This window comes from Mycobacterium decipiens, from assembly GCF_963853665.1.
Taxonomy (GTDB): Bacteria; Actinomycetota; Actinomycetes; order Mycobacteriales; family Mycobacteriaceae; genus Mycobacterium; species Mycobacterium decipiens.
On sequence record NZ_OY970459.1, the window covers coordinates 3047728 to 3105398 of the forward strand.

Annotated in this window: 51 protein-coding genes, 1 tRNA gene and 7 pseudogenes; 16 read left to right on the forward strand and 43 right to left on the reverse strand. The window is 66.4% G+C overall.

The genetic code is table 11. The annotated features are described in order from the left end of the window. Positions 1–536 precede the first annotated feature (536 nt). The 9 genes and pseudogenes from AADZ55_RS13310 to dop all read right to left on the reverse strand — a co-directional run bounded on the left by AADZ55_RS13310 (position 537) and on the right by dop (position 9801). Positions 537–1750: pseudogene (locus tag AADZ55_RS13310) on the reverse strand (ISL3 family transposase). Between the two features lie 285 nt (positions 1751–2035). Continuing rightward, positions 2036–2335: a PE family protein gene (locus tag AADZ55_RS13315; protein ID WP_085326377.1), complete on the reverse strand. Its 300-nt coding sequence runs from the start codon at positions 2333–2335 to the stop codon at positions 2036–2038. A 339-nt stretch (positions 2336–2674) separates the two neighbouring features. After that, positions 2675–3304, reverse strand: coding sequence for a PPE family protein (locus tag AADZ55_RS13320; RefSeq protein ID WP_133056441.1), 630 nt, complete (start codon positions 3302–3304; stop codon positions 2675–2677). 492 nt (positions 3305–3796) lie between these two features. Continuing rightward, positions 3797–5154 (reverse strand): annotated as a pseudogene (gene pafA, locus AADZ55_RS13325) (Pup--protein ligase). Positions 5155–5241: 87 nt separating this feature from the next. After that, positions 5242–6227 (reverse strand): annotated as a pseudogene (locus AADZ55_RS13330) (PE family protein); the annotation flags it as partial. Between the two features lie 139 nt (positions 6228–6366). Next, entirely contained in the window at positions 6367–7110 is a 744-nt protein-coding gene (gene prcA, locus AADZ55_RS13335) for a proteasome subunit alpha (protein ID WP_085326373.1), read from the reverse strand. Continuing rightward, positions 7107–7979, reverse strand: a complete 873-nt coding sequence (gene prcB, locus AADZ55_RS13340) for a proteasome subunit beta (RefSeq protein ID WP_085326371.1) — start codon at positions 7977–7979, stop codon at positions 7107–7109. The genes prcA and prcB overlap by 4 nt, the downstream gene beginning before the upstream one ends. Then, positions 7976–8170 (reverse strand): ubiquitin-like protein Pup, encoded by a 195-nt coding sequence (locus tag AADZ55_RS13345; RefSeq protein WP_085326429.1) that lies wholly within the window; start codon positions 8168–8170, stop codon positions 7976–7978. The genes prcB and AADZ55_RS13345 overlap by 4 nt, the downstream gene beginning before the upstream one ends. A gap of 122 nt (positions 8171–8292) precedes the next feature. Further along, positions 8293–9801: a pup deamidase/depupylase gene (dop, locus tag AADZ55_RS13350; protein ID WP_085326369.1), complete on the reverse strand. Its 1509-nt coding sequence runs from the start codon at positions 9799–9801 to the stop codon at positions 8293–8295. A 293-nt stretch (positions 9802–10094) separates the two neighbouring features. On the opposite strand from dop, the gene AADZ55_RS13355 reads away from it, so the two are divergent. Genes AADZ55_RS13355 through AADZ55_RS13365 form a run of 3 tightly spaced genes read left to right on the forward strand, consistent with a single transcriptional unit; the run spans position 10095 to position 13219 of the window. Continuing rightward, positions 10095–11360 carry a DUF2314 domain-containing protein gene (locus AADZ55_RS13355; RefSeq protein ID WP_085326367.1) on the forward strand — a complete coding sequence of 422 codons (1266 nt, stop codon included), beginning with the start codon at positions 10095–10097 and terminating at the stop codon, positions 11358–11360. Positions 11361–11400: 40 nt separating this feature from the next. Then, positions 11401–12585 (forward strand): hypothetical protein, encoded by a 1185-nt coding sequence (locus AADZ55_RS13360; protein WP_207569127.1) that lies wholly within the window; start codon positions 11401–11403, stop codon positions 12583–12585. A gap of 10 nt (positions 12586–12595) precedes the next feature. Beyond that, complete coding sequence (locus AADZ55_RS13365; RefSeq protein WP_085326427.1) at positions 12596–13219, forward strand: hypothetical protein; 624 nt, start codon at positions 12596–12598, stop codon at positions 13217–13219. Positions 13220–13244: 25 nt separating this feature from the next. Here AADZ55_RS13365 and arc read toward each other — a convergent pair whose 3' ends face one another. Continuing rightward, positions 13245–15074 carry a proteasome ATPase gene (gene arc, locus AADZ55_RS13370; protein ID WP_085326426.1) on the reverse strand — a complete coding sequence of 610 codons (1830 nt, stop codon included), beginning with the start codon at positions 15072–15074 and terminating at the stop codon, positions 13245–13247. Between the two features lie 305 nt (positions 15075–15379). On the opposite strand from arc, the gene AADZ55_RS13375 reads away from it, so the two are divergent. Then, positions 15380–16000 (forward strand): hypothetical protein, encoded by a 621-nt coding sequence (locus tag AADZ55_RS13375; RefSeq protein WP_085326365.1) that lies wholly within the window; start codon positions 15380–15382, stop codon positions 15998–16000. Between the two features lie 8 nt (positions 16001–16008). Further along, the gene (locus tag AADZ55_RS13380; protein WP_085326363.1) at positions 16009–16302 is read left to right on the forward strand and encodes a DUF503 domain-containing protein; all 294 of its coding nucleotides are present in this window, start codon (positions 16009–16011) and stop codon (positions 16300–16302) included. 122 nt (positions 16303–16424) lie between these two features. Here the strand turns inward: AADZ55_RS13380 and AADZ55_RS13385 are convergent, their stop codons facing one another. Both AADZ55_RS13385 and trmI read right to left on the reverse strand, forming a co-directional pair. Next, positions 16425–16706: a hypothetical protein gene (locus tag AADZ55_RS13385; protein ID WP_165759427.1), complete on the reverse strand. Its 282-nt coding sequence runs from the start codon at positions 16704–16706 to the stop codon at positions 16425–16427. Then, positions 16706–17548, reverse strand: a complete 843-nt coding sequence (gene trmI / locus AADZ55_RS13390; RefSeq protein ID WP_085326361.1) for a tRNA (adenine(58)-N(1))-methyltransferase TrmI — start codon at positions 17546–17548, stop codon at positions 16706–16708. The genes AADZ55_RS13385 and trmI overlap by 1 nt, the downstream gene beginning before the upstream one ends. 73 nt (positions 17549–17621) lie before the next feature. Here trmI and AADZ55_RS13395 point away from each other — a divergent pair, with 73 nt between their 5' ends. Together AADZ55_RS13395 and AADZ55_RS13400 are read left to right on the forward strand one after the other, a co-directional pair. Then, positions 17622–18491: a RecB family exonuclease gene (locus AADZ55_RS13395; protein WP_085326359.1), complete on the forward strand. Its 870-nt coding sequence runs from the start codon at positions 17622–17624 to the stop codon at positions 18489–18491. Next, on the forward strand, positions 18488–19264 hold the full coding sequence (locus AADZ55_RS13400; RefSeq protein ID WP_085326425.1) for a thioesterase family protein: 777 nt from the start codon (positions 18488–18490) through the stop codon (positions 19262–19264). Before AADZ55_RS13395 ends, AADZ55_RS13400 begins: the two co-directional genes overlap by 4 nt. 221 nt (positions 19265–19485) lie before the next feature. Here AADZ55_RS13400 and AADZ55_RS13405 read toward each other — a convergent pair whose 3' ends face one another. From AADZ55_RS13405 to AADZ55_RS13420, 4 genes are all read right to left on the reverse strand, one after another. Continuing rightward, positions 19486–20874, reverse strand: coding sequence for an FAD-containing oxidoreductase (locus AADZ55_RS13405; RefSeq protein WP_085326357.1), 1389 nt, complete (start codon positions 20872–20874; stop codon positions 19486–19488). After that, entirely contained in the window at positions 20871–21353 is a 483-nt protein-coding gene (locus AADZ55_RS13410) for a glycine zipper 2TM domain-containing protein (protein ID WP_085326355.1), read from the reverse strand. The genes AADZ55_RS13405 and AADZ55_RS13410 overlap by 4 nt, the downstream gene beginning before the upstream one ends. A gap of 124 nt (positions 21354–21477) precedes the next feature. Next, positions 21478–22353: an ATP phosphoribosyltransferase gene (hisG, locus tag AADZ55_RS13415; protein WP_085326353.1), complete on the reverse strand. Its 876-nt coding sequence runs from the start codon at positions 22351–22353 to the stop codon at positions 21478–21480. 2 nt (positions 22354–22355) lie between these two features. Continuing rightward, on the reverse strand, positions 22356–22637 hold the full coding sequence (locus tag AADZ55_RS13420) for a phosphoribosyl-ATP diphosphatase (RefSeq protein WP_085326351.1): 282 nt from the start codon (positions 22635–22637) through the stop codon (positions 22356–22358). A gap of 118 nt (positions 22638–22755) precedes the next feature. On the opposite strand from AADZ55_RS13420, the gene AADZ55_RS13425 reads away from it, so the two are divergent. After that, positions 22756–24198, forward strand: a complete 1443-nt coding sequence (locus tag AADZ55_RS13425) for a PPE family protein (protein WP_085326349.1) — start codon at positions 22756–22758, stop codon at positions 24196–24198. Here AADZ55_RS13425 and AADZ55_RS13430 read toward each other — a convergent pair. Further along, a pseudogene (locus AADZ55_RS13430) lies at positions 24195–24441 on the reverse strand (vitamin B12 dependent-methionine synthase activation domain-containing protein); the annotation flags it as partial. The gene AADZ55_RS13425 and the pseudogene AADZ55_RS13430 overlap by 4 nt on opposite strands. 435 nt (positions 24442–24876) lie before the next feature. Here AADZ55_RS13430 and AADZ55_RS13435 point away from each other — a divergent pair. Then, the gene (locus tag AADZ55_RS13435) at positions 24877–25755 is read left to right on the forward strand and encodes a PAC2 family protein (RefSeq protein ID WP_085326347.1); all 879 of its coding nucleotides are present in this window, start codon (positions 24877–24879) and stop codon (positions 25753–25755) included. Positions 25756–25782: 27 nt separating this feature from the next. Here the strand turns inward: AADZ55_RS13435 and AADZ55_RS13440 are convergent. The 4 genes and pseudogenes from AADZ55_RS13440 to AADZ55_RS13455 all read right to left on the reverse strand — a co-directional run bounded on the left by AADZ55_RS13440 (position 25783) and on the right by AADZ55_RS13455 (position 30628). Next, positions 25783–27413: pseudogene (locus tag AADZ55_RS13440) on the reverse strand (PE family protein). Positions 27414–27541: 128 nt separating this feature from the next. Then, positions 27542–28423 carry an SDR family oxidoreductase gene (locus tag AADZ55_RS13445; RefSeq protein WP_085324206.1) on the reverse strand — a complete coding sequence of 294 codons (882 nt, stop codon included), beginning with the start codon at positions 28421–28423 and terminating at the stop codon, positions 27542–27544. Positions 28424–28459: 36 nt separating this feature from the next. After that, the gene (gene mshC / locus AADZ55_RS13450; protein WP_085324207.1) at positions 28460–29704 is read right to left on the reverse strand and encodes a cysteine--1-D-myo-inosityl 2-amino-2-deoxy-alpha-D-glucopyranoside ligase; all 1245 of its coding nucleotides are present in this window, start codon (positions 29702–29704) and stop codon (positions 28460–28462) included. 72 nt (positions 29705–29776) lie between these two features. Further along, the gene (locus AADZ55_RS13455) at positions 29777–30628 is read right to left on the reverse strand and encodes a 3'(2'),5'-bisphosphate nucleotidase CysQ (RefSeq protein WP_085324208.1); all 852 of its coding nucleotides are present in this window, start codon (positions 30626–30628) and stop codon (positions 29777–29779) included. A 26-nt stretch (positions 30629–30654) separates the two neighbouring features. Here AADZ55_RS13455 and AADZ55_RS13460 point away from each other — a divergent pair, with 26 nt between their 5' ends. Together AADZ55_RS13460 and AADZ55_RS13465 are read left to right on the forward strand one after the other, a co-directional pair. Beyond that, positions 30655–30885 carry a CopG family transcriptional regulator gene (locus AADZ55_RS13460; RefSeq protein ID WP_085324209.1) on the forward strand — a complete coding sequence of 77 codons (231 nt, stop codon included), beginning with the start codon at positions 30655–30657 and terminating at the stop codon, positions 30883–30885. After that, a complete protein-coding gene (locus AADZ55_RS13465; protein ID WP_085324210.1) occupies positions 30885–31307 on the forward strand; it encodes a TA system VapC family ribonuclease toxin in 423 nt (140 codons plus the stop codon). The genes AADZ55_RS13460 and AADZ55_RS13465 overlap by 1 nt, the downstream gene beginning before the upstream one ends. A gap of 133 nt (positions 31308–31440) precedes the next feature. Here the strand turns inward: AADZ55_RS13465 and AADZ55_RS13470 are convergent, their stop codons facing one another. The 5 genes from AADZ55_RS13470 to AADZ55_RS13490 all read right to left on the reverse strand — a co-directional run bounded on the left by AADZ55_RS13470 (position 31441) and on the right by AADZ55_RS13490 (position 34916). Beyond that, entirely contained in the window at positions 31441–32256 is an 816-nt protein-coding gene (locus tag AADZ55_RS13470; protein WP_341286198.1) for an SCO1664 family protein, read from the reverse strand. Beyond that, complete coding sequence (locus AADZ55_RS13475) at positions 32240–32827, reverse strand: DUF3090 domain-containing protein (RefSeq protein WP_085324211.1); 588 nt, start codon at positions 32825–32827, stop codon at positions 32240–32242. Before AADZ55_RS13475 ends, AADZ55_RS13470 begins: the two co-directional genes overlap by 17 nt. A 151-nt stretch (positions 32828–32978) precedes the next feature. Further along, complete coding sequence (locus tag AADZ55_RS13480) at positions 32979–33719, reverse strand: histidine phosphatase family protein (protein ID WP_085324212.1); 741 nt, start codon at positions 33717–33719, stop codon at positions 32979–32981. After that, on the reverse strand, positions 33716–34546 hold the full coding sequence (locus tag AADZ55_RS13485; protein WP_085324354.1) for an undecaprenyl-diphosphate phosphatase: 831 nt from the start codon (positions 34544–34546) through the stop codon (positions 33716–33718). The genes AADZ55_RS13480 and AADZ55_RS13485 overlap by 4 nt, the downstream gene beginning before the upstream one ends. 61 nt (positions 34547–34607) lie before the next feature. Next, positions 34608–34916, reverse strand: a complete 309-nt coding sequence (locus tag AADZ55_RS13490) for a hypothetical protein (RefSeq protein WP_207569040.1) — start codon at positions 34914–34916, stop codon at positions 34608–34610. 119 nt (positions 34917–35035) lie between these two features. Here AADZ55_RS13490 and AADZ55_RS13495 point away from each other — a divergent pair, with 119 nt between their 5' ends. The 3 genes from AADZ55_RS13495 to AADZ55_RS13505 are packed head-to-tail and all read left to right on the forward strand — an operon-like array spanning position 35036 to position 37496. Then, positions 35036–36109 (forward strand): YncE family protein, encoded by a 1074-nt coding sequence (locus tag AADZ55_RS13495; RefSeq protein WP_085324355.1) that lies wholly within the window; start codon positions 35036–35038, stop codon positions 36107–36109. Further along, on the forward strand, positions 36106–36378 hold the full coding sequence (locus AADZ55_RS13500) for a DUF5703 family protein (RefSeq protein WP_085324214.1): 273 nt from the start codon (positions 36106–36108) through the stop codon (positions 36376–36378). The genes AADZ55_RS13495 and AADZ55_RS13500 overlap by 4 nt, the downstream gene beginning before the upstream one ends. Before the next feature lie 44 nt (positions 36379–36422). After that, positions 36423–37496: a quinone-dependent dihydroorotate dehydrogenase gene (locus AADZ55_RS13505; RefSeq protein WP_085324356.1), complete on the forward strand. Its 1074-nt coding sequence runs from the start codon at positions 36423–36425 to the stop codon at positions 37494–37496. A 47-nt stretch (positions 37497–37543) separates the two neighbouring features. Here the strand turns inward: AADZ55_RS13505 and AADZ55_RS13510 are convergent, their stop codons facing one another. Beyond that, positions 37544–38074 carry a YbhB/YbcL family Raf kinase inhibitor-like protein gene (locus AADZ55_RS13510; protein ID WP_085324215.1) on the reverse strand — a complete coding sequence of 177 codons (531 nt, stop codon included), beginning with the start codon at positions 38072–38074 and terminating at the stop codon, positions 37544–37546. A 52-nt stretch (positions 38075–38126) separates the two neighbouring features. Continuing rightward, a complete protein-coding gene (locus tag AADZ55_RS13515; RefSeq protein WP_085324357.1) occupies positions 38127–39473 on the reverse strand; it encodes a M20/M25/M40 family metallo-hydrolase in 1347 nt (448 codons plus the stop codon). A 130-nt stretch (positions 39474–39603) separates the two neighbouring features. On the opposite strand from AADZ55_RS13515, the gene AADZ55_RS13520 reads away from it, so the two are divergent. Continuing rightward, positions 39604–39689: transfer RNA gene (locus tag AADZ55_RS13520), tRNA-Leu, on the forward strand. Between the two features lie 123 nt (positions 39690–39812). After that, positions 39813–40649 (forward strand): annotated as a pseudogene (locus AADZ55_RS13525) (phosphoribosyltransferase); the annotation flags it as partial. Here AADZ55_RS13525 and AADZ55_RS13530 read toward each other — a convergent pair. The 15 genes and pseudogenes from AADZ55_RS13530 to AADZ55_RS13600 all read right to left on the reverse strand — a co-directional run bounded on the left by AADZ55_RS13530 (position 40642) and on the right by AADZ55_RS13600 (position 57451). Further along, positions 40642–41004, reverse strand: coding sequence for a hypothetical protein (locus AADZ55_RS13530; RefSeq protein WP_085324217.1), 363 nt, complete (start codon positions 41002–41004; stop codon positions 40642–40644). The pseudogene AADZ55_RS13525 and the gene AADZ55_RS13530 overlap by 8 nt on opposite strands. Positions 41005–41107: 103 nt before the next feature. Beyond that, positions 41108–41896 carry a DivIVA domain-containing protein gene (locus AADZ55_RS13535; RefSeq protein WP_085324218.1) on the reverse strand — a complete coding sequence of 263 codons (789 nt, stop codon included), beginning with the start codon at positions 41894–41896 and terminating at the stop codon, positions 41108–41110. A 266-nt stretch (positions 41897–42162) separates the two neighbouring features. Continuing rightward, positions 42163–42453: a YggT family protein gene (locus tag AADZ55_RS13540; protein ID WP_085324219.1), complete on the reverse strand. Its 291-nt coding sequence runs from the start codon at positions 42451–42453 to the stop codon at positions 42163–42165. 163 nt (positions 42454–42616) lie between these two features. Continuing rightward, positions 42617–43273: a cell division protein SepF gene (sepF, locus tag AADZ55_RS13545; protein WP_119184913.1), complete on the reverse strand. Its 657-nt coding sequence runs from the start codon at positions 43271–43273 to the stop codon at positions 42617–42619. A gap of 65 nt (positions 43274–43338) precedes the next feature. Beyond that, the gene (locus AADZ55_RS13550) at positions 43339–44115 is read right to left on the reverse strand and encodes a YggS family pyridoxal phosphate-dependent enzyme (protein ID WP_085324359.1); all 777 of its coding nucleotides are present in this window, start codon (positions 44113–44115) and stop codon (positions 43339–43341) included. 5 nt (positions 44116–44120) lie between these two features. Next, positions 44121–44828 (reverse strand): peptidoglycan editing factor PgeF, encoded by a 708-nt coding sequence (pgeF, locus tag AADZ55_RS13555; RefSeq protein ID WP_207569041.1) that lies wholly within the window; start codon positions 44826–44828, stop codon positions 44121–44123. Positions 44829–44882: 54 nt separating this feature from the next. Next, positions 44883–46022, reverse strand: a complete 1140-nt coding sequence (gene ftsZ, locus AADZ55_RS13560; RefSeq protein ID WP_085324358.1) for a cell division protein FtsZ — start codon at positions 46020–46022, stop codon at positions 44883–44885. Between the two features lie 292 nt (positions 46023–46314). Next, positions 46315–47187 carry a cell division protein FtsQ gene (gene ftsQ, locus AADZ55_RS13565; RefSeq protein WP_242670023.1) on the reverse strand — a complete coding sequence of 291 codons (873 nt, stop codon included), beginning with the start codon at positions 47185–47187 and terminating at the stop codon, positions 46315–46317. Positions 47188–47360: 173 nt separating this feature from the next. Further along, positions 47361–48875: a UDP-N-acetylmuramate--L-alanine ligase gene (gene murC, locus AADZ55_RS13570; RefSeq protein WP_085324222.1), complete on the reverse strand. Its 1515-nt coding sequence runs from the start codon at positions 48873–48875 to the stop codon at positions 47361–47363. Further along, positions 48872–50082: pseudogene (murG, locus tag AADZ55_RS13575) on the reverse strand (undecaprenyldiphospho-muramoylpentapeptide beta-N-acetylglucosaminyltransferase). The gene murC and the pseudogene murG overlap by 4 nt, the downstream one beginning before the upstream one ends. After that, positions 50079–51635, reverse strand: coding sequence for a putative lipid II flippase FtsW (ftsW, locus tag AADZ55_RS13580; RefSeq protein ID WP_423202399.1), 1557 nt, complete (start codon positions 51633–51635; stop codon positions 50079–50081). The pseudogene murG and the gene ftsW overlap by 4 nt, the downstream one beginning before the upstream one ends. 129 nt (positions 51636–51764) lie before the next feature. Then, on the reverse strand, positions 51765–53228 hold the full coding sequence (gene murD, locus AADZ55_RS13585) for a UDP-N-acetylmuramoyl-L-alanine--D-glutamate ligase (protein ID WP_085324225.1): 1464 nt from the start codon (positions 53226–53228) through the stop codon (positions 51765–51767). A gap of 1 nt (position 53229) precedes the next feature. After that, positions 53230–54309, reverse strand: a complete 1080-nt coding sequence (mraY, locus tag AADZ55_RS13590; protein WP_085324226.1) for a phospho-N-acetylmuramoyl-pentapeptide-transferase — start codon at positions 54307–54309, stop codon at positions 53230–53232. Beyond that, on the reverse strand, positions 54306–55865 hold the full coding sequence (locus AADZ55_RS13595; protein WP_085324227.1) for a UDP-N-acetylmuramoyl-tripeptide--D-alanyl-D-alanine ligase: 1560 nt from the start codon (positions 55863–55865) through the stop codon (positions 54306–54308). Before AADZ55_RS13595 ends, mraY begins: the two co-directional genes overlap by 4 nt. Beyond that, the gene (locus AADZ55_RS13600) at positions 55862–57451 is read right to left on the reverse strand and encodes a UDP-N-acetylmuramoyl-L-alanyl-D-glutamate--2,6-diaminopimelate ligase (RefSeq protein WP_085324228.1); all 1590 of its coding nucleotides are present in this window, start codon (positions 57449–57451) and stop codon (positions 55862–55864) included. Before AADZ55_RS13600 ends, AADZ55_RS13595 begins: the two co-directional genes overlap by 4 nt. Positions 57452–57671 lie beyond the last annotated feature (220 nt).

Consider the following 57671-nt stretch of genomic DNA (forward strand, 5'->3'; position numbering starts at 1 on the left):
GTGATTAACCCCACAGGTGCCGTGTCGGGACGGTGGTTCGTAGGCGTGTGGATGAACGAAAGTGTTAGGCCTGCCGAACCGCGCGGCGCGGTACCGCAGCCCGGCGATGGATCACATCGGCCACCTGCCCTCGCCGCCGAGCGGGGTCCCCACGTTTGATTGGGTTCCGTTGTCGGCCATCGTTGTTCGGACAGGAAGAACCAGCAACAACATTTCATCGAACAATCCGGCGGCATGATCTGGAACAAGTCAGCCGCAAGCTTGTCAAGGGCAACAGCCTCTTCGCGTCCGGCCAGGAGCTCCACGCGGTGTGCCGGCACCTCGAGACTGCTGACTCGACGCGGCATCGCTCCACGAGGAACTCATCCCAACCAAGTTCGCTCTACCGGGACCACCACCCCACCACCCCAGGCCGCAGAACGAGTGGACCACCAACGGGGCTCTTCGACCAGCCGATCTTGTTCCACCACAACCACAATGCGTTCCCATAGGGAATATCCCTCGGCAAGGTAGTCACGCGCTCCTTAACCGGCTCGTCATGATCGAGGGTGTAGCTGAGATCTGAATCCGCCGGTTCCAGCAGGGATCTGGCGATGTAGTTGGTGAGGCTGCGAAAGTCCACGCGAATCCGCGTAGGTATTCGAGGCGGCGGTTTATCGCTTCGGTGGGCGCGTTGGACGTGCCGGGGCGGTCGAAGCAGGCCAAGACGTCGGCGCCCCGCTTCTTTAGCTGCGTCCGAGGGTGATCAGTTCCTGCAGGGGCTTTGGGCACGCCGGTGCTGAGCGTGGTGATCAGCGCCGCCATCATGATGCGGCCTTTCTTGCGGTCGGGCTCTCCAGGTTGGCCTGGACCTCGACATGGGCATCGACGGCGAATAGGGTGGCCAGCCGGGCTTTTGCGTGTCGGTGAGCAGGCCAGCGCCGGTGTGCAGGGTGCGCCGTTGCTCGGTAGAGCGGATGGTCTTGCGGCCGCGGTGCCCGCAGGTAGCCAGTTGGACGCGGCGCCACCGGCGTCGGGTAGTTCTTCGGTGGCCGCGGTCTTGAACCCGGAAAATCCATCCATGGCAACCATTGCCACACCATCACGCCACTGCGTCGGCCTGTCGGCCAGCCATTGTTGGAGGGCATGTTTGGAGCGTCCTTCGATCATGTCGAGCAGCCGGACCGGGCCGGTCTGGTCGCGCACTGGGGTCAGGTCGACGACGACGGTGACGTACTTGTCGCCGCGGCCGATGTGACGCCAGACATGTTCGTCGACTCCGATCACCGCCACATCGTCGAAACGGTCCGGAGCGGCGATGAGTAGCGGCGTGCCTTCGGCCAGCACCGCATTGTTAGCGGAGTTCCACGACGCTCCAGCGACCCGGGCCACGCTCAGGTGTTGGCATACAAGGGCTTCCAGCGCCCAAGGCAGACCGCACCGCGACAGCTTGGGCGCGGTTCGACCGCCTTGCTGGTGTCTTGGCGCGATACACGACCACAGCCGGCGCATGGGTAGCGGCGGATGGTGATCAGCAAGGTCGTGGGCGGCCCCCCGAACGGTTCGTGTGCAAGTCGGCGGGTGACGCTGTCACGCACGCTGCCCGGCTCACCGTGCGGCACCATCGGTCCTCGTCGGTGATCCGGCAGCCTAGCACGGCCCGGTCGGGTTGCGGGCGTTGTCCGGTCACCTCCAACCCAAGCTCGTCGAGGCGGCAGAAAGTGGTCACATCAGCGCAGGCGAAGCCCGCACCGCGGGTAGCGTCGTGCACGTCGAGGTCCTTCTAGATGGGCAGTGGGAGAACTCCCATCATCGGAAGACCTCGACCCTTACTCAGGCATCGACGCGCCGATTGCCCTCCACACCCCCATCTGCAAGAGACCCCAATGCAGGTAGTGCGCCGATCTCCACCAAGTCGCGGCCTTCGCCAAAAATGCAACCGGTCTGGGTGATCACCCAAAATCCGGCAGCTGCACCAGAATTCACCACTAAGCACCCCTAGCGACAAACAATTCAAACACCGACTGCTACGTCGGTATCGCCGGACGAGACCAGGTCAGCCGGCGCGTGTGGCGTTGTCGGCCTCGGTGGTCAAGTACGCGGCCGCGGAGTCCAACAGCGAGGCCAGAAAGTCGTCAAAAATCACCGCTCCCCGACCACTGACCTCCCGATAGCTCACCGCCTGCGCGCGCAGGCGCGCCGCCACCCGCGCCGACACATCGTCGGCACCGGGGGCAACCACAGTGGTCGTCACCGCGTCCGCCGAAACACCACTGGCAACGATGCGCGCACCAATGCCCCATGACTCATCCGCCGCTATGGTCAACGCCTCGGGTACAACGCTCACAAAAGACATGTCAACTCCGCTTCTTCTCAATCGACTCGAGCAATTACCAAGAATTGCCAATTACCGTTCCACCGAAAGGCCTGACGACGCGCCCTGGCCCTGATCGCCCTAATGCGCGGCCGCACCCGTCGGCAAGATGAGCGTGATGCTCGCCGAAATACACCGATCGGATCCCACCCAGCTAAAGAGGGCGGCGCCGACGGGCGCCGTGGCGTGTTGGCCGAAGCTATTCGCCGCAACCAGCTGCCGCCGCTGCCCTGCGGCATACAACCATTGTGTAGCCCCTACAGGCGACGGCCCATGCCGCGACCGGCATACTCAACTAACCGCCTGGGCCGTTCCGCTATATCACCCCTGAGCCCATTGGCGAGAAACCTCGTCGACCGTGATCTTCGGTGCCTCCACAAACGGCTGCACCCACCGCATGTCAAACTCCACGACACCTCGATACGACTCCATCGTCCTAGCATTCGTATCCCAGTAATTCTGGTATTCGGCTTCACAGCACGCAATCTCGTGAAAGTTTTGCCCCAAGTGATTGGTCTGGTACAGCTGCTTTCTCCAGGCGACGTTGGCGGCGACCGTCTCCGTGGGCACCATCGAACGAGCCGCCCACTGCCAGGCATCCACGGTACAGCTGGCCAGTGCGGCGGTCGAGCTGGCACGTTTTGCTGTGTCGTTCAGCCAAGCCAGATAGGGTGCAGCCGCCTGGGTCATCTCTGTCGCCGCCTTACTCTGCCACGCCCCCGTCAGCGTCGTCAGCGCGCGGTTGATGTCGCACGCTGCTGTATAGAGGTCGTCCGCCAAGCGCCTCCACGCCATCCCGGCACGCCCCACCGAGTAAGGACCCGGGCCGGCAAAAAACCTGCGGGCGTTCTCCTCCGGCGGTATCGCCGCGTAGCTAGGCAACTCTTTGTTCCTTTCGGGATGCATGTCGGCATTGACGGTGAACACAATAACAGCAATATGGGCGCTCAAATACCAGCCCGCCCAATGCTATTGGGCGCTCGTCCAATAGCACCGGTGGGCATTTTCGCGGGTGTCCCGACAGGTGAACTCATCCCGGTGGAGAAATGCTGCGCAGATACCGGGTTGTGGGTAGTGGTAAACAACGCCGATGTCTGCATCAGCACGTCACCAGAATGCGTTCCTATCGATGTGATTCGCCCAACTGGAAACGAACCTCATTGGGGCGCTTGCCGTTACACAACGTTTCTGTAACTGCTGCGAAGTTCGGACGGCAGAATCGTCAGCGGCAGCTCGGGCACGTGCAATGTCACCCTGCCGCTCTTGAGGGTATGTGCGTCAACCCAATTCGGCGAGGAAGGGCACCGACGCGCTGCGGCGCCGCCAGACGTGGCCGATGTCTACCGCGGCTCATTCACACTTTTCTGGACACCAACCAGACAAAGGCGCCGGCAAGCGAGACGACGCTGAGTGACTACTGCGACGCGGTCGCCGCTAGTCGGGCTACATGCTCGCGATCAGCCGTTTAACCCGCTCGTCGACCGCCCGGAACGGGTCTTTGCACAGCACGGTGCGCTGCGCCTGGTCGTTGAGTTTGAGATGCACCCAGTCGACGGTGAAATCACGCCCCGCTTCCTGCGCGGCGCTGATGAACTCACCACGCAGCCTGGCGCGCGTGGTCTGCGGCGGCTGGTCCACGGCCTCCGCGATTTCTTCGTCGGTGGTCACCCTCGCCGCCAACCCTTTGCGCTGCAGCAGATCAAAGACACCGCGTCCGCGTTTGATGTCGTGGTATGCCAGATCCAGCTGAGCGATCTTCGGATGGGACAGCTCCATGTTGTAGCGGTCCTGATAGCGCTGGAACAGCTTGCGTTTGATCACCCAGTCGATCTCGGTGTCGACCTTGGCGAAATCCTGGCTTTCGACGGCATCAAGCTGTCGGCCCCACAGGTCAACGACCTGCTCGATCTGCGCGTTGGGCTCGCGGGTCTGCAGATGCTCGACGGCGCGGGTGTAGTACTCCCGCTGGATGTCCAGCGCGCTGGCCTGACGTCCGCCGGCCAACCGAACCGGCCGGCGGCCGGTGACGTCGTGACTGACCTCGCGGATGGCACGGATCGGGTTATCCAGCGAGAAGTCCCGGAACGCCACCCCCGCCTCGATCATTTCCAGCACCAGCGCCGCGGTGCCCACCTTGAGCATGGTGGTGGTCTCGCACATGTTGGAGTCACCGACGATGACGTGCAACCGCCGGTACTTCTCGGCATCGGCATGCGGCTCGTCGCGAGTGTTGATGATCGGCCGGCTACGGGTGGTGGCCGAGGAGATCCCTCCCAGATGTGCTCGGCGCGTTGGGATAGGCAGAACGTCGCGGCCTTAGGGGTCTGCAGCACCTTGCCAGCGCCGCAGATCAGTTGGCGAGTGACCAGGAAGGGCAACAGCACATCGGAAATCCGGGAGAACTCGCCGGCCCGCACGATCAGGTAGTTCTCGTGGCAACCGTAGGAGTTACCCGCCGAATCGGTGTTGTTCTTGAACAGGTAAATGTCGCCACCGATGCCTTCGTCGGCGAGCCGCTGCTCGGCGTCGACGAGCAGGTCTTCGAGCACCCATTCACCGGCCCGGTCATGGGTGACCAGCTGCACCAGGCTGTCGCATTCGGCGGTGGCGTACTCGGGATGGCTACCCACGTCGAGGTAAAGCCGCGCGCCGTTGCGCAAGAACACGTTGGAGCTGCGGCCCCAGGACACCACCCGACGGAACAGGTAGCGGGCCACCTCGTCCGGGGACAGGCGACGATGGCCGTGGAACGTGCAGGTGACACCGAACTCGGTCTCGATGCCCATGATTCGCCGCTGCACGAGTTCGAGCGTACTTGTTGTCCGACCGCGACGGTGCGCAAGCCTCGCATGCGGAGCGTCGTTGTTGGGTTAGGCGTCCGGTCAGCGCGCTCCCGGGCTGCCGAACAGCAGCCCGCGCTTGCCGCCGTTGCCACCGAGCCCATCGGCTCCCGGGGGCGGTACCGGGGTCCGCCGCCAGCACCGGCCCCGCCGTGCCCATCGTCGCCGATCAGGTATGCGTTGCCGCCGTGCCCGCCTGTTCCGCCGGCCCCACCAGGCCCGGTAGTGCCGGCACCACCTGGGCCGGCATCCCCGCCAGCCCCGCCACTGCCAACCAGGAAGCCGCCGTCTCCGCCATTTCCGCCGGGATTGCCGTCGCCGCCGAGGCCACCGCTGCTGGCCGAGCCCGGCGCGCCGGTCCCGCCGGTGCCGCCGAGAAAGACGGGAGCTCCGCTGCTCGCGCCGGCCCCGGCATCACCACCGTTTCCGTACAACAGCCCGGCGTAGCCGCCGTTGCCACCGGCACCGCCGTCGCCACCGCCGGACGCGCCGGGCGCCCCGTTGCCGCCCCTACCGCCGTGGCCGATCAGCCCCGCCGACCCGCCGGCGCCGCCGGCGGCTCCGGGGCTGGTGCTGTTTCCGCCGTTGCCGCCGGTGCCGTACAGGAATCCACCGGGCCCACCGGGTTGGCCCACCCCATCAACGGTTCCCCCATCGGCGCCGTCGCCGATCAACGGGCGCCCCAGCAGCGTCTGGGGCGGTGCGTTGACGGCGTTGAGCAGCTCCTGCTGCACGGTCTGCAGGGGTACGCGTTGGCCGCCTCGGCCCCGGCATACCAGCTCCCACCGGCGGTCAGGGCCTGCACGAATTGATCATGAAATGCCGCTGCCTGGGCGCTGAGCGCCTGATAGCTCGAAGCGTGCGCGCCGAACGGCGCCACAAGCTGCTCCGACATCTCATCGGCCGCGGCCGCAACCACCCCGGTCGTGGGAGCCGCCAGCGCGGCATTCGCCGCGTCGGATCGCCGAACCAATCCCGGCCAGGTCACCGGCCGTCGCCAGCAACGCCTCCGGAGCCGTGATCACAAACGACATGTGACACCTCACATCGCACGGCAACCCGCCAATCGGCTAGTCGCAATGGATGAAATCGGCGGCAACGAACCTTATCGTGATCCGGCGGCTCATCTTCCCGAATCCACCGAACACGTTTAGCAGCGCCTCGCGCCACTGCCTAGTCCGAAGATTCGCTGTCGGCTTCGGGGCTCGTCGAGCCGTCCGGTAGCAGTGCTTCCAACGCGGATCCGGTGACACGCCGAAACGCCCGCCGCGGCCGCTGGGCGTCAAGGATGGCCACCTCCAAGTTGGACACACCAAGAGTGGGCTGGTCGCTGCCGTTGCCGCCGCTCGCCCGCAGCGCCTGCACCGCGATCCGAACGGCGTCGGTCAGGTCGGCGTTCTCGGCGTAAGACTCCTTGAGCGCATTGGTGATCGGCTCCGTGGTGCCACCCATGACCACGAAATGCGGCTCGTCAGCGATCGACCCGTCATAGGTGATCCGGTACAGCTCGGGTGGTTTCGTCTCGCCGTAGTGCGCCACCTCGGCCACGCACAACTCGACCTCGTAGGGCTTGGCCTGCTCGGTGAAGATGGTGCCCAGCGTCTGCGCGTAGACGTTGGCCAGCTGTCGGCCGGTGACGTCGCGGCGGTCGTAGGCGTAGCCGCGGGTGTCGGCGAACTGGATCCCGCCACGGCGCAGATTGTCGAACTCGTTGAACTTGCCGGCGGCCGCGAAGCCCACCCGATCGTAGAGTTCGCTGATCTTCTGCAGGGATCGCGACGGGTTCTCGGCGACGAACAGCACACCGCCGGAGTAGGCCAGCGCCACCACGCTGCGGCCGCGCGCTATGCCCTTGCGCGCGAGCTCGCTGCGCTCCCGCATCGCCTGTTCAGGAGAAATGAAATACGGGAAGCTCACTTCTCACCGCCATCAGGACCGAAAGTGTCCGCGCGTGAACGGCTTTCGATGATTTCGCGGGCCAATTCTGCGATCCGGCTCTCTGGCACATCGGCCGCCCCGTCGGCGCCGATGGTGACGGCCGTCGGGTAGATGCCGCGGACCAGATCCGGTCCACCGGTGGCAGAGTCGTCGTCGGCGGCGTCGTAGAGTGCCTCCACGGCTACCCGCAACGCCGAATCGGCGTCGGTGACCTGCGAATACAACTTCTTCATCGACGACTTGGCAAAGATCGACCCCGACCCCACAGCCTGATAACCCTCTTCTTCGATGTTCCAGCCGCCGGCAGCATCGAATGACACGATGCGGCCCGCGCCCTGCGGGTCGGACGCGTGGATGTCGTAGCCCACCAGCAGCGGTAGCGCCACCAGCCCTTGCAGCGCGGCCCCCAGGTTGCCGCGCACCATGATCGCGAGCCGGTTGACCTTGCCGGCAAACGTAAGCGGCACCCCTTCAAGCTTCTCGTAGTGCTCGAGTTCGACCGCGTAGAGGCGGGCAAACTCGACGGCGATGGCAGCGGTGCCGGCAATGCCGGTCGCGGTGTAGTCGTCGGTGATGTAGACCTTACGCACGTCGCGCCCGGCGATCATGTTGCCCTGGGTCGAGCGCCGGTCACCGGCGATAACGACACCGCTCGGGAATTTCAGGGCCACGATCGTGGTGCCGTGGGGCAGCTGGTCACCGCCGGGTCGCGCGCCGCCGCTGAGGCTTGCCGGCAACAGTTCGGGCGCCTGGCGGCGGAGCAGATCAGCGAAGGATGACAGGTCTACAGCGGGTGATCGGAATGGTGCTGAGTTGATGGACAGGCGATCGGGCAACGGCCAGGTCACTGGCCGCCCTTTTGGACGTACGCGCGGACGAAGTCCTCGGCATTCTCTTCCAGGACGTCGTCGATTTCGTCGAGCAGATCGTCGGTTTCCTCCGTGAGCTTCTCGCGACGCTCCTGGCCCGCGGCGGTGCTGCTGGCGAGGTCGTCATCGTCGCCGCCGCCACCACCACGTTTAGTCTGCTCCTGAGCCATCGCCGCCTCCTGCTTCGTCATGGCCTTTTGGAAAGGTCACGGGCGCGCGTCACGCGCCGCTGGTCCTCTCTACCCTACCGGTCAACCCCGACGTTTCCTGGCTTAACCAGGCTTAGCGAGGCTCAGCTGGTCAGTTGTTCCACCAGCTCCACAGCGCTGTCCACCGAATCCAGCAGTGCCCCGACGTGCGCCTTGCTGCCCCGCAGCGGCTCCAGCGTCGGGATGCGAACCAGCGAGTCGCCGCCCAGGTCAAAGATCACCGAATCCCAGCTCGCCGCGGCGATATCCGCCCCGAAGCGGCGCAGGCATTCGCCGCGGAAGTACGCGCGGGTGTCGGTCGGCGGGTTCTCCACCGCGCTGAGCACCTGGTGTTCGCTGACCAGGCGCTTCATCGAGCCGCGCGCGACCAGCCGGTTGTATAGGCCCTTGTCCAGCCGGACATCGGAATATTGCAGGTCAACAAGATGCAGCCGGGGCGCCGACCAGCTTAGGTTCTCCCGTTGCCGGAATCCTTCCAGCAGTCGCAGCTTGGCCGGCCAGTCCAGCAGCTCCGCGCAGTCCATCGGGTCACGCTCGAGCTGGTCGAGCACGTGCGCCCAGGTTTCCACGATGTCGGCCGCCCGGGGATCGGGGTCGCGGCTGTCCACCAACTTGGCCACCCGGTCGAGATAGATCCGTTGCAGCGCGAGGCCCGTCAATTCACGACCGTCGACCAGGGCAACGGTCGCCCGCAGCGAGGGATCGCGGGAGATCGCGTGGACCGCGTGCACCGGGCGGGCCAGTGCCAGGTCGGTCAGGTCTATCCCATGAGCCGGGCCTTCTTCGATCAGATCGAGCACCAGCGCGGTTGCACCCAGCTTCAGGTAGGTCGACGTTTCGGCAAGGTTGGCATCGCCGATGATGACGTGCAGCCGCCGGTACCTGTCGGCATCGGCGTGCGGTTCGTCGCGGGTATTGATGATGCCGCGCTTGAGTGTGGTCTCCAGTCCGACCTCGACCTCGATGTAGTCGGAGCGCTGGGACAGCTGGAAGCCGGGCTCATCACCGGAAGGCCCGATCCCGACCCGGCCCGACCCGGTCACCACCTGCCGCGAAACCAGAAATGGGGTCAATCCGGCGATGATGGCCGAGAACGGTGTCTGCCGCGACATCAGGTAATTCTCGTGCGACCCGTAGGAAGCGCCCTTGCCGTCGACGTTGTTCTTGTATAGCTGCAGTTTCGCGGCTCCGGGCACGCTGGCGACATGCCGAGCGGCCGCCTCCATCACCCGCTCGCCGGCCTTGTCCCAGATCACGGCGTCGAGCGGGTCGGTGCATTCGGGCGCGGAGTATTCCGGGTGCGCGTGGTCGACGTACAGCCGCGCCCCGTTGGTCAAGATCATGTTGGCGGCCCCGACCTCGTCGGCGTCGACCACCGGCGGCGGGCCGGCCGAGCGGCTCAGGTCGAAACCCCGGGCGTCCCGCAGCGGCGATTCCACCTCGTAGTCCCAGCGGGTGCGTTTGGCGCGCTGAATGCCGGCGGCGGCGGCGTAGGCCAACACCGCCTGCGTAGAGGTGAGGATCGGGTTAGCGGTCGGGTCCGACGGCGACGAAATGCCGTACTCGACCTCCGTCCCGATAATCCGTTGCATGGCCTAGAGCCTAGGCCGCCCGACGATGCGGCCCGCGCGGCGGGCCGCTGAGGAGGCGGGCGATCAAGCAGGGGCCGCCCGACCCCCAACATCGCAGCGGCCCGTGCGGCGGGCCGCTGAGGAGGCGGGCGATCAAGCTGCTGGCACTGACCGCCACAGGTTGGTAGCGTCGCTGGCGACCGGCGCACCGAGACCCTCGGAGAATCTACGTTGACGTTAAAAGCATTGCAGCCGTTGCTGTTTCCGATAATGTTGTCTAGTTCCTGCTCCGCGGCCACCCGGGGTGATCAGCGATGAGCCCAGACCCGTTTCAGGCTCCCACCGACCTAATTCCGGCCGGGCCTTTGCAAGACGATGGGATTGCTTGCACATTCGCGATCTACTACCTGCCCCTGCCGCTTGCCGACCCGTTCGCCGCGTTGGATGGACTTCTGGCGAACACATTCAACGGATTTCGCCAGGCGGATTCCCTCTGCGGCAACGAGACAGAGCCCACTGTGAGCGCGGGGATCACGGTCGATCCGCGTAACGAGTACCCTCCGCCAGATCCGGAATTTGTTGAACTCTTCAATCACGGAGTGAGCCCTCAACAAACGACCGCTCTGCAGGCCACCGAGGCCGCGTTGGTCCTCAACTTCAGCTGCCCGATTGAGCAGGCTTGGGATCGCCTTCGTGCCATGCAGCAGCTAACGGGTGATCTCGCGGCCGCCACCGGTGGCCTGATTTGGGATGCCGAAACTCGGGAGATGTTCACACCGGCCGCTTGGAAGGAACTTCGAGTCGATCGATGGACCGGACTCACCCCAGATATCAACGACCATACCATCATTCATGCCTACGAGATCGACGGCCAGATGCGGGTCATCACGCTGGGAATGGGGAAATTTGGGCTCCCCGACGTCGTCGTCAATCAGGTGCCGCGGTCGGTCTGCAGCAATGTCGGACACCTGGTGAATGTGTTCTGCCAGGCCATCGCTGATCGGCCCGTCGTTGAACGTCCGGGAGAATTCGACCTCGACTACCGGCTCTTTAGGCCCGATGCGACGGGGACCGCGCCGCTCACGGTGAAAGTGGGCACGCACCAGGACGGAGATCCGCTAAACCGGCTACTCGAAATTTCCTTTGACCGAGGACCGGGCCAGGATGTTCACGCCCGTCGGCACGCGATTCTCGCCGCCGCATTCGACTGCGACACTTCGATCGTTCCTACGACGCACAGCGACGCGTTGGAAGCCGCCAGCCGACACGCACGAGCAAAGCTGCCCGCGCTGCGCGCCTTGTTCAACGAAGGGCTACCACCCGGCGAGTTTGTGCAAGTCAAGGCTCCTTTCGATGGCCCGGACGGCACCCGGGAGTGGATGTGGGTAGACATAATCACGTGGAATGGCGACGAGATCACGGGGTCACTTGCTAACAGACCGTTCAACGTCCCCGGTCTGCACCCCGGGCAGCTGGTCGTCGTCTCGCAATCCAGGGTCTTTGACTACAAGCACAAGCGCGCTGACGGCACGATCGAAGGCAATGAGAGCGAAAAGCTAATCAGCAGCACGTTGAACTAGCACAACACCAACGGTTGGCCGCCGTTAGGGTTGAGCCGGCATGAACGTTTCCTTCCACCGCACGCTGGCACGCCGAGAATCGTCGAGCGCCGCGGCTGATAGCTGGTTCCTGGAACGCGGTCTGCCTTCAGTGCTGACCACGCGGGCCCGCTGGCGGCGGCTCTGGCCGCGATCGGCGCCCGTGCTCGCGGGGTACGCAACGCTGCACTGCTGGACCCTGCCGATCCTGCTGATCACCCATGGCGACGAAGTCGTCATCGATGGACAGCCCACACCGCGAGAGTGGCTGCTACTGGCGTTGATCGCCCTCGCTCCGGTATTCATCACGATGGTCGGCTGGTTGGTATCCCGGCTCTCGGATAGCCGGAAGCGTTCGGTTGCAGCGACCGTCGCGATCACCGTGGTGGCGATCGTCGTAATCGCGGAAACCTCGGTGTCCCACCTGCCAGACGCGGCCATCCTGGCGGTGGTGGTGCTGCTGGCGACCGGAAGCGGTGTCGGGTCGGTGGTCGGATGGTCGGTGCACATGACCCTGTCGCACCTCGCGACAATCGGCGCCCTGGCGGTTCGGGCTCTGCCGGTCGTCCTGCTGACCACATTGGTGTTCTTCAACGGCAACATCTGGCTTATGGCCTCGACGATCAGCGCCGGGCGGCTGGGCCTGGCGATCGTATTTCTGGTCAGTATCGCCAGCGTATTCGTGGTCTCGGCCACCCTAGAGCGGGTGCGACCGATCCTGCAGTCACCCACAGCACTACCCAACGATCGCGAAGAGCTCGCCGACACCCCGTTTGCCGCAATGGCGGATTCGCCGAGCAACCCCCAACTGACCAGGACCGAGCGCGTGAATGTGGTCTTCGTGCTCGCCGCCCACCAACTGGCCCAGATCATGGTAGTAGCGGTGCTGACCGCAACGATCTATGTGATCCTCGGCCTGATCGTGCTCAGCCCCGCACTCCTCCAGGAATGGACCCACAGCGGGTCCAGTAGCGCGACCATATTGGGGCTGACGGTTCCGGTGCCGGATTCGCTGATACATCTGTGCCTTTTCCTGGGCGCGTTGACGTTCATGTACATCAGCGCCCGAGCCGTTGGTGACGCCGAATACCGGGTGACGTTCGTCGACCCGCTGATCGACGAGCTGCACGTCACGCTTATCGCTCGCAACCGCTACCGCAGCAACGTCGCCATCCCCAATATTGACGCCAGTCATGTCAATGACTAGGTTCACCCTGGTGTCCGCCCCCGAACGGGTAACCGGCTTGTCCGGGCAGCGTTATGGCGAAGTGCTCCTGGTAACTCCCGGCGAAGCGGGCCCCCAAGCAACCGTCTACAACAGCTTCCCGCTCAACGACTGCCCCGCCGAGCTGTGGTCAGCGCTTGACCCGCAGGCCATCGCTGCCGAAAACGGTGCGGCCGCGGCCCTTCTCAACGGCCCGCGCTTCTGGCTGATGAACGGCATCGAAAAGGACCCGCAGGGCCCAGCGGTGACCAAGACTTTCGGCGGCATCGAAATGCTCCAACAAGCCACGGTCTTGCTGTCGTCGATGAACCCCGAGCCATACACCGTCAACCAGGTGAACCGCAACACCGTCTTCGTCTTTGACGCCGGGGAAGAGATCTACGAACTCCAAGACCCCAGCGGAAAGCGCTGGGTGATGCAGACCTGGAGCCAGATCGTGGATCCCGACCTCTCACGAGCCGACCTGCCCAAGCTGGCCGATCGGCTCAAACTGCCAGCGGGGTGGTCCTACCAGCCGCGCGTGCTCACCAGCGAGCTGCGCGTGGACACCACGACCCGCGCCGCCCACGTGCTGCACGACGACCTGACCAACAGCTACTCGCGCGGGGCCGACTAGCCGCCGTGTTGGGTGAGGCGACCCGCTACAGATACTGGCCGAGGTTGGACTCGGTATCGATGGCGCGCGAGGCGCTCGACGACTTGCCGGTGACCAGGGTGCGGATGTAGACGATCCGCTCGCCCTTCTTGCCCGAGATCCGCGCCCAGTCATCGGGGTTGGTGGTGTTGGGCAGGTCCTCGTTCTCGGCAAATTCGTCCACGATCGAGTCGAGCAGATGCTGAATGCGCAGCCCCGGTTGCCCGGTCTCCAGCACGGATTTGATGGCGTTCTTCTTGGCCCGGTCGACGACATTCTGGATCATCGCCCCGGAGTTGAAGTCCTTGAAGTACATGACTTCCTTGTCGCCGTTGGCGTAGGTGACCTCCAGGAACCGGTTGTCGTCGATCTCGGCGTACATCCGGTCGACAACCTTCTCGATCATCGCCTTGATGCAGGCCGAACGGTCGCCGTCGAACTCGGCTAGGTCGTCGGCATGCACCGGCAGGAACTCGGTCAGGTACTTCGAGTAGATATCCTGCGCTGCTTCGGCATCAGGCCGCTCGATCTTGATCTTCACGTCGAGACGCCCCGGCCGCAGGATGGCGGGATCGATCATGTCCTCACGGTTGGAGGCGCCGATCACGATGACGTTCTCGAGTCCCTCCACCCCGTCGATCTCACTGAGCAGCTGCGGCACCACCGTTGTCTCGACGTCCGAGGAAACGCCGGTACCGCGGGTGCGGAAGATCGAGTCCATCTCGTCGAAGAACACGATCACCGGAGTGCCTTCCGACGCCTTCTCCCGGGCCCGCTGGAAGATCAGCCGGATGTGTCGCTCGGTTTCCCCGACGAACTTGTTCAGCAGCTCGGGGCCCTTGATGTTGAGGAAGTACGACTTCGCCTCGTGAGCATCGTCGCCGCGGACCTCGGCCATCTTTTTGGCCAGCGAGTTGGCCACCGCCTTGGCGATCAACGTTTTACCGCAGCCGGGCGGGCCGTAGAGCAACACACCCTTGGGCGGGCGCAGCGAGTACTCCCGATACAACTCCTTGTGTAGGAACGGCAGCTCCACGGCGTCGCGGATCTGCTCGATCTGGCGGCTCAGACCGCCGATGTCGGCATAGCTGACATCCGGCACCTCTTCCAGCACCAGATCTTCGACCTCCGCCTTGGGGATGCGTTCGAAGGCATAACCGGCCTTGGTGTCGACCAGCAGCGAATCACCGGGGCGCAGCTTGCGCGGCCGGGTGTCGTCATTGAGAGCCTCGGGGACGCCATCCGGCAAGTCCTCGGCAACCAGTGGATCGGCCAGCCAAACGACGCGTTCCTCGTCGGCGTGGCCGACGACCAGAGCCCGATGACCGTCGCACAGGATCTCCCGCAAGGTGGATATCTCACCGACGGATTCGAAGGTGCCGGCCTCCACGACAGTCAGGGCTTCGTTGAGCCGGACCGTCTGCCCCTTCTTGAGGGATGCCGCGTCTATGTTCGGTGAGCACGTCAGGCGCATCTTGCGACCCGACGTGAACACATCGACCGTGTCATCGTCGTGTGTGGCCACCAGGACGCCGTAGCCACTGGGCGGCTGGCCCAGCCGGTCAACCTCCTCGCGCAGCGCCAGCAGTTGTTGACGGGCTTCTTTAAGAGTTTCCATTAATTTGGAATTGCGGGCAGCAAGTGAGTCGATTCGGGCTTCGAGTTGATGTACATCGCGGACAGTGCGCGTGGGCCCAGGTGATCCGACGGCGTTCTCAAGTTGCTCGCGCAGCACCGCAGCCTCACGCCGCAGCTGTTCTAGTTCGGCAGCATCGCCGCTGGACAGGGGGCTATCGCGGGGGATGCCGAATGCCTCAGAACGCTCTGACTCACCCATGTTGCGCTCCTTTCCCACGCCAGGAATGGCGCCGCGGATACTCCAACGCTACCGGCGATCGACGCTTCATGTGGGCAGTCGAATGCCGATGAAAAGTAACAACTTGTGTCGCTGGTAATCTCGGCCCCGAGTCGGACCGATTCGACAGGACCTCGAAAGGACCCTGAAAGGACCTCCGTGACCGCGAAATCCCTAGCCACAGGCGTAGTGGGCGACGCGGCGATCAGCGTAGCCGCCGCCGGTGTGACTTTCATTGCATCTTGGGTTCGCTGCCCCGCACTGCCAGTAGCCGAGCGTGTCGCCGGATGCGCCGAAACATCTGCGTAACCTTAGGCGCCGCAACCGTCGTGGCGACGCTGGGGCTGTCGGGGTGCTCGCATCAGGAGTCGAAGAAGAATTCGTCGCCGGCAACCCCGTCACTGCCGCCCGCCACGTCGAGTCCGCTAGCGGCGGCGCCGACCACTCCCCTGCCAACACCCGAGGCCCTAATCGATGTGCTGTCCCGACTCGCCGATCCGGGCGTGCCGGGCACCAACAAGGTGCACCTCATCGAAGGCGCAACCCCCGAAACTGCCGCTGCCCTGGATAGGTTCACCACCGCGTTGCGGGACGGCGGCTACCTGCCCATGACGTTCGCGGCGAACGACATCGCCTGGTCGAACAAGAAACCGTCCGGCGCGATGGCCATCGTCGTCGTCACCACAGCCCAACCGGACAACCGCGAGTTCACGTTTCCGATGGAATTCACGTCGTCCCGTGGGGGCTGGCAGCTGTCTCGGCAAACCACGGAAATGCTGCTGGCCATAAGCAACTCACGGAGTGCGACCCCGTCGGCTACCGGCCCGGCACCCGCACCAGAACCAAACCCCGCACCCATGCCGGAACCAAGTCCGGGTGACGGTCCGGCACCGTCTCCGACTCCCTGAGCCGGCGCATGTGGATCGGCTGGCTCGAAATCGATGTATTGCTGGGCGACGTGCGATCACTCAAGCAGAAGCGGTCGGTGATCCGGCCCCTGGTCGCCGAGCTGCAGCGCAAATTCAGCGTGTCGGCCGCCGAGACCGGTTCGCGTGATCTGTACCGACGGGCGGGCATCGGCGTGGCCGTGGTATCCGGCGACCGGAGCCACGCCGTCGATGTCCTCGACAACGCCGAACGGCTGGTGGCCGCGCATCCGGAGTTCGAGTTGCTGTCGGTGCGGCGCGGCCTGCACCGCAGTGACGACTAAGTGCCGGCCGCACGCAGCTAGAACCGGGACTTCGAGCCGGGATCTAGTTTCGCTGATAGCAGCGACTCGACAGGTCCCGGAGTACCGGGATGTCTTGGGCTGATGCGAGGTGCGCGATGGCATCAGTGGTGGTTGTCCCGAAGCGCTAGCGGCGGCGACGACGCAGTCGCAGGGCAATTGGCGATGGCACCAACGGCGCGCCCGGCACCGGGCAGCTCGGCACGATCTTGTACGGCAATGGCGGGGTGGGTGGGTCGGGTGGGGTTGGCCAGCCCGGCGGGACCAGCATTTCCGTTGGCGATGGCGGGTTCGGCGGGGCCGGTGGGATCGGCGGGAACGGTGGGCGCCTCGCCGGCAACCCGGGCGCGCCGGGTACACCCGGCCCGGACGGGTAACACGGGCACTACCCGTCGCGTCCCTCGCGCTTACGACCCAACGGCGCCGGAGCGATGGCTCCCTGCGCCAACCGGCGCGTTGCCACCAGGAACGCGGTATGCCCGCGCATCGAATGCTGGGGCCGAACGGCCAGCCCGACGACGTTCCAGCCACGCTGCAGCGTCTCCCACGAACGCGGCTCGGTCCAACACTGCTGAGCTCGGACCGCTTCCACAACCCGCGACAGCTGAGTAACCGTCGCCACATAGATCACCAACACACCGCCGGCGACAACCAGCCGCGATACACAGTCCAGCACCTCCCACGGCGCCAGCATGTCCAGCACAGCCCGGTCAACGCAGCCGTCGGGCAGCTCGGAGGCCGCGAGATCGCTGACGATCAGCCGCCAGTTGTCCGGCGGCTGGCCGTAGAAGTTGCTCACGTTCCGTCGGGCGTGCTCGGCATGGTCGGCGCGCTGTTCATAAGAGATCACCTGTCCGGCCGGCCCTACCGCCCGCAACAGCGACAAGGTCAGCGCACCGGATCCGGCTCCCGCCTCCAGCACCCGGGCGCCGGGATAAATGTCGCCCTCGTGCACGATCTGGGCGGCGTCCTTGGGGTAGATGACTTGTGGCCCGCGGGGCATCGACATGACGTAGTCGACCAGTAGCGGACGCAGCACGAGGAAAAGAGCGCCGTTGCTGGACTTGACCACACTGCCTTGCTGCAGCCCGATTACCGCGTCATGGGCAATCGCGCCGCGATGGGTGTGAAACTCGCTGCCGGGCGTGAGCGACATCGTGTAGTGGCGGCCCTTGGCATCGGTGAGCTGAACACGTTCGCCGACGGTGAACGGGCCGGTTGCTGACACGCCGTCTAGCGTGCCAGCCGACTCGCCGCAGCCGGTGCTCGGGGTTGTCGGCGACCCGCCCTAGGCTGCGGGCATGACCGACCAGCCGGAGCCACTCCCGCCACGGCCGGCGTTGTCACCGTCGCGGGCGGCCGACTTCAAGCAGTGCCCGCTGCTATACCGGTTCCGCGCGATCGACCGGCTGCCCGAGGCGCCGTCGGCGGCACAGCTACGCGGGTCCGTGGTGCACGCCGCGCTTGAGCGACTCTACGGCCTACCGGCGGCGTTGCGCGGCCCAGACACGGCGAAGTCGCTGGTGGAGCCCGCGTGGGACCAGATGGTCGCCGCGGAGCCCGAGCTGGCGGGCCAGCTGGACCCCGGACAGCGAACGCAACTGCTCGAGAATGCCCGCGCGTTGCTGTCCGGCTACTACCGGCTGGAAGATCCGACTCGGTTCGACCCGCACAGCTGCGAACAGCGCGTGGAGGTCGAACTGGCCGACGGCACGCTGCTGCGCGGAATTATCGACCGGATCGACGTCGCCGCCACCGGCGAGACGCGGGTGGTCGACTATAAGACCGGCAAGGCGCCCCCGGCCGCGCGAGCGCTGGCCGAGTTCAAGGCGATGTTCCAAATGAAGTTCTACGCGGTGGCGCTATTTCGGTCACGCGGCGTGCTGCCCACCAGGCTGCGGCTCATCTATCTGGCCGACGGCCAGCTGCTCGACTACTCCCCGGACCGCGACGAGCTGCTGCGTTTCGAGAAGACGTTGATGGCGATTTGGCGCGCGATCCAATCCGCAGCAGAAACAGGCGATTTCCGTCCCAGCCCGTCACGGTTGTGCGACTGGTGCCCGCACCAAGAGCATTGCCCGGCATTCGGCGGGACGCCGCCGCCGTATCCGGGGTGGCCGGATCACGGGCAACCCGAGACTGCGCGGCGCCCGACCGAGCCGGCGGCATGATCGGCTGCTACTACCGCCGCCGCTCCGGCGATGGTGACTATCAGTCGTTCGCCCCCACCGACTACACCCGAAGCAACTGGGACCCCGAAATTCAGCATGGCTCACCGCCGTTGGCGCTGCTGACAAAGCTGATCGAGGACCTGTCGGTGGGATCTGACCTGCGGATCGGCAGACTTAGCCTGGACATCCTCGGAGCGATTCCGGTGACCCCGGTGCGGGCCCGGGCCTGGGTACAGCGTCCGGGTTCGCGCGTCTGCATGATTGTCGCGGAGTTGCTTGCCGATCGTGTGGTCGCGCGGGTGACAGCGTGGCTCCTGGCAGTCAGCGACACCGCCGACATCGCAGCTGACCGGTACCCCCCATTAGTGGAGGGACCCACCGAACCACGTCCAGCCGTCTTCGCTGCTGCCCGCGGCTATTTCGACGCGCTCGACTGGCGCCCGCAACGCGTGGATGCGCAATCACCCAGCGTGTCCTGGTTTAGCCCGCTGGCGCATATCGTCGACACCGAACCGACGTCTGCGCTGCAGCGCCTTGCCGCCGTGGCGGATTGCGCCAACGGTGTGGGCGCGATCCTGGATCCCAACGAGTTCTTTTTCCTGAACACCGACACGGTGATCCATCTGCACCGACTGCCAACCGGCAGTGATTTCGCGCTGCGCGCACGCGCGTCGATCGGGCCCGACGGCGTGGGGGTAACTACCGCGGAGGTTTTCGACAAGGCGGGGTTTGTTGGGACCTCGGCCCAGACGATCCTGGTCCGGCGCAGGTGAGTTGCGCGTGCGACGGTGGCGACCCGCTACGCCCGGCTACGCCGCGCTTGCGATCGCACTAGTCCGACGGTGGCGACCCGCTACGCCCGGCTACGCCGCGCTTGCGATCGCACTAGTCCGACGGTGGCGACCCGCTACGCCCGGCTACGCCGCGCTTGCGATCGCACTAGTCCGACGGTGGCGACCCGCTACGCCCGGCTACGCCGCGCTTGCGATCGCCACTAGTCCAATGGCGACAGCTCTTGCAGCATCGTCGGAACGAGCTCGCTAACCGTGGGGTGGATATGCATCGTGCGCGACAGCGTGGTGTAAGGCGCTTTGGCTGACATGACGTCCAGGATGGCGTGAATGGCCTCATCACCGCCGACGCCAAGGATGGCCGCTCCCAGGATCTCGTTGGTGTCGGCGTCGACCACCACCTTCATAAAGCCTTGCGTCTCACCCTTTTCCACGGCTCGGCCGACCCTGGTCATCGGCCGCTTGCCGACCAGTGCCTTGCGACCCGATGCGCGAACCTGGTTGGCAGTCATTCCGGCGCGCCCCAGCGGCGGGTCGATGTAGAGGGCATAGGTGATGATCCGGTCGCTGACCCGACGCGGATCACCGTCGAGCAGGTTGGCGGCGACGATCTCGTAATCGTTATACGAAGTGTGGGTGAAAGCGCCCTTGCCATTGCAGTCCCCCATCGCCCAAATGTGGTCGACGTTCGTCTTACATTGATCGTCCACGACGATGTACCCACGGGCGTCGGTCTGCACACCGGCCGCCTCCAGGCTTAGGTCGTCGGTGTTGGGCCGCCGCCCCACCGCCAGCAGCAGGTGACTCCCCGGAATCGGGGTGGCGCCGGCACGGGTCCTCAACTCGAAACCCTTGTCGCGATTGGTGATCCGCATATCGTCGGCGCCAACGACGACATCAATCCCTTCGGCCTCCAATATCTCTCTGATGGTGGCCGAAACATCTTCGTCTTCACGGGATGCCAGCCGCGGGCCCCGCTCCACAACGGTCACCCGCGCCCCGAAGCGACGATACATCTGCGCGAACTCCAGCGCGATGTAGCCGCCACCGACGATGACGAGATGATCGGGCAGCATGTCGAGTTCGAGGATGGACACGTTGGTGAGGAAGTCGACCTCGGAGAGCCCCGGGATTTCCGGTATTACCGCTCGGCCACCGACGTTGAGAAAAACCCGGTCAGCCCGCAGGACGTTATCACCGACTTTTAGGGTGTGTGGATCCTCGAAACGGGCATGCCCGCGAAAGATTGTGCAGCCGTTCATACCGTCCAACCAGGCCTCGACACCCCTGCGGTCCTTGAGCATGATGTCGTCTTTGCGCGCCTTGACTTTCGCCATGTCCACGCTGATCGGTCCGGTCCCGACCCCGTATTCCGCGCCGCGGCGGGCCAATTGGGCGGCGTGCGCGCTTGCCACCAGCGTCTTGGTCGGGATACATCCGGTATTGACGCAGGTGCCGCCGACCAGTTTGCGCTCCACCATCGCGACCCGCTGCCCCGCCGCGGTAAGCCGGCCAGCCAGCGGCGGCCCGGCCTGGCCGGCACCAACAATGATTGCGTCGAAGGCTTGTGCCGCAGCGAAACCCCGCGTCACAGAGCCGCGGCCGCCGCGACGATGGCGAAGCCACCCAGGACCGCGATCGAATCCTCCAACAGCGCGATCGGCAGGTCCTGGCCGCCGCGGGCAGCCACCAGCGCGGTACGCGCCTTGTAACCGCCCATGGTGCCAAGCACAGCACCGATAACGCCGGCGCCGAGTCCGCCCCACCGGTACCCCCACGCGGTGCCGATCGCCGCGCCGGCGAACGCGCCCAGGATGATCCGCACGGCGAACACCGGCGCCGCGGTGCGCGGTGGCGTCTTGGGAAGCTTGTCGTTGACGAGTTCGGCGACCGCAAGAACGCTGAGAATCGCCACCGTCACGAAATTGCCCACCCAGGATGCCCAGGTTCCATGCAGGTTGATCCAGCTGAGAAAGGCGGCCCAGGAAACCACGGCGGGAGCCGTCAGGGAACGCAACCCGGCGACGACACCGATGAGCAAAGCCAGCAGTAGGACAAGGATATGCGTCACAGCGATCCCTCCTGAGACAGACGAACAGCCTGGCGACGATTAGGGGACGCCCATGATGTATCTGGGCAATCGGCCCTAGCGGGACGCTAACACAGCAACGGCCCCCCGGATACCTACCGCGCGATCAGAATCGGCAGAACCTGATGTCCGAAGCCAGAATCGCCTTGGCCCCGATGGTGGCCAGCTCGTCCATGATGCCGTTGACGTCCCGGCGCGGCACCAGCGCACGGATCGCGACCCAGTTCGGGTCGGCGAGTGGGGCGATGGTCGGCGACTCCAGCCCCGGTGTGATCGACGTGGCCTTGTCCAGTGCCGAGCGCGGGCAGTCGTAATCGAGCATCAGATACTGCTGGCCGAACACCACGCCCTGCACCCGAGCGACCAGTTGATCGCGCGCGGTCGTGGCTTGGCTTTGTTCGGGGCTGCGGTCATGGTCGTCGGCACCGTCCCGCTCGATGAGTACCGCCTCCGAATCGCACAGCGGCTCACCAAAGGCCACCAGATCATGCAGGCCCAGGGTGCGACCGGACCCCACCACGTCGGCGATCGCGTCGGCCACGCCAAGTTGCACCGAGATCTCCACGGCGCCGTCGAGTCTGATGACCGTTGCTTCGATGCCCTTGGCGGCCAGATCTTTTCGAACCAGATTCGGATAGGCGGTGGCAATCCTCTTGCCGGCCAGGTCAGCCGTCGTCCAGTCCCGGCCGGCGGGAGCGGCATACCGGAAGCTGGACGATCCGAAGCCCAGGGCCAGGCGTTCCCGGACCGGCGCACCGGAATCACGTACCAGGTCGCGTCCGGTGATCCCGAAGTTGAGCTCTCCCGAACCGACATATATGGCAATATCTTTGGGCCGCAAGAAGAAGAACTCGACATTGTTGGCGGGATCGACGACCGTCAGGTCCTTGGAATCGGTGCGACGCCGATAGCCGGCCTCCGCGAGGATCTCGGCCGCCGGCTCGCTCAGCGCACCTTTGTTGGGAACCGCCACCCGCAACATGCTCACAGTTTCCGATAAATGTCGTCGAGGGACAGTCCACGGGAGATCATCAACACCTGCGTCCAGTACAGCAACTGGCTGATCTCCTCGGCCAGTGCTTCATCGGGTTCGTGCTCGGCGGCCAGCCACACCTCGCCGGCCTCCTCCAGAATCTTCTTGCCCAGAGCGTGTATGCCAGCGTCCAATGCAGCCACCGTGGCGCTGCCGGCCGGCCGGGTGCGAGCACGCTCGCCGAGTTCGGCGAACAGATCCTCGAAGGTCTTCACGGCCAGCGATTGTGTCACGTACCCGCGAGCAAAGTCACGGCGGTTTAACGGCACACCCACCCACACGGCGCGCACATTAGGGCATCCTAATGTAGGTTAGGCTAACCTTGTTTCTGGTTCGAAGGGGCGGCCGACCGTGATCATCCCAATATGGTTCGCACTTCCACCAGAGGTGCCTTCAGCATGGCTGTCCACGGGTGTTGGTCCCGGTCCGCTGCTGGCCGCGGCCGGCGCGTGGCGCGCACTGGCCGCGCAATACACCGAAATTGCAACAGAACTCGCGAGTGTGCTCGCTGCGGTGCAGGCAAGCTCGTGGGACGGGCCGAGCGCCGACCAGTTCGTCGCCGCACATCAACGGTTCCTCCTTTGGCTAACCCAAGCGGCAGCGGCGGCCACCGCCGCGGCCACCGCCCACGAAGCGGCTGCCGCCGGGTACACGTCCGCGTTGGGGGCCATGCCTACGTTCGCCGAGTTGGTGGCCAACCACGCCGTGCACGCAGCCCTGGTGGCCACCAACTTCTTCGGCGTCAACACCATCCCCATCGCCCACAACGAGGCCGACTACCTCCGCATGTGGATCCAGGCCGCCACCGCCATGAGCGTCTACCAAGCCGTAGCGCAAGAAAGCGTGGCGGCAACCCCGACCACACCGCCCGCACCGAAAATAGTGACCAGTGCGGCCACCTCGGCGGCCAGCGGCGGCTTCCCCGACCCGACCAAATTGATCCTGCAGCTACTCAAGGATTGCCTGGACCTGCTTCGCTACCTTGCTGTTGAGCTGCTGCCGGGACCACTCGGCAACCTCATCGCCCAGGTATTGGACTGGTTCATCTCGTTCGTGTCCGGCCCGGTCTTCACGTTTCTCGCCTACCTGGTGCTGGACCCGATGATCTACTTCGGGCCGTTTCTTCCGGTGGCGAGTCCTGTCCTGTTGCCCGCCGGGCTGACCGGGCTGGCCGGGCTGACCGGGCTTGCCGGGCTCGGTGCGGTATCAGAACCGGCACTACCAGCGGTGGCAGGTGTGCACTCCGATGGACCCGGCCAGCAAAACTGGCCCGCAGCCACCGGAGTCACCGGGGCGGGCGCCAGCCCGACTGCCCCCGCCCCCGCTCCCGCTCCCGCTCCGACCGCGTCCGCGGCATCCGGGGCACCCTCGACTCCCGGATCCGGGGCCGCCCAAGACCTTTACGCGGTCGGCGGTCCCGACGGGGAAGGGTTCACCCCGACCGCCAAGACAACAGCACGCACGGGTGTCACCGCGGATGCCGCCGCACCCCCGGCCAAACTGCCCGGCGACCAAGTCGAGGCCAGCAGCGGGAGAACAGCGAAACTACAGCGACGCTTCCGGCAGCACCGCTTCGAGTTCCCGGCAGACGACGGGCGCATGACCATGTCCGAGGGACCGGCGACCGGACCGGCCGCAGCCAGCGATCGTGGGTTAAAGGCCCTCGGGTTGGCCGGAACCATCCCGAAATCGGCTGCCGGACAAGCAAAAGGACTCACTCACCAGGGCGCGGGTGAATTCGCCGCCGTTTCGCAGGAGCCGATGCTGCCGCACACCTGGAACGGGCCAGCCTAGACGTTGATGTACTTGGTTCTGCCGGTGGTGTAGGTCGAACGCGTCGGTCGACTGCTCAGGATGCAGCTGCAACTCCTCAGACAACGTCACAACGATGCGTTCGGGCCCGGGCAGCTCCATCATCTTGGCGCGATCCTCCTGTTCCGGGCAGGCGCGATACCCGGAAGCGAAGCGCGCACCCCGGTAGCCAAGCTTGAAATAGTCTTCGACGACATCGGGGTCCTCGGCCGACATCGCCCGATCCCAAGGCAATCACGATAGGAGTTGGCCGCGAACAGCTCATTCGCGACGGCGGCGTTGGGTGGTCCGATCGGGAAGGATAGCCGGCCTATGCAAAACCAACAGTGCTTGAAAGCGCTCTGACAGTTAGCTCAGCAAGCCTCTCGCCATCGATGCCACCGGCCAGCGCCACCACATTGGTCACAGCGACCACACGTGTTTGCGCCGACAGAGACACCATTTGTCCACCTCCCCGCGACAATCGACGCCCCGTCGCCCGGGTGCCGGGTGGCGCCGCGCACATTGTGTGTCGCGGGCGGGTCGCTCGTTTGCGGGCACCACGAGTGCCCATCCGGGTAGCGGCCAATGTAGCGAATGTAACAAGACATCGCAGCACCACGAATGTCGCAGCCGACCGGTCCGCCTCGTCGCCGGGCAGGAAGGTCGTAGTCTGGCTAGATGACCGCGCAGGATGGCAGTGAAGCGCTGCCCGAACTGCACAACACCGTGGTCGTAGCGGCGTTTAAGGGCTGGAACGATGCCGGCGACGCAGCCAGCGATGCGGTGGGCCACCTGGCTGCCATCTGGAAGGCGCTTCCGATCGTCGAGATCGACGATGAGGCCTACTACGACTACCAGGTGAATCGCCCGCTCATCCGCCAAGTCGACGGGGTCACCCGGGAGCTGGAATGGCCGGCGATGCGGATCTCACACTGCCGCCCACCCGGAAGCGACCGCGATGTCGTGTTGCTGGACGGGGTGGAGCCGAACATGCGCTGGCGCGCATTTTGCGCCGAGCTGCTGGCGATCATCGACAAGCTCAACGTCGACAACGTCGTGATCCTTGGGGCGCTGCTCGCCGACACACCTCATACCCGGCCGGTGCCCGTCTCGGGTGCGGCCTACTCCCCCGAATCCGCGCGGTCATTCGGTCTGCAGGAAACGCGCTACGAGGGCCCGACCGGCATCGCCGGGGTGTTCCAATATGCATGCGTGGCGGCCGGTATCCCGGCGGTGACGTTCTGGGCGGCAGTACCGCACTATGTGTCGCACCCACCGAACCCCAAGGCGACGGTGGCGTTGCTGCGCCGCGTCGAGGACGTGCTCGACGTTGAGGTGCCGTTGGCCGATCTGCCAGCGCTGGCCGAGGCGTGGGAGCGCGAGATCACCGAGATGACCGCCGACGACGAAGAACTGGCCGATTACGTGCAGTCGCTGGAGCAGCACGGCGACGCCGAGGTCGATGTGAATGACACTCTGGGCAAGATCGACGGCGACGCTCTGGCCGCCGAATTCGAGCGTTATCTTCGTCGCCGCCGCCCCGGGTTCGGACGCTAGCCCGAAGTTCCCGGCGCCTCAACGGAGTCAGCCATCCGAGCCGGGGCTTCCGGGATTGCCCGGATTTCCGAGATTGCCGGCCTTGCCGCCCGGCGTCCCTGCCATACCGCCCTGGCCACGCACACCGCCGGTGCCACCCACCCCGCCGTCCCCACCTTCACCCGTGGTACCGACGGCGCCCGGCCGGCCGATCAGGTAGCTCCCTGCCCCGCCGGCGCCACCAAGCCCGCCCACACCCCCGGGCCCCCAGTACCGATAAGGAGCCCGCCGGCCCCGCCGGCACCGCCCTGACCCCCGATCCCGCCCATGCCACCGGAGGCTCCGGTGTCACCGTTGCCCCCAAAACCACCACGGCCAGCGAAGGCGTTACCCCCCAAAACCTCTTCGGCGCCCCCACCCGTCCCGCCGTCGCCGCCACCGCCACCGGGGGCGCCGACGCCTCCCATGCCGCCAGTGCCACCGGCGCCGACCAACAGCCCACCACGACCACCGTCGCCACCAACGCCACCAATGCCACCGTTGCCGCCGGACACGTCACTGGCGTGGCCGAAACCGCCATCACCGCCAACGCCCGCGAAGGCGTTATTGTCCCCGGAGGCGGCGGACCCGCCTTCTCCGCCATTACCGCCGGAGCCGCCGGCGGCCATGGCGTCCCCACCCCTACCGCCAGCGCCACCGAAGGCGCCACTGGCCAGCGATTCACCGCGCCCACCTTGGCCGCCCATGCCACCATCGCCCCCGGGACCACCCGCGCCCCCCCTCACCGCCACGGCCTACCCCGCTGAAGCTTGAGCCAAGCCCGCCTTTACCACCGGTGCCGCCGGTTTCGTCGATGTCACCGGTAGCGCCAGGTCCCCCGTTGCCGCCGGTAGCGTCAGCCGCATCCTCGATGACATCGGTACCCTTTGACCCAGTTCCAGCGGTGTCGGCGCTGGGAATGGGATTGACTCCCTCTGTCCCGGCCAGGCCGCCACCGCCTTGCCCGCCACTTCCGCCATTGCCAAACCAGTTGGCGTTACCGCCGTTGCCGCCGTACCCGGCAATGCCGCCATTAATGCCCGCCGCGGCTACCCCGCCTCGACCACCGGCGCCCCCATTGCCGTATAGCAGTCCGCCTGGGCCGCCGTTACCGCCGGCCGCGCCGGCACCGCCGGCCCCACCACTGCCGCCGTTACCGAACAACCCCGCACTACCCCCACTGCCGCCGGCCTGCCCGGCGCACCAGCCCCGCCGGTGCCGCCATTGCCGAACAGCAACCCGCCAAGCCCGCCGGCCTGCCCGGGCCCACCAGTGGCGCCGTCAGCAATCAACGGGCGGCCCAACAACGCCTGGGTGGGCCCGTTGATCAAATTAAGCGCCTCCTGCATCGGCGAGGCACTGGCTGCCTCGGCGGCCGCATACCAACGCGCACCCGAGGTCAGGGCCGCCACAAACTGCGCGTGATACACCGCCGCCTGCGCACCGATCTCCTGGTACGTCTGTGCATGCGCGTCGAACAGCGCCGCGATACCCGTCGACACCTCATCGGCGGCGGCCGCCGCCAACCCCGTCGTAGGGCCCATCACCAAGGCGTTGGCCGCGCTGAACGCCGAGCCGATCCCCGCCAAATCCGACGCCGCCGCCGTCAAAACTGGGGGTAACACGATCACAAAGGACATGTTGTCTCCGCCCCACGCGCGCTCATCCGGCCATCTGCCTGGTCAACCGTATGCCCAGTCAACGACGCGGATCGTAGCGCGGCACGGCCCTACCCGTCCTGCGTTTAGCCGCCCCTGCCAAAGGCGCGCTAGTGCTTCTCCAACGCTTCGTTGTAGGCGCTACTGGAGCGACCGAGCGCGGCGACCTCGGCGTCCATCCGGGGCATCAGCTCGGCCGCGGCTTTGCGGATGGGACGCTCGCCGACCCGGGTGGACAACACCGGCTTGAGCCAACGGAACAGGCGCACCCAACCCGGGCAGTACACGCGGTCCTGGCGGCCTTCAATGCCTTTGACGAACGCGGCAGCACACTTGTTGACCGGGGTGGTCTTGTGCAACGGCCAAGGAAGGCTCGCGAGTAACTCGGCGAACGCAGGCAGGTCGGACTTGGTGTCGCGAACCAATGCGGTGTCGATCCACGACATGTGCGCCGAGCCGACACGAACGCCCAGGTGGGCGACCTCCAGTCGCAACGCGTTGGCGAGATGCTCGTTCCCCGCCTTCGATACGTCGTACGGCGCCATCCCCGGTGCCGCCGCGAACGCGGCAAGCGACGAGACGATCAGTACGTAACCACGGCGATCGATCAGCGCGGGCAACGTCGCCCGCACCGTGTGGAAGTTACCCAGCAAGTTGACGTCCAACACCCGGCGGAACGCCTCCGGGTCGATCTGCCGCACCGAGCCGTAGCTGGAGATGCCGGCGTTGGCCAGCACGACGTCGATGCCGCCGAACCGTTCGACGGCCTGATCGGCTGCCGCCTGCATGGCGGACAGATCACGCACGTCGGCCACCACGGTGAGCAGGCGCTCGTCGCCGCCGAGTTCAGCGGTCATCACGGCCAACTCGGATTTGTCCACATCGGTCAGCACCAGTTTGGCGCCCTTGTTGTGCAGTCGCCGAGCGACCTCAGCCCCGATTCCCCGGGCCCCACCTGTGATGAACACGACTTTCCCCTGCAACGATGTCATGGCCGAAAACGTACCGCCACGGCACCTATGGGTCCACTACAGGTCCACCCCCAGCAGCGCATCGATCGCGGTTGCCACTAACCTCGGCGCCCCGGCATCGTGGCCACCGTACTCCACCGCATCGGTGACCCAACCGTCCAGTGCGGCAATCGCTTTGGGGGTATCGAGGTCATCAGCCAGGTACCGGCGCACCCGGGCGATAACGTCGAGGGCGTCCGGACCGGCAGGAAGCGCGGTCGCGGTGCGCCAGCGGTGCAACCGGGCGGTCGCCTCGTCAAGCAGTTGCTGGCTCCAGAACCGGTCGGCTCGGTAATGCCCGGCGAGCAGACCCAGCCGAACCGCCGACGGCTCAACGCCCTGGGCGCGCAGCGCCGACACCAGCACCAGGTTGCCGCGGCTCTTCGACATCTTGTGCCCGTCCCAGCCGATCATCCCGGCGTGCACGTAGTGCCGCGCGAACCGCCGTTCGCCGCTGACACATTCGGCGTGCGCAGCGGTGAACTCGTGGTGCGGAAAGATCAGGTCGCTGCCACCGCCCTGGATGTCCAGGCCGCTTCCGATACGACTCAGCGCGATCGCCGCGCATTCGACATGCCAGCCCGGTCGGCCAGCCCCGAACGGCGACGGCCAGCTGGGCGCTCCGGGCCGCGCGGCCCGCCACAACAAGGCGTCGAGCTCGTCGGTCTTGCCGGGCCGCCGCGGGTCGCCGCCACGCTGCTCGTACAGCCGCAGCATGGTGTCGCGGTCGTACCCCGACTCGTATCCGAACTGCAGGGTGGCGTCAGAACGGTAGTAAACGTCCGGGTATTCCCCGATTTCCGGGTCGACGACGTAGGCTGCCCCGGAGGCCAGCATCTTTTCGATTAGCTCGACCATCTCGGCGACCGCCTCGGTCGCCCCCACGTAGTCGTGTGGCGGCAGTACTCGCAGCGCCGCCATGTCCTCGCGGAACAGGGCGACCTCGCTCTCGGCAAGGTCGCGCCAGTCGACGCCGTCGCGGTCCGCGCGCTCGAACAACGGATCGTCGACGTCGGTGACGTTCTGTACGTAGTACACGTCGTGACCGAGGTCCAGCCACAGCCGATGGATCAGGTCAAACGTCAGATAGGTGGCGGCGTGGCCCAGATGGGTCGCGTCATAGGGGGTGATCCCGCAGACGTACATGGTGGCCGGAGAACCTGCCGCGACAGGGCGCACTTGCCGGTCGGCGGTGTCATACAGCCGTAGCTGCGGGCCTCGTCCGGGCAACGCCGGAACCGGCGGGCATGACCACGACTGCATGTCTCGACTTTAAACGGCCCGGCGACCCCCGCCTTCCGAGCAGCACGCGCAGCGGGCTGAGACGGGTGCCGGTCAGCGCCACACCTCGCGAATGGCGCCGAGCAGAATTGGCGCCACCTCGGCTCGACACATCAGCAGATCCGGCAGGTACGGGTCGCGCCGGTTGTATTGCAACGGCGATCCGTCGAGCCGCGAAGCGTGCATGCCAGCGGCCAATAGCACGCCAGCCGGCGCCGCCGAATCCCATTCCCATTGGCCACCAGCGTGCAGGTAGGCGTCGACGTGACCATCGATCACGGCCATCGCTTTGGCCCCCGCCGAACCGATAGACACCGGTTGGATCGCGAGCGTCTGCCGGATTCGGTGCAGGACTACCGGTGGCCGGGTAGCGCTCACGGCGATCCGCAAGGTGCTCGGAACACCGACCGGCGCGGCTCCGGAGGTCACGGTATCGGTGCGATACACCGTGTTTCCGCGGGCCGGCAACGCCACCGCGGCGTCGGTGATCTCGCGCCGGCCGTTGGTGGGACGTCGCCACAACGCAATGTGCACCGCCCAGTCGTCGCGCCCCGGTGTGGAGAACTCGCGGGTGCCGTCCAACGGGTCGATGATCCACACCCGGTCGGATTTCAGCCGTTTCAGATCGTCGTGGGCTTCCTCGCTGAGCACTGCATCGCCCGGCCGCTCGGCCCGCAGCCGTCGCAGCAGCAGCGAGTTTGCCCGGTGGTCACCGGCCTCGCCGAGCGTCCATGGCTCATCGAAACCGATCTCCTCGCGCACCTGCAGCAACAGCTTTCCCGCGTCCGCCGCCAGATCGGCGGCCAGCGCAGCGTCTGTCAGGTCGTGCGTCAGATCATGTGCGGCGGGGCTCACCGCTTCAGTATCGCCGAGCTGAGCAGACCTGTTGCCGAACGGGTGCAGCATCACGATGACTTACAATTAGCATCACTATGCGAACTACGGTCAGCCTCGCCGACGACGTCGCCGCTGCGGTACAGCGCGTGCGGCGGGAGCGTTCGATCGGGCTGAGCGAAGCCGTCAACGAACTGATCCGTGCCGGCCTCACGAAAAGGCAAGTCACACAACGATTTCAGCAGCAGACATACGACATGGGCGAGGGCATCGACTACTCCAATATCGGCGATGCGATCGAAACGCTGGACGGCCCGGCCGGCCGCTGATGCTAATTGACGCCAACCTGCTGCTCTACGCTGTCGACGAACGTGCCGCACAGCACCACGCCGCGCTCGACTGGCTTTCGGCCCAGCTCAACGGATCCCGGCGGGTTGGCCTGCCGTGGCAGAGCCTGGCCGCCTTTCTGCGCATCGGGACTCATCCGCGCGCATTTCCGCGACCGCTCATCCCGAAGGCGGCATTCGACATCGTCGATAGTTGGCTAGCCGCACCGGTCGCATGGATCCCGGAACCAGGACCGGAATACGCCCGAATCCTCGGCCAGCTCATCGTGACCCACGACGTCAGGGGCAATCTGATCCCAGACGCGATGCTGGCCGCTCTGGCCATCGAGCACGGCCTGACCCTTTACTCCAACGACACCGACTTCGCACGCTTCAAGGATCTGCGCTGGGAGAATCCGCTGTAGGCGCCCGCCAGGGCAACGGCGGCAACTCTTCAGTCGGAGCAGCTGGCGGGACTCCCGGCGGCACCGGTGGCAGGGGCGGATTGCTGCTTGGTCTACCCGGGATAGCCGGGGCGGGCTAGCGTTTGCAGCCGGCCTAAAACGCCGGCCACGGTATGGAGCGATGCCGGTTCGGTCCGGGCATCACCGGATTGGCCAGCAGCGCCTGTGCACGTCGCCGCAGCGCACCGACTTCTTCGCGGGTGATCCGACCGGTCAGCGCGTCGGCGAGCGAATCCCCGAGAGCGTCGACGCATCCGGCGACCGCCTCCAGAATTTGGTCGTCAATCGGCTTACCGGCCCAGCCCCACAGGACGGTGCGCAGCTTGTTCTCGACGTGCAGGCACAATCCATGGTCGACCCCGTACACCTGGCCATCAAGGCCGCGCAGGATGTGGCCGCCTTTGCGGTCAGCGTTGTTGACGAGCACGTCGAAGACCGCCATCCGGCGCAACCGGATGTCGTCTGCGTGCATCAGGATGATCTCGTCGCCGGCGTAGTCGTAGGCGCGGAGCACCGGCAGATAGCCCGGTCGCGGCTTGCGGGCGGGAAACAGGTCGACCAGGTCAGGTCCGGGCAGGGGGTCGGAATCGGCCACGTCGCCGGGTTGCTGCACCCATAGCTGCAACATCCCCACACCCGCCGGTCCGTCCCGAATGATCGTGTACGGCACAAGGTTCCAGCCCAACTGCGCCGAGACCAGATAGGCGCCGAGTTCGCGGCCGGCCAGCGTGCCGTCCGGGAAATCCCACAACGGCTGCTCGCCCGCGACCGGCTTGTAGACGCAGTGCACGCTGCGCTGACGTAGCGTTGACTCACACAAAAAGGTGGCGTTGCTAGCCGAGCGGATGCGTCCGAGGACTGTCAGCTCGCCGTCCCGCAACACCTCACGCTCGTCATCCTTCGGGGTCATCGTCAGACCCGAGCAGCACATCGCGCCGGTAACCGTTGGCGCGCGCACAGATGTGTCCCTCAGGGTCCAGCGGTTCATCGCAAAGCGGGCACGGCGGACGTCCCGCAGAGATGACGCGGTAGGACCGGGTGGCGAATTGTCGGGCCGACTCCGGCGTCAGAAATACCCGCACCGCGTCGGGCCCTTCCTCGGTGTCGTCGAGCACGACGGAGGCATCGAACTCCGCGTCGGTGACGGCCAACAGTTCAACCACGACGCTCTGCGCCTCCGAATCCCAGCCCAGCCCCATCGTCCCGACCCGAAACTCGGCGTCCACCGGCGTGATCAGGGGGCTGAGGTCATCGATCTCCGTGGGCTCCGGGGGCACCGGGGTGCCGAACCGGCGATTAACCTCGAACAGCAGCGCTCCGATGCGCTCGGCGAGCACCGCAACCTGCTGTTTCTCCAGGACCACCGAAACCACCCGGGAGTCGTGTACCGCCTGTATGTAGAAGGTGCGATTTCCGGGCTGTCCAACGGTCCCGGCGACGAAGCGGTCGGGTGTACGGAATACGTGAATTGCACGGGCCATGGCACCTCCAAAATACCGCGCAGACGCGTTCGCCGCGTGATTCGTACGCGCGCATGTACGGCCGCTTCTCGCGCACCGCCTGCACGAGAGTGCACAGAATGCCGGTAGGTCCCGGCGTGTCGGGTACAGACACATGCGCTCTCGGCCAAAGTTATTCCGTGGAACCGCCGATCACCGCGTCGCCGGATGGCACCGGAGCGTTCGGCTCACGCTGCGTCCCGTTCTGCGACCCGCCTTCGGTGGGCGCCGCGGCCCGCAAAACGGGCGCGAGCCGTGCGCCAGTGTGGTTGACGTGCAACACGAACGGGCGCAGGCGCGTGTAGCGGACGATACTCACCGAACCCGGGTCGGCGGTGACTCGCTGGAAGCCGTCCAAATGCATACCGAACGCGTCAGCGATCACCGCCTTGATGACATCGCCGTGGGTACAGGCCAGCCACAGCACGTCGTTCCCGTGCTCTCCCCCATATTCCAAGGCCAGCCGCCGGTCGTGTTCGCGGACGGCGGCCACGGCGCGGATTTGCACCTGCGCCAAACCCTCACCGCCGGGAAACACCGCCGCACTGGGGTGGGCTTGGACCACCCGCCACAGTGGCTCGTTGACCAGGTCACCGATTTTTCGGCCCGTCCATTCGCCGTAGTCGACTTCGGAGAGCCGGTCGTCGATGAGCGGCTCCAGGCACAGCGCCTCGGCCAGCGGTTCCACGGTGCGCCGGCAGCGCAGCAGCGGAGAAGACGCCACCACCCGGATCGGCAGGTCACCGATTCGATCGATCAGCCCTGCGGCCTGCTCGCGGCCCTTTTCGTCGAGGTCGATTCCCTCCGAACGGCCGGCAAGAACTCCCGCGGTGTTCGAGGTGGACCGGGCATGGCGTAACAGGATGACGGTCATGTGCTGGCCACCGTTCCGGTGGCCAGCGCCACGAGCATGCCCAGCCCGAACAGCACCCGGTAGCCCACGAACCAATACATGTTGTGCCGCACCAGAAACCGCAGCAACCAGGCCACCGCGGCCAGACCGAGAACGAACGCGATCAGCGTGGCCACCAACAACTGTGGTCCGGTAGCGCTCATCCCCTCGGTTACCGGGTGGAATGCGTCGGGCAACGAGAACAACCCGGAGGCGAACACCGCTGGAATGGCCAGCAAGAACCCGAAGCGGGCGGCCAGTTCACGATCGAGTCCAAGAAACAGTCCGGCGCTGATCGTCGACCCAGACCGGGAGACCCCGGGGACCAGCGCCAGGGTCTGTGCAATACCGACCACCACGGCATCCCGCCAGGTCAGCCGCTCGATGTCACGACTCTGGCGCCCCACGTATTCGGCGAGTGCGATCACCCCCGAAAACACCACCAGGGCCGTCACCACAACCCAGAGGTTGCGGACGCCCGACCGGATTTCGTCCTTGAAGAGCAGGCCCAGAATGCAGATCGGGATTGTCCCGATGATGACGTACCAGCCCAGCCGATAGTCCGCGTTGCGATGTGACTTCACGATCAGTCCGTTGAACCAGGCCCTGACGATGCGGACAATATCGCGCGCAAAGTAGACCAATACTGCAGCCTCGGTGCCTAATTGGCTCACCGCGGTGAACGAGGCGCCGGCGTCGCTGCGGAAGAAGATCCGCGACATGATCGCCAGGTGACCCGAGGACGACACCGGCAGAAACTCCGTCAAGCCCTGCACCACGGCCAACACGATCACTTGCCACCAGGACATCGCCGGAACCGCGGTCACGACGACGACCGTACCTGGTTACGAGTGGTCGATACCGATGCGCCTAACGCAACACCGGCGCTGCGCTTGCCACCGAGTCCCGCACGGCCGCAGCCAAGCTGCGTTCGTCGGTGAGGTCGATGTCGACCACGCCACGGACCGCTTTTGCGACCACATCCTCAGCCTGCGGCACCGGGCCGGCCAGGCGTGGCCGATAGATTTCGACGACCAGCGAGCCGTGCTCGATGTGGAAGGAGAAACTACGACCATCGCCGACCTGCCCGTACCCGCTGGCGAATATTCCCGTCGATATATCTTCAACAGCAAACTCTTCGCGCTTGTCTGCGAGATGCCGGTCAGCGGTGACGGTCATGCCCAGAGAATACCGCTGCCGTACCATTTTCCGTGGGCAACATGACGAGATTGGAAGCAACTTGGCAGGTTCGGGTTCCTGAGAATTTGGCTTCATGTTCCACATCCGAAGGTTGATTGTTGCTAACACGACATAAACAAGCAGTTCAACGACTTTTTTCCGCTCTCATGGCTTTGCCGGTGGTCGCGGCGTGTGCCACGAACCCGCTGGCTACCTTTGCGCCCGCGAACCCGCCGACCATCGAACCGGCACAACCGGCGGTGTCGCCGCCGGTGTCGCAGGATCCGGCCGGTGCAGTGCGACCGCTGGGCGGCCATCCCCGGGCGGCACTATTCGATGGCGGCACTCGCCAATTGGTGGCTCTCAGCCCCGGTGCCGATCCCGCGGCACCGGCCACCATCACGGTCTTCGGTGACCCAGTTGTTGCACCGCGCGTCATTGCTCTGCCGGGGCCTGCAACCGCGCTGACCTGCGACGACCGTGGCACCATTTACCTTGCTGCCCGAGGCGGCTACTTCGCGGTCGACCTGATCGCCGACCGCATCGCGCGGGTGGATGTCGCCGACGCTTCGCAGGCCGAATTCACCGCGATTGCGCGCCGGGCAGACGGCAAGCTGGTGCTGGGCAGCGCCGACGGCGCCGTCTACACCCTGGACTGGAAACCAGGATCTGACCCGGCCCCCGGCACCGCCAAGGTGGCCAGTCGGAACAAGATCTTCGCGCGAGTAGATGCCCTTGTAACACAAGGAAATACGACCGTTGTTCTGGATCGTGGCCAGACTTCGGTGACCACAATCGACGCCGACGGTCATGTCCAGCAAGCGCTGCGCGCCGGCGAGGGCGCTACGACCGTGGCCGCCGATCCACTGGGCCGGGTGCTGGTCGCGGATACCCGCGGTGGCCAGTTGCTGGTGTACGGCGTGGACCCGCTGATTTTGCGCCAGGCCTACCCGGTGCGACAGGCGCCGTACGGACTGGCCGGGTCGCGCCGGTTGGCCTGGGTATCCCAAACCGCGTCCAACACCGTCGTTGGTTACGATCTGACCACCGGAATACCCGTCGAGAAGGTGCGTTACCCAACCGTGCAGCAACCCAATTCGTTGGCCTTTGACGAAGCGTCGGACACCTTGTACGTGGTGTCGGGCTCCGGTGCCGGGGTCCAGGTCATCGAGCATGCGGCGGGTGTCCCTTGACAAGCCGACCGACGGCGCGGTGGACCCGGTTGCCTGCGGGCTGGGACGCGGAGATGTCCGATGAGTACGAGTGGGCGCCGTTGCGCCTGCCGCCAGAAGTGACCAGGGTCAGCGCGTCCACCCGGCTGTCCATCGAGGCTGAGTACCGCGGCTGGGAGCTGACGCGGGTGCGACTCTATACCGACGGCAGCAGGCGGGTGTTGTTGCGCCGCAAGAAATCGCGCTTAGCAGACTCAGACATCAGCCGCCGCGACCAGCCGGAACTGTGACCCTTCAGAAGGCGGGGGCCGACCCGCGCGAAGACCGTCATCGGATGTACGGCCCGGTACGCCGGCTGTTGTTCCTGGTCCCGCCCGAACGCGTGCACACGTTGGTTTTTGCCGTGCTACGCGGCATCACCGCCGTTGCGCCAGTGCGCCGGCTCTTGCTCCGGCTGCTAGGCCCGACCGATCCGGTGTTGGCCAGCACGGTGTTTGGGGTGCGCTTCCCGGCACCACTCGGGCTGGCCGCCGGTTTCGACAAGGACGGTACCGGACTGGCCACTTGGGGCCCGATGGGCTTCGGCTACGCCGAGATCGGCACCGTCACAGCGCATCCGCAGCCCGGCAACCCGGCCCCGCGCTTGTTCCGGCTCGCCGACGACCGCGCCCTGCTGAACCGGATGGGGTTCAACAACCACGGCGCCGGGGCACTGGCGATCCGACTCGCTCGGCACCGCCCCGAGGTGCCGATTGGGGTAAACATCGGCAAGACCAAAAAGACCCCGGCCGGCGACACGGTCGACGACTACCGGGCTAGCGCCCGGTTGGTCGGCCCGCTGGCGTCGTATCTGGTGGTCAATGTCAGCTCCCCGAACACCCCGGGCCTGCGCGATCTGCAGGCAGTCAAGTCACTGCGACCCATCCTGTCAGCCGTCCTGGCCGAAACCTCAACGCCGGTGCTGGTGAAAATCGCGCCGGATATCTCCGACTCCGACATCGACGACATCGCGGACCTAGCCGTCGAGCTGGGCTTGGCCGGCATCGTCGCGACCAACACCACGGTGTCGCGTGACGGCCTGGTCACGCCGGGGGTCGACCAGTTGGGTGACGGTGGCATCTCGGGACCACCGGTGGCGGACCGCGCTATCCAGGTGCTGCGCCGGCTCTATGACCGGATCGGTGATCGGTTGGCGCTGATCAGCGTGGGCGGTATCGAAACCGCGGACGACGCTTGGGATCGCATCACAGCGGGTGCGTCGCTGCTGCAGGGCTACACCGGCTTCGTCTACGGCGGGGGCTGGTGGGCCAAGGACATACATAAGGGCATTGCCCGCAGGCTGCATGACGGCGGGTTCTCCTCGCTGCGCGAGGCTGTCGGGTCGGCAAGACGTCGCCAGCCCAGCTAGGGCTTCGAATTTCCTTCCGGCACAAGGTCGGCGGCGAAGAACGCCGCTTAACGCTGCTGGTAGGTGCCGAAGAGGACGGCCCGCGCAATCGCGTGCTGGAACAGGTTGAATCCGAGATATGCCGGGCTGGCATCCTCGGCGAGGTCGAGCTTTTCGACCGTCACGGCGTGTACCGCGACGTAGTAGCGGTGTACCCCATGCCCGGGAGGCGGGGCTGCACCCACGTAGCGGCGCATGCCGGCGTCGTTGACCAACGTCAGTGCGCCACCCGGGAGTTCGCGGCCATCGCCCACGCCCTCGGGCAACTCCGTGACGTCGGCCGGCAGGTTGGCCACCGCCCAGTGCCAGAATCCGGACAGGGTCGGAGCATCGGGGTCGTAGACGGTCACCGCGAAGCTGCGGGTCTCGCCGGGAAATCCGGACCAGGCCAGCTGCGGACTGGCGTCCTCCCCGCCCGCGCCCATGATCCCGCTGACTTGGGGTGTCGCCAGCGGCTGCCCGTCGGTGATCGAGGTTGAAGTCAGGTTGAAGGACGGCAGTTTGGGCAACGCGGCATACGGGTCAGGTGGCAACGTCATGGTCAGTCCTTTCGGGTGATCGTCATTTTCCGACTAGCCTCGACTTTTCCGGCTAGCAGTTTGTCAGGAAGTTGGTCAGCACCTCGGTGCCGAACCGCAACGCATCGATGGGTACCCGCTCATCGACGCCGTGGAACAACGAGGCGAAATCCAATTCCGGTGGCAACCGCAGCGGACTGAAGCCGAAGCACCGAATACCCAACCGCGCGAACGCCTTCGCATCCGTTCCACCGGAAAGCATGTAAGGCACCGTACGACCGTCCGGGTCGACCGCCAGTACCGCGGCGTTCATGGCGTCGACCAGGTCGCCGTCGAAGCTGGTCTCATATGACGGCAGATCTCTGATCCACTCCCGGGTCACGTCGGGTCCGATCAACGCGTCGATCTCGGCCTCGAACGCCGCCTGACGACCTGGTAGCACGCGACAGTCCACGACTGCCTCCGCCGTCGCCGGGACGACGTTGGCCTTGTACCCGGCCTTGAGCATCGTTGGGTTTGCGGTGTCGTGCAGCACCGCCTTCAGCATGCGGGCCATCGGACCAAGCTTGTCGATCGTCCCGGCCAGATCCGGCGAGTCAAGGTCGAAGGTCAGGCCGGTCTCCTCGCCGACGACGGCCAGGAACTGGGCGACGGTGTCGGTGCAGACCAGCGGAAACTGGTGACGGCCTAGCCGGGCGACCACTTCAGCAAGGGTGGTGACCGCATTCTGATCGTGCACCATCGAGCCGTGCCCGGCCCGGCCGCGTGCCGTCAGCCGCATCCACTGGATGCCCTTCTCGGCCGTTTCGATGAGGTACAGGCGGCGCTCACCCCCGTCGGGGCGGGGCACGGTCAGCGAGAAGCCGCCGACTTCACCGATCGCCTCGGTGACGCCGTCCAACAGATCAGGTCTGTTGTCGACCAGCCACTGCGACCCGAATTTGCCGCCGTGCTCCTCGTCGGCGACGAACGCGAACACCAGATCGCGTGGCGGCACGATACCGGCCCGTCGAAAGTGGCGAGCAACCACAATCATCATGCCGACCATGTCCTTCATGTCGACGGCGCCGCGGCCCCAGACGTAGCCATCCTCGATCGCGCCGGAAAACGGGTGCACGCTCCATTCGGCCGCTTCGGCCGGCACCACATCGAGATGCCCGTGCACCAGCAGCGCGCCGCGGGAACTATCGGCGCCCGCCAGCCGGGCGAACACATTGCCGCGGCCGCGCGCACCGGATTCGACATATTCAGGCTGGTAGCCGACTTCGGCGAGCTGCTCGGCGATCCATTGCGCGCATTCGGCCTCGCCTTTAGTGGTCTCGGGTTCGCCGCTGTTGGTGGTATCGAACCGGATAAGCCTGCTAACAACCTGGGCGACATCATCGCTCTGGTCAATTGAAGCGTCGGTCTCACCTGTCACAATCACCCTTCCTACCACTCGTAACGCCGCCGAGCCGATCGCCCCACCGGTCCCGCATCGTCGCCGAGGTGGGTTGGGCCGGTGCGGGACAATCCGATAGCCTTAGCTGCCAGCCCGGGTGGTTGGTTGGGTCCGAGTGGCGGAATGGCAGACGCGCTAGCTTGAGGTGCTAGTGCCCTACTAATGGGCGTGGGGGTTCAAGTCCCCCCTCGGACACCGTGTGATCTGTCGGACTTTGGGGCGCCATGTCCCGGCGATGGCCGTCCGCAGCCATCCGATCTGAGCCACCTAGTCAATGCCGTTGATACACGGCGACATTCAGTTCGTCTCAGACCGCAACCGGACGACATCAGCCGACTGCGACCAAGCGTTGCCTGCCGGAGACAGGGAAGTCTTCGCCAACCCGGTTCCGGACCCCGCCGCGCGGTCGTAGGCTTGAATGGCCAGCAGCCGGAAGTGCGACCAATGAACCCACCAGGTGGCTTTCTCCGGCGGACGCCGACGCGCAGGTTCCGCGACCGCCGCGATGCCGGCCGCGTATTGGCTGACGAGCTGGCGTCCTACCGCGGCAGGGACGGATTGCTCGTCCTCGGGCTTGCCCGCGGTGGCGTGCCCGTCGGCTGGGAAGTCGCCGCCGCACTAAACGCCGAATTGGATGTGTTCCTGGTTCGCAAGCTCGGCGTGCCGCAGTGGCGTGAACTCGCGATGGGCGCGTTGGCCAGTGGCGGCGGGGTTGTGATGAACGACGACGTGGTTTCCAGCTTGCACATCACCGACGAGCAGGTGCGCGTGGTGATCGCCAACGAAACGGCAGAGCTGGAGCGGCGCGAGCGGGTGTATCGGGGCGGGCGCCCCGTCGCCGACCCGCGAGGCAAGATCGTGCTCCTGGTCGACGACGGCATCGCCACGGGCGCGAGCATGCTGGCGGCAGTGCGGGCGGTACGTTCCGCCGGACCGCAGGCAATCGTCGTCGCGGTCCCCGTCGGGCCCGCGACCGCCTGCCGTGAGCTCGCGGCGGAAGCCGATGACGTGGTGTGCGCAACCATGCCGGCAGCGTTTGAGGCCGTCGGCCAGGTCTACGCAGACTTTCATCAGGTCACCGACGACGAGGTCCGCGAGCTACTCACCACGCCAACTAGACGCCACGGAAATGGATTGCTGACCGACGCTACGTGACGCTGTCGTCGCCGCTGCGGTCGGCCGACACCGCCGATTCCTCGCTCGCTTCGCTGGCTTCCTCCGACGACTCGTCACTGCCGGAGTCACCGGTGGCGGCCTCGCCCTCGTCGGAAGCTTCCTCCGGGTAGTCGACGTAGACTTCCTCGTCGACCGCGCTGTCCGCCGCGTCGTCCTCGTCTCCGTCGCCCGCGATAACTTGCTGGCGCTCTCGCAACCCATCGATGATCAGCAGCACCACCCCCAGCACGCTGGCCCCGATACACACCCAGGCCACCAGCTCGTTGCTGGTGACCACCGCGAACACCAAAGCAACGAGCCCAATCAGGGCCAATACGAGCGCAATGATCAGCATCGGTCATCCTCCGGCCGGCTAGCAGCGACTGCCCAACCTACCAGGGGCTCGGTGCCGACCTGGAAGCCCGGCGAGTCGCCGGCTGGTCCCGGCTTAGTCCCGGCTAGTTATTGCCCCGGTTGAATTGCTCGAAGCCACTCGCGTCCGCATTGGAATCGACCGGCGCCGCCGATCCACGCTGGCCCAGTTCCTCCAGCTGGGATTCCAGGTAGGTCTTGAGCCTGGTGCGGTACTCACGTTCGAACGTGCGCAGCTGCTCGAGGCGGCCTTCTAGCACCGTGCGCTGCTGGTTGATCGTCCCCATGATCTCGGAATGCTTGCGTTCCGCATCGGCCTGCAAAGCGTCGGCCTTCTCCTGCGCTTGGCGCAACTGGGCCTCGGATCGGGTTTGAGCATCGGCCAGCATCGCGTCGGCGCGTTGGCGGGCCTCGGCGACCGTGGTGTCGGCGGTGTGCCGAGCCTCGCTGAGGATCTGGTCCGCGTTGGCGCGGGCATCGGCCAGCATCTTGTCGGACTCGGCTTTGGCGGTGCTGGTCAGCCGGTCGGCGGTGTCTTGGGCCAGACTCAGAACCCGAGCCGCCTTAATGGCCTGTTCCTCGTTCGTCCCCGCCGGAACCGCAGCCGGCGCGGGCTTTGCCGGTTCGGGTTCGTAGGCCGGGATTGCCTGGGTGGCCTGCGCGATAGCGCCGGCGCCGGCGCCGCCGCCCGCGGCCAGCTCTTGATCCAGCTCGTTGATCCGCTGGCGCAGATCGGAGTTCTCTTCGATCAGGCGCGTCAGCTCGTTTTCCACCAGGTCGAGGAAGGCGTCGACCTCATCTTCGTTGTACCCACGTTTGCCGATAGGCGGCTTACTGAACGCCACATTGTGGACGTCGGCAGGTGTAAGCGGCATTGTTTGTCCCCTCGAGTTCCTGGACGGTCAAACGATCTGGAAAGTGTAGAACGGAGTGGTTGCCGTCGCGCAACTACCGTCCATCCTGTCACACCAGACTCGGCGGTTGCCGATCGGACTAATAAATAAGGACCAATTTCAAACTCTGAGACCAATAAATCACAATCCTTAGATTTGAAATCGTGCACGCCAAACTTGTCGCCAAATCGTGGCCGAACCGTCTCTCAATACCACCCGCGCACCCATCCGCGCCGCCACGCCGCGCCTCACGTCGCGGCACCGAACGCCAGTTGCATACCGATGAACGCAACCAGCAGCAGCACCATGATCGACAGGTCGAATCGGACCGCGCCGATCGTCAGTTGCGGTATCAGCCGTCGTAGCAGCTTCACCGGCGGATCCGTGATCGACATGATGATCTCCAAGATCACCACGGTGATACCCGTGGGACGCCAGTCGCGGCTAAACGAGCGGATGAACTCAACGACGACCCGAGCGATCAGCAGCAGCCAGAAGATAAACAGCGCAAACCCAAGGGTCTGAAAAAACACCACCAACGAGAGCCCCGACCTTACTGAGGAGATGAGGAAATTGTTCAGTCGCCGCCCGCGCCGGCGGCAACGCCAGCCTACCGACTCAGATGCCCTGCCCACATCTCCCGAAGGACCACGTGCCGCCCAGCGCTGAGACCCAAGTCGGCGTTTGACCGAGCCGTCGCGGCTATTGGTATGCGTAGAACCCGGTTTCGGCGATCCGGCGTCGCTCCTCCGGGGACACATCGACGTCTGCCGGCGATAGCAGGAATACCTTGGTCGCAACCTTGTCGAACGAGCCGCGCAGCGCAAAAGCCAGGCCAGCCGCGAAGTCGACCAGCCGCTTGGCGTCGGCGTTGTCCATCGACACCAGATCCATGATGACCGGGGTGCCGTCGCGGAACCGCTCACCGATGGTGCGAGCCTCGCTGTAGTCCTTGGGTCGCAGCGTGGTGATCTTCGACAAGGGGTGGCCTTCCTCGAACATCATCGCCATCCGGCGCGGGTCCATCGCCAGCGCGCCGCGGGTGGAACTGCGCAACCACGATCCGAAGCGCGGCCGCGTCAGCTCGCCGCGGTCGAACTCACGGGGCCGGAACCGTGGCTCGTCCGCGTACCCGCCGCGATACCCGGGCGGCGGATAGTCGGCCGGCTCGCCGCGCAGGTCGCCGCGTGGATCGCTGCGCGGGTCGTCGTAGTCACGCCCTTCATAGCGACCGTAATCGTCCTCGAATCGGGGCCGCGCATAGCCACGGGACGGAGCGCGGTCGTCGTAATACTCGTCGTCGTAATCCTCCATCGGAGCCATACCGAAGTAGGCCTTGACCTTGTGGAGTGTGCTCATTCCGTGACCCCTTCTAGCCCTGGGAGTTCTGTTGTCTGTGATGAAGGTGTGACTACAGTGACTATTCACGGTGACCGTAACCGCCGCGGACCCAATAGCGCGGTACCGACACGCACACAGGTCGAACCGTATTTGACGGCCGTTTCAAGGTCGTTGGACATGCCGGCCGACAGCCCGACCGCCCGCGGGAACGTTTCGCGCACCCGGTGGTGCGTCGATTGCAGCCGGTCAAAGGCCTCGTTGGGGTCCCAGTCCAGCGGCGGAATGCCCATCAACCCGACGAGTTCGAGGCTATCCGACTCCTCGACCTGCGCGCAGATCCGCTCTACCGCACCGGGTGTGGTGCTGTCGACACCGCCGCGGGACGCGTCACCGTCAAGGCTGACCTGGACGTAAACCCGCAGCCGGTTGTCGCGACGGCGCTCAGCCAGCGCTGCGGCGACCGCACGATCCAGCGCGGTCACCAGCTGCGAGCCGTCGACCGAGTGAGCGGTGTGCGCCCAGCTGGCCAACGACCGGGCCTTGTTGCGCTGGATCCGGCCCACCATATGCCACTGCACGCCCCGCGAGTCTCCTCGCGCGCTAGCCGCCAACAGCGCAGTGAGTTCAGCCACCTTAGCCGAAGCTTCCTGCTCTCGCGATTCGCCAACAGACCGACAACCTAATCGGGACAAAATCGCAACATCGGTTGCTGGAAAGAATTTGGTAATTGGTAGAAGTTCAATTTCTCCGACATTGCGACCCGCCGCTTCCGCGGCCGCGGCAAGTCGCGATCGCACTGCCGCCAACGCATGCGTTAATTCCGATTCGCGGTCCGGATGCGCCGAAAGATCCGCCGCCATCGCGCTCATTCCATCCACACCAACGACGCGAGCCGCCCGGTGGGCGCATCACGGCGATGGCTGAACAGCGTCGGATCAGCCATCGTGCAGCGGGGATCGACGTCGATCGCCGTAACACCCAAATCACGGAGCTGGCAAGCGATTCCGGCTCGAAGGTCGAGTCCGGGGGTGCCGGCAGCGGTGATGGTACGGCTACCTGGCAACGCCGCCTCGACCTCGTCAGCCATTGCGGCGGGCACTTCGTAGTTGCGGCCACTAACCGCGGGACCCAGCAGTGCCGAAATGTCTCGGACCTGCGCACCCAGGCCCAACATCGCCTCCACCGCGCGAGCCACCACCCCGCGCTGCGCGCCGACCCGACCGGCATGCACGGCTGCGGTGACGCCGGCGCGTGCGTCCGCCATCAGCACCGGCACGCAGTCGGCGGTCACGACCGCAAGTGCCAATCGGGGGGTACTGGTCACCAATCCGTCGGTGTCATCAAACGCCCTGTCCCGCGGCTCCTCGACCACCTCGACCCGATCACCGTGGACCTGGTTCATCCACACCACTTGGTTGCCGGGCAGGCCGATCGCTGCGGCCAGGCGAGCCCGGTTGGCCGCCACCGCCGCCGGGTCATCACCAACGTGGTCGCCGAGATTGAAGGTGTCGAACGGCGGCGCCGACACGCCGCCCGCCCGGGTGGTGGTGACCCGGCGGATGCGAACGTTCACGTCCCCAGTATCACCGCGGCCGGTGTGTCGCGTACTGGCAAGCAAGCTGGGCTCTCAGCGACGCATGAAGGGCGGCACGTCGACGTCGTCGTCATCGCCGCCGATGCTCAGGGTTGCGCCGTTGGTGTGCAGCGGCACACTGACGGCGTCGACCGGCTCGAACAAGGTCGAGGAGAGTTTGCCTGCCTTCGCTGACTCGATCCGGTGGGCGCCGCCGGTGTCACCCATGACCGGCTTCCGGCCGGGTCCATTGACGTCGAAGCCGGCCGCGATCACGGTGACCCGCACCTCGTCACCGAGTGAATCGTCGATGACGGTGCCGAAAATGATGTTCGCATCTGGATGAGCGGCGTCCTGCACCAATGAGGCCGCCTCGTTGATCTCAAACAGCCCCAGATCGCTGCCGCCGGCGATCGACATCAACACGCCCTGCGCACCCTCCATCGAGGCCTCCAGCAGCGGCGAGTTGATGGCAATCTCGGCGGCTTTGAGGGACCGGCCATCACCCCGGGCCGAGCCGATGCCCATCAGCGCGGTGCCGGCACCGGACATGATGCCCTTGACATCGGCGAAGTCGACGTTGATCAAACCCGGCGTGGTAATCAGGTCGGTGATGCCCTGCACGCCGTTGAGCAGCACCTCGTCAGCGCTGCGGAACGCATCCATCAGGGATACCGCGGCATCCCCCATCTGCAGCAACCGATCGTTGGGAATCACGATGAGGGTGTCGCAACTCTCGCGCAATGCGGCGATGCCATTTTCGGCCTGATTGCTGCGCCGCTTGCCCTCGAACGAGAACGGCCGGGTGACAACGCCGACGGTCAACGCCCCTAGCTTGCGGGCGATGCTGGCGACGACGGGCGCGCCGCCGGTCCCGGTGCCACCGCCCTCACCGGCGGTAACGAACACCATGTCAGCGCCGCGCAGCAACTCTTCGATCTCGTCCTTGGCGTCTTCGGCGGCCCTGCGTCCGACTTCGGGGTCAGCGCCGGCGCCCAGCCCGCGGGTGGAGTCACGGCCGACGTCGAGCTTGACGTCCGCATCGCTCATCAACAGCGCCTGCGCGTCGGTGTTGATCGCGATGAACTCGACACCTTTGAGGCCCTGCTCGATCATCCGGTTGACGGCGTTGACACCGCCACCACCGATACCCACGACCTTGATGACGGCCAGGTAGTTATGCGGGGGGGTCATCATTCGTCTTCCTCCCTGGTGGGACTCGGCGTTCTCGCTGCGGTGTGTCTGCTTGCGAAACCCTCAACCTCAACCATAGGCTTAGAGTTATGTCAAGTAGCTCCGCGTAGTCAGAACCGTATGGCTACGACGGGTGCTAGCCGTGCAGGCGCGCCGATATGCGGCTGGCATTTTTTTGCGCCATTTCACGGTCGGGTGGTGTCAACCCGCCCCGAATGTCACGTCAGAGTGGCATTCGGGGCCGAGTGTCACGTCAGCGTGACGCGCGGGACTGGCGTGCGGTTCTGGTCGATCACTTCACGGTCGGTAGGTCGGGGCTGGAGACGTCGTAGGTCCGACCAGGCTGCGTCAACAGCGCCGCCAGCTTCTCGGCCTTCTCCTCCGAGCGATCGGTGGTACCCCAGATCACCACCCGCCCGTCGGCCAGCGTCAGGGTGATCGAGGCCACCGATGGAGCCGCGATCCGCGCCACCTGGCTCGCAACCTCGGGACGCAGCGCGATCAACGCTTGCAGCGCGGCCTCGGTGGCCGGATCGCTTGGGCCGGGACTGTCGACATCGATGTATGGCAGTGCCGACGGCGGCGGGTCGGTCGCGAAATCGACGCCGTCGCGGTCAAATAGGTGCGGGCCGTCCGGAAAATCCTTCACCACCACGGGCACCCGCTCGACGATGGTGATCCGCAGGGCCGACGGGTACTGGCGCTGCACCCGCGCACTTGCCACCCGCCGGATCGTAGCCACCCGGTCGGCAACCTGATTGGTGTTGATCTGCAGCAGCGGCGTTCCGGGCTGCACTCTCGCGGCGTCGAGAATCTCCTCGCGCGTCACCACCCCGATCCCGACAACGACGATATCGCGGGCCGACATCGCGGGGGTGAAATACAGCACCAGCCCTAGCCCGATCCCGACGATGGCCAGCACTACCGTTGCGAGCAGCATCTTCAACCCTCGAACAACGCCCCGCGCAGTGGGTTTAGGGGGGTTCAGCTCGCTGACGACATCCCCGCGAGCTCGCCGCTTGGCCTCGCGGCGCGCCTGCTCGATCGCGGTTGCGCGAGCCTGGGCCGTGCGCCGCTCGGCACGTTCGCGGCGGGCTCGCCGACGCGGTCCCTCGAATTCGGCCTGATCCGCAGGTGTTAGGTCGTCCTGCGATTCGGTGGCCAACGGCTCCGTAACGGCCTCGTCGCTGGCGGGCTCGTCGCTGGCGGGCTCGTCGCTGGCGGGCTCGTCGCTGGCGGGCTCGTCGCTGGCGGGCTCGTCGCTGGCGGGCTCGTCGGCCACTTGACCGGCATCATCATCGGCAACCAGCTCAGTCTGTGCGCCTTCGTTCGGTTCGGTCACCGCAACACCTCCGGATGGCCGGGCGCGCTACGGTTGGCCCGGATCCTCAGGGCGGTCACGATTTCCGGGCCTAGCAAAGTCACATCTCCCGCCCCCATCGTGACGATGACGTCGCCCGGACCAGCGGCTGCGGCCACCTCCTCGGCGACCGCAGAAAAATCCGGGAGGTAGCGCACGGGCACGGTGACGTGCTCAGCGACGCTGGCTCCACTGACACCGGCCAGCGGTTGTTCGCGTGCGCCGTAGACGTCGAGGACGAACACCTCGTCAGCGGCATTCAGGGCATGACCAAACTCGGCAGCGAACGCCTTTGTCCGCGAATATAAATGGGGTTGAAACACGACCACGCAGCGACCGCCGTCGCCCTGCTTGAGTGCCATGCGCACCGCCGCCAGCGTCGCGCTGATCTCCGTCGGGTGGTGGGCGTAGTCGTCGAACACGCGCACCAACGCCTTTCCGACTCCCGAGGTCCCAACCAATTCGAATCGGCGCCGCACCCCCTCGAAGCCGGCCAGCCCATCGAGCACCCCATCGACCGGGGCGCCGATATCGACAGCGGCCAGCAGCGCGCCCAGCGCGTTGAGCGCCATATGCCGTCCGGGCACCGACAGCCGCATCACGCGGGGATGCGGTGCTGGGGCTAGGTCTGAGGCCAGCTGGATATGCGCGACCGCCTCGGTGCCGTGTTGCTCCCATGACAGCAGCGTCGCGGCCTGGCGATACCGCCCGCTTGCGGGCGAGGTGTCCCTCGGCGCCGGCGCCGACCCGTATCCCAGCACTCGAATTCCCAGGTCGGCCGTGCGCTGGGCCAGCGCGGCCGCTCCGGGGTCATCCGTGCACACCACGAGTGCACCCCCGGGCGCGATGCGCTCCACGAAGGAGTCGAATACCCCGACATACGCTTCCGCGCTGCCATAGAAGTCCAGGTGATCGGACTCGATGTTGGTGACCACCGCGACGTTGGGTGTGTACTCCAACAGCGAACCGTCGCTCTCGTCGGCTTCGGCCACGAAGCAGTCGCCGCTGCCGTGGTGGGCGTTGGTGCCGGCCTCCCCGAGCTCACCGCCGACCGCGAAGGACGGGTCCCGCCCACAGTGCTGCAGGGCGACGATGAGCATCGACGTCGTGGTTGTCTTGCCGTGCGTGCCGCTAACCATCAACGTGGTGCGCCCGGCCATCAGCTTGGCCAGCACGACCGGCCGCAGTACCACGGGAATGCCGCGGCGCCGGGCTTCCACAAGCTCGGGGTTGGTCTTGGGGATGGCGGCATGGGTGGTGACGACCGCCGTGGCGCCGCCGGGCAGCAGGTCCAGCGACGACACGTCGTGTCCGATCCGGATCAGCGCGCCCCGTGCTCGCAGCGCATGCACTCCACGCGACTCCTTGGCGTCTGACCCCGAGACCAGCCCGCCTCGGTCCAACAGGATGCGGGCGATGCCTGACATGCCCGCTCCGCCGATGCCGACCATGTGCACCCGCCGCAGGTCGGGCGGCAACTGTTCGATGCTCACGTCGCTCTCCCGGCGCGAGCCTGCGTCGCGACGTCCAGCGCAGCCTGGGCTACCTGGTGCGCGGCATCGCGATGTCCCACCCGGGCGGCCGCCGCCGTCATCGCCGCCAGCCGCGCGGGGTCGGTGAGCAACCCGGCTACCTGCCGGGCCACCAGGTCGGGCGTCAGGGCGGCGTCGGCGACCACCAGGCCGCCCCCCGCATCGACCACCGGCAACGCATTGAGCCGCTGTTCACCGTTGCCGATCGGCAGCGGCACATAGATGGCCGGCAATCCCACGGCGGATACTTCCGCGACCGTCATAGCCCCGGAGCGGCAGATCACCAGATCGGCGGCCGCGTAGGCCAGGTCCATCCGGTCGAGATAGGGCACCGCCACGTACGGCGGGTCACCCCGATCGGGGGTGCGCAGTTCCAGGACGTTCTTGGGTCCGTGGGCGTGCAGCACGGAAATACCCGCGGTCGCGAGGTCAGCGGCGGCGGTGGACACCGCCCGGTTGAGCGAGACCGCGCCCTGCGAACCGCCGAACACCAGCAGCACCCGCGCGTCGTCGGCGAAGCCGAAATGGGCCCGCGCCTCGGCTCGTAACGCCGCGCGGTCCAGCGCGGTGATCGACGCCCGGACCGGTACCCCGACCACCTCGGCGCGCCGCAGCCCGGAATCCGGCACCGCGCAGAGCAGCCGGTCTGCGGTGCGGGCCCCGACCCGGTTGGCCAGCCCGGCCCGGGCGTTGGCTTCGTGGATCACCACCGGGATCCGCCGACGGAGCCGGGGTCGCAACGGCAGGCCGCGGGCGGCCAGGTAGGCCGGCAGCGCGACGTACCCACCGAAACCGACGACTACGTCGGCGTCGACGGCGTCCAGCACGTTCCGAGTCTCCCGGACGGCGCGCCAGACCCGCGGTGGCAGCCGGGCCAGGTCGCCGCTGGGCTTGCGCGGCATGGGCACGGGCGTGATCAGTTCTAGGTGGTAGCCGCGGTCGGGCACCAGCTTGGTCTCCAGTCCGCGCCGGGTACCTAACGCGGTAATCCGGACGTGTGGATCCAACGCGATCAAAGCGTCGGCGACGGCCATCGCGGGCTCGACGTGGCCGGCCGTCCCGCCGCCGGCGAGAACGACCGACAATGAATCAAAAGACGGCGAGGCGGCACCGGCGGGCCGGGGGTTGCCCCGTGCCCGCCGGCCGGCTGGTTGACCGTGTCTTTCACCCGTAACGCTGACCTTCCAATGCGCGAACGCGCCGTGGGTGGCGCCGTCCGGCGTGCTGCTGGCCAGCTCCATGATGCTCCCCCGCAACCGGGAGGTGCCCCCTGCCCCGCAAGCGGGTGGTACCCCCAGAACGGGGAACCGGCTGATCAGCTGTGCGGGGTGGCGTGGATCGCGGGGGCTTGTCCATCCGCCGGGCGGCCTGTCGGGGCGCCTTCAGGGGTGCCTTTCGCGCGGGCTGTGGTTGGGCCGGCTGTAGGTGAGCACGCTTGCGGTCCCGAAACGTCTCGATACGAGTCGGTAGATACGGCTCGGGTGGGGGCAGCCGCAGCACCCGGTTTACCTTGTCGTCGCGCCCGGCCCGCAGCGCGGCCACCGCCTCCGGTTCATGGCGGGCCGCATTGGCGATGATGCCGATCAGCGAAAGTGTTGCGGCCGTGGAGGTTCCACCAGCGGAGATGAGCGGCAGCTGGAGACCGGTGACGGGCAGCAGCCCGATCACGTAGCCGATGTTGATGAACGCCTGTCCCAGCACCCATAGCGTCGTCGTGGCGGTCAGCAGCCGCAGAAACGGGTCGGCCGACCGACGAGCGATGCGCATGCCGGTGTAGGCGAACAATCCGAACAGTCCCAGCAGTCCTACCGCGCCGACGAGGCCCAGCTCCTCACCGATGATTGCGAAGATGAAGTCGTTGTGGGCGTTGGGCAAGTAGTTCCACTTGGCCACGCCCTGGCCGAGACCATCGCCGAAGATGCCACCCTGGGCCAGCGCGAACTTTGCCTGCCGGGCCTGATAGCCGGAGTCTTGCGGATCGTTTTCGGGGTTGAGCCACGACCGCACCCGGTCTGACCGGTAGCCCGCCGACACCGCCAGGACCGCGGCGGAGATGACCACCGCTGCCAGTGAGCTGAGGAAGACGCGCAGCGGCAGCCCCGCGTACCACAGCAGGCCCAACAGGATGATGCCCATGGATACCGTCTGTCCGAGGTCGGGCTGGGCCACAATCAACGCGAGCGCGACGACGGCGGCCGGCACCAGCGGAATCAGCATCTCGCGCAGCGAGGCCCGTTCCATGCGTCGGGCCGCCAGCAGATGCGCACCCCAGATCGCAAACGCCATCTTGGCCAGCTCAGAAGGCTGCATCGAGAATCCCGCGACCACGAACCAACCGCGAGAGCCGTTGGCCTCCTTGCCGATTCCCGGCACCAGCACCAGCACCAGCATCACGATGGTGATCGCGAAACCGGAGAACGCGATGCGCCGCATGAATCGCACCGACATCCGCAAAGAGATATAGCCCCCGGCAAGACCGATGACCGTCCACAACACCTGCTTGCCGAAGATCACCCACGCCGATCCGTCGTCGTCATAGGAGCGCACCGCCGATGCCGACAGCACCATGATCAGTCCAAGGGTCGTCAGCAGCGCGGCGACCGCGATGATGAGGTGAAAGGAGGTCATCGGCCGGCCCAGCCAGGCGCCGAACCGGGTGCGTGGCCCCCGCTTCTCGGGCCCAGCAGAACTGCCTTGAACCTTGCCGCCCGCCGGGGCCATCTGCCGCGCCGAATCCTCCGCCTGGCACGTCTCCCCTGCGTCGTCCGGCTCGGTCCGCCCCTGAGGGGACGTCTCGTCGTTCCGCGTGCTCCGGCGCAGCAGGCGGGTCAGCGCGTCACCCATGCCCGCCTACCGGTCCGCGGCGCGCACGGCGGCGGCGAAGGCGTCGCCGCGGTCGGCGTAACCGGTGAACTGGTCGAATGAGGCGCCGGCCGGGGCCAGCAGCACCGTGTCACCGGGTTTGGCAAGGGTCCGGGCCGCGGCCACGGCAGCGGTCATCACGCGAGCGCCGATGGTCTCGCCGACATTGTCAACTTCTGCCACATGAGCAACAGAAACCTCAGCAGTCGCATGCATACCAGCATCCTCGCCTGTCACAACCTGAACGACGGGGACATCGGGCGCGTGTCGTGATAACGCCTCGGCAACCGCTGCGCGATCCCGGCCGATCAATACCACTCCGACCAGCCGGGGAGCGATTCTGGCGACCGCGGCGTCTACCGATGCGCCCTTGAGCAGACCACCGGCTACCCAGACCACCCGCGGATAGGCCAGCACCGATGCCTCGGCGGCGTGCGGGTTAGTGGCTTTTGAATCGTCGACATATTTGATGCCGTCGCAGACGGTCACCAGCTCGGCTCGATGTCTGCCCAGCTGAAACGAGGCGATGGCGTCCGCGATCGCACCGGCCGGCACCCCGACAGAGCGGGCCAGGGCCGCCGCGGCCAAGGCGTCGAGCACGCCGACCGGGCCGGGCACCGGTATCGACGCGACGGGCAGCAGCGTCAGGTCGTCAGCGAAGGCGCGGTCAACCAGCGCTCCGCCGCGGACGCCCAGCTCCCCCACTGCCGGTTCGCCGAGCCGGAAACCAGCCCGTACCTGCGCGGGCGCGGTGTCCAGCAGGCCAGCCGCCCGGCTGTCATCCAGCCCGACCACCGCCACCCGGCCGGTCAGCGCTCGGGCTTTGGCCGCGGTGTATTCGGCCATCGTGGGATGCCAGTCCAGGTGGTCTTCGGCGATGTTAAGCACGACGCCCGCCTCGGGCCGCAACGACGGCGCCCAGTGCAACTGGAAGCTGGACAGCTCGACGGCCAGCAGATCGGCAGGCTCACCCAGCGCGTCCAACACCGGGCTGCCGATGTTGCCGCACAGCAGGCTGCTGCGGTCCGCGGCGGTCAACATGGCGTGCAGCATCGACGTCGTGGTGGTCTTGCCGTTAGTGCCCGTCACGACCAGCCAGCGACGCGGTGGCCCGTAGCACCCGGCGGCATCCAGTCGCCAGGCCAGCTCCACATCACCCCAAATCGGCACGCCCGCCGCGGCGGCCGCGGCCAGCAACGGCGTGGCGGGCGAGAAACCGGGGCTGGCGACCGCCAGGGCATACCTCGTTTGCGGGTCAGATATCTGCTGTATGGCGACCGACGTGGGCACGGTCGACACCCCGCTGTCGGCGTAGGAGCGCAGGGTAGCCGGGTTGTCGTCGCACAACGTTGCCGTTGCACCAAGCCGGGTCAGCGCCGCCAGCACCGCCCGGCCGGTCACACCGCCACCGGCTACCAGCACCGGTGCTCCCGACCGGAGTGGGTCAAGCACGTCAGGCATCGACCGCGGCCAGCCACTCGCCGTAGAACAACGCCACGCCGAGACCGCAGGTAATGGCCGTGAGCAGCCAAAAACGAATGATCACCGTGGTTTCGGCCCAGCCGGCCAACTCGAAGTGATGGTGGAAGGGCGCCATCCGGAACATCCGGCGCCCGGTGGTCCGGAAGGTCAGGATCTGCAACACCACCGAGGCGATCTCGGCGACGAACAGTGAACCCAGCACCACCGCGAGGATTTCGGTGCGGCTGGTCACCGACAACCCCGCGATAATGCCGCCCAACGCCAGGGACCCGGTGTCACCCATGAAGATCTTGGCGGGCGCGGCGTTCCACCACAAAAAACCGATGCAGGCGCCAGCGGTCGCGGCCGCGATGAGCGCCAAATCCAGCGGATCGCGCACGTTGTAGCAGCCCAGGCCCGGCGCGGTAACGCACGCGTTGCGGTATTGCCAAAAGGTGATCAGCACATAGGCCGCGGTGACCATCGCCATGCTGCCTGCGGCCAGACCATCCAGGCCGTCGGTGAAGTTGACCGCGTTCGACCAGGCACTGACGATGACCAGGCAGAACAGCACAAACAGCGCCGGGGCCAGGGTGACCGTGGCGATCTCACGCACGTAGGAAAGCTCGGCGCTGCCCGGTGTCAGACCGGCGGGATTGTGGAATTGCAGCGCCAGCACACCGAACAGCACCGCGGCGGTGATCTGACCGACCGTCTTGGCCGTCTTGTTCAGCCCGAGGTTGCGCGACCTTCGAATCTTGATCAGATCGTCGACGAATCCGACGCCTCCCAGCGCCGTTGCCAGGCCCAGCACCAACAAGCCCGATGCCGATATGCCTTCGCCGTCAAATGCCAGCCCGGCAAGGTGGGTGCCCAGGTACCCCGCCCAGATGCCGGCCAGAATCGCCACACCACCCATTGACGGCGTGCCCCGCTTGGTGTGGTGGCTGGGTGGGCCGTCCTCGCGGATCTGGTGGCCGAAGCCCTGCTTGGTGAACAACCGGATCAGCACCGGCGTCAGCAGGATGGACACCGTCACCGCGACGGCGACGGCGATAAGGATCTGTCTCATGGGCGCGTGCTCCGGCACGTGTCATCTGCGACCAATGCGTCGGCCAGTGCCCCGAGTCCGGCCGCATTGGACGCCTTCACCAGGACCACGTCCCCGGGTTGCACCTCGGCCCGCAACAGTGTCAGGGCGGCGTCGCCGTCGACCACGTTGACAGCCCCTTTGTCGGCCTCTGCCGGAGTTCCCGACCCCCAGGAGCCCTCCATGACCGCTGCGTGGTGCATGGCGCTCACCGACCTCCCGGTTCCCACGACAACGAGTCGAGACACATCTAAGCGCACCGCGAGCCGGCCGATGCGATCGTGCTCGGCGATCGCGTCCGCACCGAGCTCGGCCATCTCTCCCAGCACCGCCCAGCTGCGGCGTTTTTTGGCGGGGCCAGCCCCGGTCTGGGCAATCCAGGCCAGCGCCTGCAGCCCCGCTCGCATCGAATCGGGGTTGGCGTTGTAGGCATCGTCGATCACCGTCACCCCGTCGCATCGGGTGGTCACCTGCATCCGGTGCCGCGACACCGGCCCCGCTGCGGTCAGCGCGGCCGCGATCTGCTCGACGCTGGCGCCGCACTGCAGCGCGACCGCGATCACACACAGCGCGTTGGCGACCTGATGCTCGCCGGACACCCCGAGGCGAACCTCGGCAGCTCGGTCGTCTGCGTGCACGGTGAAGCGCGGCCGGGCCAGTTCGTCGAGGGATACCGGTCCGGCCCAGACGTGGCTGGGTCCGACGCCGGTACGGTCGGCGCGGCTGACCCGAACCACCCGGGCCTTGGTCGCATCGGCCATCGCCGCCACCGCCGGGTCATCGACGTTGAGGATGACCACCCCGGATTGCGGAACCGATTGCGGCAGTTCGGCTTTGGTCTGCGCGATGATCTCCCGGGAGCCGAACTCGCCCAGATGCGCGGTACCGACGTTGAGGACGACGCCGATCGCTGGTGGCGCGATGTCGGCCAGCGCAGCGATATTTCCGGGATGGCGTGCCGACATCTCCACGATGAGGTAGCTGGTGCGCCGTGTCGCCCGCAGCACCGTCCAGGGATGACCCAGCTCGTTGTTGAAAGACCCCGGCGGGGCCACCACCTCTCCCAGCGGGCCAAGCGCCGCGGCCAACAGGTCCTTGGTGGACGTCTTGCCCGATGAGCCGGTGATCCCGATGATGGTCAGCCCGCCGGTTACCAGCTCCGCGGCCACCGCCTTGGCCAGCTTGGCCAGTGCGGCAAGCACCGCTGCGCCCGAGCCGTCCTTATCGTGCTCGAGCACTCCGGTAAGTCGGCCCTCGGCTCCGGCGGTCCGGGGTTGGGGGGCAACCACGATCGCGGGGACTCCGACTGGCCGGGCGGCCAGCACGGCGACCGCACCGGCGGCGACCGCCGATGCCGCGTGGTCGTGCCCATCGGAACGGGCCCCCGGCAGTGCCAGGAAAAGCCCGCCCGGACCAACCGCCCGTGAGTCGAACTCGACCGTCCCGGTGACATGGCGTTGTGCGGCGTCTCCCGGCGAGATGTCGGCCAGCGAGCCACCCACGATCTCGGCGATCTGGGCCACGGTCAGGTCGATCACGTGCGGGCCTCCCGGGTCGGCAGCGCCTCCAGAGCCTCGGCCAGCTCCACCCGGTCGTCGAACGGGCGAACCCCGCCGGCGCCGTGTTGCCCGGTTTCATGGCCTTTTCCCGCGATGAGCACCACATCACCGGGGCGGGCCCAGGCGACCGCGTGCTCGATGGCGGCCCGCCGGTCGCCGATCTCGACCACCTGCGCCGCACCGCCGCCCCCGGCGGCACCGGCCAGGATCTCGCGCCGGATTGCCGCCGGATCCTCACCGCGCGGGTTGTCGTCGGTCACAACGACCAGATCGGCCAGCTCGGCGGCGACCCCGCCCATCGGGGCCCGCTTGCCCCGATCACGCTCGCCACCGGCACCGAACACCACCGCCAGCCGGCGGTCCGGGCGCAGCAGCGTTGTCAGCACCGCCCGCAATGCTTCCGGTTTGTGGGCGTAGTCGACCAGCGCCAGAAAACCCTGACCGCGATCGATCTCTTCCAGCCGGCCAGGCACCCGAGTATCCCGCAACCCCGGTGCCGCCTGCTCCGGTGACACTCCGACGGCGTCGAGAATCGCCAGTGCGACAAGGCAATTGGCGACGTTGTAGTGTCCCGTCAACCCAATACCAACCCGGTGCTGGACACCAACCGGGTCGATGACGGTGAACTCCTGCCCGCCGGCGCCCATCGGGGCGACCTCGATTGCCCGCCAGTGCGCGGGCTGATCTGCGGCGCTGACGGTGATCGCGTCACCGGCCCGGGCGGCCATCGCGCGCCCGGCCTCATCGTCGATACAGACCACGACGGCGCGGGCGCGCAGCGCTGATGCCGGCTCGAACAGCGATGCCTTGGCCTCGAAATAGTCGGCCATGCTGGGGTGGAAGTCGAGGTGGTCGCGTGACAGGTTGGTGAACGCTCCGACCGCGAACCGGGTGCCGTCCACCCGGCCGAGTGCCAGCGCATGACTGGACACCTCCATGACCACGGTGTCCACCCGGCGTTCGGCCATCGTTGCGAGCATCGCCTGCAGCGCGGGCGCCTCCGGAGTGGTCAACGCGCTGGGGATGTCGGCGCCGTCGATGCGGATGCCGATGGTGCCGATCAACCCGGCGACTCGCCCGCCGGCTCGCAGACCGGCTTCGACCAGGTAGGTCGTGGTGGTTTTGCCGGATGTGCCGGTGATCCCGACGACCGTCAGCCGGTCAGATGGACGTCCATAGACGGTGGCGGCCAGGTCACCGAGCACATCGCGGGGTGCGGGGTGCACCAGCACCGGTACCGCCGGTAGGCCGGGTTGAGCGGTTATCGCGGCGACACCGGCGGCGTCGGTGAGCGCTGCGACGGCGCCGCGTTGGATGGCATCGCCGACATACCGGGCGCCGTGTGTAGCCGAGCCGGGCAGGGCGGCGAACAGGTCACCGGGCCGCACATCCTGGGCGCGCAGCGTCACCCCGGTGACCGGCACGTCCGGAACGGTTGCGAGGTGATCGGGCCCCTCGGCCAACACCGCGCCAACCTGAGTCGCCAGCGCAGGCAGCGGAACGCCCGCGCCGGCGCTGGGGCGCAACCCAGTGGGAACCGCCGCCACTCCTGTCACCACCTCCATTCAACGTCTGACACTGAGTGAATGCCATGATCGGCCCTGACACCCTACCTAGACAGAACCGGGCGTTCCCGCGCCTGCAGAGTTCGGCGCACGTTGGTCAACTCTGGGCTGATCAGCAGCACCGGTCAAGGCCGACCGGCTGCAGCTTGAGCGAGTTGGACGCGGGACGCCTCCCGAGCGCGCTCCGCCGGGTCCGTAGTGGCGGTCTTGGCAGAAGCAC

Coding starts and splice junctions, on each gene's coding strand:
- AADZ55_RS13315 (WP_085326377.1), bottom strand. CDS start 2,335: ATGTCTTTTGTGAGCGTTGTACCCGAGGCGTTGACCATAGCGGCGGAT.
- AADZ55_RS13490 (WP_207569040.1), bottom strand. CDS start 34,916: ATGACCGTCACCGCTGACCGGCATCTCGCAGACAAGCGCGAAGAGTTT.
- mshC (WP_085324207.1), bottom strand. CDS start 29,704: ATGCAGTCGTGGTCATGCCCGCCGGTTCCGGCGTTGCCCGGACGAGGC.
- AADZ55_RS13530 (WP_085324217.1), bottom strand. CDS start 41,004: ATGCTGATCATTGCGCTCGTATTGGCCCTGATTGGGCTCGTTGCTTTG.
- ftsW (WP_423202399.1), bottom strand. CDS start 51,635: ATGGCCCCGGCGGGCGGCAAGGTTCAAGGCAGTTCTGCTGGGCCCGAG.
- AADZ55_RS13435 (WP_085326347.1), top strand. CDS start 24,877: ATGACCGCGCAGGATGGCAGTGAAGCGCTGCCCGAACTGCACAACACC.
- ftsZ (WP_085324358.1), bottom strand. CDS start 46,022: ATGACCCCCCCGCATAACTACCTGGCCGTCATCAAGGTCGTGGGTATC.
- AADZ55_RS13360 (WP_207569127.1), top strand. CDS start 11,401: ATGAACGTTTCCTTCCACCGCACGCTGGCACGCCGAGAATCGTCGAGC.
- AADZ55_RS13485 (WP_085324354.1), bottom strand. CDS start 34,546: ATGTCCTGGTGGCAAGTGATCGTGTTGGCCGTGGTGCAGGGCTTGACG.
- sepF (WP_119184913.1), bottom strand. CDS start 43,273: ATGAGCACACTCCACAAGGTCAAGGCCTACTTCGGTATGGCTCCGATG.
- AADZ55_RS13445 (WP_085324206.1), bottom strand. CDS start 28,423: ATGACATCGTTGCAGGGGAAAGTCGTGTTCATCACAGGTGGGGCCCGG.
- dop (WP_085326369.1), bottom strand. CDS start 9,801: ATGCAACGGATTATCGGGACGGAGGTCGAGTACGGCATTTCGTCGCCG.
- AADZ55_RS13395 (WP_085326359.1), top strand. CDS start 17,622: ATGACCGACCAGCCGGAGCCACTCCCGCCACGGCCGGCGTTGTCACCG.
- AADZ55_RS13550 (WP_085324359.1), bottom strand. CDS start 44,115: ATGGCGGCGGATCTTTCGGCGCATCCGGACCGCGAATCGGAATTAACG.
- AADZ55_RS13465 (WP_085324210.1), top strand. CDS start 30,885: ATGCTAATTGACGCCAACCTGCTGCTCTACGCTGTCGACGAACGTGCC.
- AADZ55_RS13475 (WP_085324211.1), bottom strand. CDS start 32,827: ATGGCCCGTGCAATTCACGTATTCCGTACACCCGACCGCTTCGTCGCC.
- AADZ55_RS13375 (WP_085326365.1), top strand. CDS start 15,380: ATGCGCCGAAACATCTGCGTAACCTTAGGCGCCGCAACCGTCGTGGCG.
- AADZ55_RS13470 (WP_341286198.1), bottom strand. CDS start 32,256: ATGACCCCGAAGGATGACGAGCGTGAGGTGTTGCGGGACGGCGAGCTG.
- AADZ55_RS13345 (WP_085326429.1), bottom strand. CDS start 8,170: ATGGCTCAGGAGCAGACTAAACGTGGTGGTGGCGGCGGCGACGATGAC.
- mraY (WP_085324226.1), bottom strand. CDS start 54,309: ATGAGACAGATCCTTATCGCCGTCGCCGTCGCGGTGACGGTGTCCATC.
- AADZ55_RS13455 (WP_085324208.1), bottom strand. CDS start 30,628: ATGCTGCACCCGTTCGGCAACAGGTCTGCTCAGCTCGGCGATACTGAA.
- AADZ55_RS13460 (WP_085324209.1), top strand. CDS start 30,655: ATGCGAACTACGGTCAGCCTCGCCGACGACGTCGCCGCTGCGGTACAG.
- AADZ55_RS13380 (WP_085326363.1), top strand. CDS start 16,009: ATGTGGATCGGCTGGCTCGAAATCGATGTATTGCTGGGCGACGTGCGA.
- AADZ55_RS13510 (WP_085324215.1), bottom strand. CDS start 38,074: ATGACGTTGCCACCTGACCCGTATGCCGCGTTGCCCAAACTGCCGTCC.
- arc (WP_085326426.1), bottom strand. CDS start 15,074: ATGGGTGAGTCAGAGCGTTCTGAGGCATTCGGCATCCCCCGCGATAGC.
- AADZ55_RS13600 (WP_085324228.1), bottom strand. CDS start 57,451: ATGGAGGTGGTGACAGGAGTGGCGGCGGTTCCCACTGGGTTGCGCCCC.
- hisG (WP_085326353.1), bottom strand. CDS start 22,353: ATGTTGCGGGTGGCGGTTCCCAACAAAGGTGCGCTGAGCGAGCCGGCG.
- AADZ55_RS13505 (WP_085324356.1), top strand. CDS start 36,423: ATGTACGGCCCGGTACGCCGGCTGTTGTTCCTGGTCCCGCCCGAACGC.
- AADZ55_RS13535 (WP_085324218.1), bottom strand. CDS start 41,896: ATGCCGCTTACACCTGCCGACGTCCACAATGTGGCGTTCAGTAAGCCG.
- AADZ55_RS13355 (WP_085326367.1), top strand. CDS start 10,095: ATGAGCCCAGACCCGTTTCAGGCTCCCACCGACCTAATTCCGGCCGGG.
- AADZ55_RS13480 (WP_085324212.1), bottom strand. CDS start 33,719: ATGACCGTCATCCTGTTACGCCATGCCCGGTCCACCTCGAACACCGCG.
- AADZ55_RS13400 (WP_085326425.1), top strand. CDS start 18,488: ATGATCGGCTGCTACTACCGCCGCCGCTCCGGCGATGGTGACTATCAG.